Source organism: Methylocapsa aurea (assembly GCF_000746085.1).
GTDB lineage: Bacteria > Pseudomonadota > Alphaproteobacteria > Rhizobiales > Beijerinckiaceae > Methylocapsa > Methylocapsa aurea.
Genome location: NZ_JQKO01000005.1, coordinates 56176 through 113846 on the forward strand (window position 1 = coordinate 56176; position 57671 = coordinate 113846).

The following is a 57671-nucleotide window of genomic DNA, read 5'->3' on the forward strand; positions in this document are numbered from 1 at the left end:
GGGTAATCGCCAATGCGAATGGCAATCTCGTCACGATCAAAGGCCCTCCCGAGGCCTGCGAACACGCCCGTCACGTCCTCGAAAACCTGCATGCCCGGGTCAAACTTGGCCAAACGGTGGGACTTGGCGACGTCGACGGCGCGATCCAGGAAGGCGCCCTGCAAGGATCGCTGTTTCCCAAGGAAGCCGAGGTCGGGCGCGTCGTCTTCGAACAGATCGGAACGCGGCGGCGCGGCGCCGTGCGCGCCCGCAACGCCGCCCAAGACCTCTATCTGCGCACGTTGAAACGGCACGAATTGGTATTCGCCGAAGGCCCGGCCGGCACCGGCAAGACCTGGCTCGCCGTCGGCTATGCGGTCTTGCTGCTCGAACAAGGCGCCGTCGAACGGTTGATCTTGTCGCGGCCGGCGGTCGAGGCGGGCGAGCGGCTGGGCTTTCTGCCCGGCGACATGCGCGAAAAGGTCGATCCTTACCTGCGGCCGATCTTCGACGCCCTGGCCGACTTCATGGATGCGCGCATGCTCGAGCGCGGCATGCAGACCGGAATGATCGAGGTCGCCCCCCTCGCCTTCATGCGCGGGCGGACCTTGAGCAACGCTTGCGTCCTGCTCGATGAAGCGCAAAATGCGACCACGATGCAGATGAAAATGTTCCTGACCCGCCTTGGCGAAGGATCGCGCATGATCGTAACCGGGGACCCGAGCCAGACCGACCTTCCGCCCGGCCAGAAATCGGGATTGAGCGAAGCCATCCAGCTTCTCTCGGGGCTGGAGGGCATCGGCCACGTCGTGTTCAAGGAAGGCGACGTCGTCCGCCATGATCTCGTGCGCCGGATCGTCGGCGCCTATGAAGCGGCGCATCGGGCCAGTCTTGAGAAAGCGCGGAGATGAGCTTCGTGATCGACCTTTCGATCGAATCGGGCGATTGGGGGGCCCTTGAGGACCCATCGCGCCTCGCCGAGACCGTGATCCGGGCCGCGATCGCGCGAAGCGGCGTCAAGCTGATCGAGGGCGCGGAGATCAGCATCGTTCTTTGCGACGACGCCTTCATTCGCGATTTGAATCGCAAATGGCGCGGCCTCGACAAGCCGACCAATGTTCTTTCCTTTCCGGCCGGGGGCCCGGCCGGGGCGCCCATCCTCGGCGACATCGTGATCGCATGCGAGACCGCCGCCAGCGAAGCTTTGGAGGCGCAAAAGCCGTTGCGCGATCATGTCGCCCATCTCCTCGCGCACGGCTTTTTGCATCTGATCGGCTATGATCACATCGAGGATGCCAAGGCGCTGGAGATGGAGGCGCTCGAACGCGACATTCTCGCAACGCTGGGGATCGATGATCCCTACCAAGACGCCTTGATCCAGGCCGCGAATTGACGACGACGGGGATGATGACCGAACGCGATATGCTCGCTGCGAACGAGAACGGATCCGACAAACTCATCGCCGGCGCGCGGCCGAGCCTGTTCGACCGTTTGCGCGCCTTGTTCGGGCTCGGCGGCGCCTCGATCCGCGACGATATCCAGGATGCGCTTGCCGACACCTCGACCGATGTCGATTTTTCGGCGCAAGAGCGCGCCATGCTGAAGAATGTCCTCGCCCTGCACGAGTTGCGGGTCGAAGACGTCATGGTTCCTCGCGCCGACATTATGGCCGTCGCGCTCGAAACCAGCCTCAGCGATGTGCTGGCGACGTTTCGCACCGCCGGCCATTCCCGGCTGCCGGTGCATGGCGAGACTCTCGATGATCCCCGCGGCATGGTGCATATCCGCGATTTCGTCTCCTATCTCGCCGCCGAGGCGAATCCCTCCCCGGCGCCGTCGGCGTCCGAATCCTCGGCGCGCGAGCCCGAAAGCGAGCCCGCGGCCAGACGATTCGAGAATTTGGACAAATTAGACATCCCCTTGTCGCAAGCCAATATTCTGCGCCCGGTCCTCTTTGTCCCCCCCTCGATGCCGGCGCTTGACCTCCTTTTGAAGATGCAGGCGACGCGAACCCATATGGCGCTCGTCATCGACGAATATGGCGGCACCGACGGCCTCGCCTCGATCGAGGACATCGTCGAGATGATCGTCGGCGATATCGAAGACGAACATGATTTCGACGAAAGCCCCAAGATCGACGCCATGCCCGACGGAAGCTTCGTCGTCGACGCCCGCGCCAGTCTCGAGGACGTCTCGATCGCGATCGATTCCGACCTCGCTACGATCAGCGACGCCGAGGACGTCGACACCCTGGGCGGACTGATCACGACGCTCGCCGGGCATGTTCCGGTTCGCGGTGAAATCATCGTGGAAGGCGGGCTCGAATTTGAAGTCCTCGACGCCGACCCGCGCCGGGTGAAGCGAATTAAGATTCACATCGGGCGCGGCGAGCCCAAGGACGAGCCGGCCTCCGCCGAAATCGATCAGGCGCAGCACGAAAAGTGAAGCGCGTCTTTGCCGAACCGATCGGCGTGCGATGTGGAGCGCCGGCCGCCGTAATGAACCATGAAGTTTTAGATGAAATCGCTCAGCCGCGGCGAACAAAGGGCCGCGCCAGTCCTGATGCGCTCTCCTCCAAGAAAGCAGAAGATCCGGGTCGCGGATGGCGCGCCGAGCGGTCATTTTCCTCAAATCAGCGAGCCGCCGGTCGTCGTGGAGGCCATTGGCGAGGGGCTGTCCGAGCCGCGCCATTCACAGCAACACTTCGGCGCCGGCGAGATTATGAGGAGCGGTCGGTTTGGCGAGTCCCTTCATCGCAAAGGCGCCTTTGGCGAAGGCCTCCGCCATCATGAGCGCCATCGCCGCTGCGATCATTCAGGCCAAGGGCTGGCGCCGCCGCCTGATCGCGCTCGCCGCTGGCGCGACGGGCGCACTCGCCATGGCGCCCTTCCATTTTTTTCTCGGGCTGGCGATCCCGGCCACGGTTGCGATCTGGCTGATCGACGGTTCGGCGTCAAAGATCCAAACGCCTCCAGTCGGCCGCTTCGGCCGCGCGACGGCGCCTATTCTCCCACACGCCGCGCGGCGCGCCTTCGCCGTCGGCTGGTGGTGGGGCTTTGGCTATTTCCTAGCCGGGCTCTGGTGGCTTGGCGCGGCCTTTCTCGTCGAGGCCGAGGCTTTCGCTTGGGCCATGCCCTTTGGCGTCATCGGCCTTCCCGCGCTTCTGGCTTTCTTCCCGGCCCTTGGCTTCCTGCTCGCGCGCCTGCTCTGGACGCCTGGCGCCAGCCGGATTTTTGCCTTCGCCGCGGCGCTGACCTTGGCCGAATGGCTGCGCGGACATGTTTTGACGGGTTTTCCCTGGAACACTTTCGGGATGGCGCTCGGCGGCAATCTCGTCTTGGCGCAATTGGCTTCGGTCATTGGCCTTTATGGGCTGACCGTCATCGCGCTGGTTCTGTCCTCCGTCCCCGCCGTTCTCGGCGGCCCAATCGCCCCGAGAGAAAGCGGGGCGAGGCGCCCGGTTGCGGCGTTCGGCGCGGCGGTCCTCGCGCTGGCGGCGATTTACGGCTTCGGCGCCCTTCGCCTGGCTCTGGCGGATCGCGGCGCGGTCCAAGGGGTGGAACTAGCCATCATGCAGCCAAATCTCGCCCAGGACGCGAAGTTCCGGCCGGAGAACCGGGACGCGATCCTGGCGCATTATTTGAAACTGTCCGCCGCCGCCAAAGGGCCGGCGAAGAACTCCGCCAATTCCAATGAACTCACGACGACCGTTTTCGTCTGGCCGGAATCGGCGTTTCCTTTTATATTATCGCATGATCCGGAGGCGCTCGCCGATATCGGAGCCTTTTTGCCGCTGGGCGCTGTTCTCGTCACCGGAGCCGCGCGCGAGGACGATGTCTTGCCCATCGTCCATGCCGCGCTCGGCTTGCCGTCTCCGCCAACAAGATATTTTAACGCGATTCAAGTCATTGCGAACGGCGGGCTGATCCTCGACAGTTATGATAAAGTTCACCTGGTGCCTTTTGGTGAATATTTACCGCTCCAATCCATGCTGAATAGTCTGGGACTGCATCATTTCGTCCATGTCCCAGGAGGGTTTGAAGCGGGGGCGGCAAGAAAGACGCTCGCCGTGCCAGGGTTGCCGGAGGTTGCGCCGCTGATCTGTTACGAAGCGATTTTTCCAGGCGAAGTCATGCCCCAGCCAGCCGGCGCGAAGCGGCCGGGCGTTCTGCTCAATGTGACCAATGACGCGTGGTTTGGGATGACCGCCGGCCCCCACCAGCATTTCGCCCAAGCGCGGCTGCGGGCGATCGAAGAAGGGCTGCCGATGATCCGGGCCGCGAACACCGGAATTTCCGCGATTATCGATCCCTATGGACAGATTCTGGAACAATTGCCTCTCGGAGCCGAAGGCTTATTGGAGGGGACCCTGCCGCAAGCCATTGCGCCGCCATTCTTTGCTCGCTGGCCGTTCGCCAGCAGCTTTTCAGTCTGGTTCGCGGCGCTTCTTGTCGCCTTGACGGCCAGGGCCCGTGTTTGACAACGCTTGGCAAGTGATCTCTATTTAGCAAGTGATGTTTATTTTCATTCCATTTTTTGCCCCATCCGCCCGAAAAAAGGCGCCAGCCGGCGCCAAGGAAACATCCGGAGAGGCGCGGCATGCAGCCGCTCATTTTCCGTTGTGGAGCGCGATGAAAATATTTTTATTATCTCTCACAGCATGAAGCGCATTTGGCTATGAATGAACAAAGCTTGAGCATGGATAAGGTGAAGAAGATTCCGAATCCGATCGACAAACATGTCGGCAGCCGGGTTCGCATGCGTCGCGTCATATTGGGCATGAGCCAGGAAAAACTCGGCGAAGCCTTGGGTCTGACCTTTCAGCAGGTCCAGAAATACGAAAAAGGCGCCAACAGGATCGGCGCGAGCCGGCTGCAGCAGATCTCCCGGACGCTCGACGTGCCGCCAGCGTTTTTCTTCGAAGGAGCTCCTTCTTTCGAAGCAGCCGCCAGCGACGAGAGGGCCCACGTCGGCGTCGCCGAGGATTCAAATTCAACTTATGTCGCCGATTTTCTGTCGACCGCCGAGGGATTGCATCTGAACATGGCTTTCGCGCGGATTCATGATCCAAAGGTCCGCAAGCGCATTGTCGATCTTGTCGTCGCCCTCGCGGGCGACGAGAGCCACGACCCAATCGCGCGCGAACCCTCGGATGAAACCTGACGGATGCGCCGGCCTGCGTTCGATCTAACGAACAGCGTGGGCCAAATAGCTTGACAAAACGAACGGGATATAGAAATTTCCGGGGCGGCGATCTCGGGGCGCCCTTCGAATAGGCGCGCCTGCCGATCCCTGGCGACGAAGCTTTTGCCCACTGGAGACAGTCCGTGCCTCGCGAGAATTATCTTTTTACGAGTGAATCGGTCGCGGAAGGACATCCCGACAAGGTTTGCGATCGGATTTCCGACGAAATCGTCGACCTGTTCTTCCGCGAAGGCGAGAAGGCGGGGGTGGATCCCTACCAGATCAGAGTCGCCTGCGAGACTCTGGCGACGACCAATCGGATCATCATCGCCGGCGAAGTGCGCGGCCCGGCAATTCCCACTGAGGCGATTGAAGCCGCCGCACGCGGCGCGGTCAAGAGCATCGGCTACGAGCAGGACGGCTTTCACTGGCGGACCGCCGGCGTCGAAGTGCTTCTTCATGCGCAATCGGCCGATATCGCCCAAGGAGTCGACGCCGGCGGCAACAAGGACGAAGGCGCTGGCGATCAAGGCATCATGTTCGGCTACGCCTGCCGCGAAACGCCGGAGCTCATGCCGGCGCCGATCTATTACGCCCATAAGATTCTCGAAGTGCTTGCGCGCGAACGCAAGTCGGGCGTCGGCGACGCCACCAAACTTGGTCCGGACGCCAAAAGTCAGGTGACGGTCAGATATGTGAACGGCAAACCCGTCGGCGTGACCCAGATCGTGTTGTCGACGCAGCACCTCGACGAAAATTTGAGTTCGCTTGATGTTCGAAGCATTGTCGAGCCCTATATCCGGGCGACTTTGCCGGAAGGCTGGATCAGCGCGGATACGATTTGGCACGTCAATCCGACGGGCAAATTCGTGATCGGCGGCCCCGATGGCGATTGCGGCCTGACCGGCCGCAAAATCATCGTCGACACTTATGGCGGCGCGGCGCCCCACGGCGGCGGCGCCTTTTCCGGCAAGGACCCGACCAAGGTCGACCGCTCCGCCGCCTATGCCGCGCGCTACCTCGCCAAGAATGTCGTCGCCGCTGGGCTCGCCGATCGCTGCACCATCCAGCTGTCCTATGCGATCGGCGTCGCGGAGCCCCTGTCGATCTATGTCGACACGCATGGCACGGGAAACGTCGCCGAGGACAAGCTCGAGGCTGTCCTTGGCCAGAGCATGCGTCTCTCCCCGCGCGGCATCCGCGAACATCTGGAACTGAATCGGCCGATCTACGCCCGCACGTCCGCTTATGGCCATTTCGGCCGGACGCCCGATGCGGAAGGCGGTTTTTCCTGGGAAAGGACCGATCTGGGGGCCAAACTCAAGGCGCATTTGGCCTGAGCATCTTTGTTTTGATGCGCGTTCTGACCCAATAAATCTGCGCGAAAAACAAAGCTGGAAGGCGGATCTGGAAGACCAATGTTGGGAGGTTGCGCGCAGACAACCGTTTCGTCGGATAAAGATAAGGCGGCGGCGCATCCATCGGGCCTTTATGGCCGACGCAGGGGCAAGAAGCTTCGGGCGCGCGCCGCCGAACTCTTGCAAATAACCCTGCCCGGCGTGACTTTTGATGCGTCAAAACCTATTTTAGATCCCGCGTCCCTCTTTGAGACTGAATATTCAGCGCTTTGGCTGGAAATTGGCTTCGGCGGCGGCGAGCACCTTGCCGCCGAGGCGATCCGGCACCCCGACGCAGGCTATATAGGCTGCGAGGCGTTCTTGAACGGGCTTGCCAAGGCCTTGGCTTTGATCGAGGGGAGCGCGTTGCGCAATGTGCGTCTCTATGATGGCGACGCGCGCAATGTGATAGACGCACTGCCGCCGCAGAGCCTGGACGGCGTTTATCTTCTCTACCCCGATCCCTGGCCGAAGCGGCGGCAGCGCAAACGGCGTTTTCTGTCCGATGAGATGCTAATTAGACTGGCCCGCGTCATGCGTCCTGGCGCTGAGCTCCGTTTCGCGACCGACATCGACGATAATGCGGGCTGGACATTGGCCCGCGTCCTGCGCTCGGCTGATTTCACATGGAAGCCGCTAAGCGCAGGCGATTGGCGCCGCCCTTGGGAGGGTTGGAGCGGAACAAGATATGAAGCCAAGGCGCTACTCGAAGCGCGACAGCCAGCCTATTTCACATTTCTGCGCAACGAGATCTATCCGGAGCAAGGAACCGTCGATTTAGAGCACCGTTGAGGCGAGCAGTTTTCGGTTCGCGTCGAGAAAATGTGATCCTAGAGATGCTTTCTGAAAGGGCCATAGGGGCCGCCATTGCCCCCTTGTCGGTTTGATCGATCGCCCCTGCCAGCGCCGCGCGGATGATTGGCCACCGGATTTTCCAGAAACAAAAGCTTGACCTATGTTTTATAGCCGTGTATCAGCTTCGAAGGGATGATGAAATTCATCATTACTAAATAGATCGCGCGTTTAGGCGGCAGGCTCAATTTTTTTCGGCGCGTCGGCAGGGTGCGCTCCGAAAGGATTGCGATCGAGACTATGGCCGTAACGTTTGCGGCTTCTCCGATAGCCTTGCGATCTAGCGCCGGCCGTTTGAGCTGCGGATTTACGGGATGCGGTTCCGCGAAAGCGCTGCAACGTGGCTGGCAGGGCGCTCAAGACCAGCCCCGCAAGATAGCCAAATTGGACGCTCATGTTCAGCAAGACGATTGCAGCGAGGGAGGCCCACAGGCCATGCGCGCCGTGAACTGGGCTGACGAGAAACAGAATGGTTACGATCGCGCTGCCTGGCAAAAGAACATAAAATGTAAAAAATTGCGCGAGAATTATACCAAATAATGCACTTCCAATGACGAGGACTTCCATCACATCGCCTCCCGGAAATAATTTTTTATGGCTGCATTTTGCCATAAATATTTTTGCCATCAAGACATAATTATCATTTTTTTGACATTTGACAGATTCATTTCGCAACTTATTCGTGCACAAATACGTTTTTTCGCCATTTTCTGGCGGGACCGGCCGAATTTTTCAATATTCCCCCGGTCGCGCTCAAGGCAACTTGCGAATCCGGCGATGTACGACTATCGATTTACATCTTTTATCATTGCATAAAAAGAACTGCATATAGTATAGGTCAAGCTGAACGCCGAATGATTTCATGGGCGAACCGCTTGCATGAATGTTGAAACGCTCCGCCGGAACGCAGTAGATCGGGTTTCACTGCGTCTGCCGCCGGGCCGCGCCGCGCCGGCTGGCGCACCAGGGCTGGCGGAACGCGGTTTCGAGGCCTTGCCGGCCGAATTGGCCTTTTTGCTTCCCTTTGGCGCTCCCGCCGCTCTCTTGTTCTCGGCCGCGGCCCAGGCGCGGGCTCAGGCGATTCCGCCCGAGGCGGCCTTGCTCGCGGACGGAGCCATACAAGAAATATTTTTCTACCGATCCCTCGCCCATGCCCTCGGCGTCGTCTACATCGACTCCAAAGTCGCGCTTGGCCCCGGAACGCGATATCCAGGGTCGATTCATGCCGGGGGCGCCCCCCTTTCGGAAGAGCGCGGCCCAAGTTGGCTGGCCGCGCCGCGCGGGGCCGCTCTCGCCGATTTATTGCGGCGGGCGCAGCGCGGGGAGCCGTTGCGCGGAACCCTCGCGATCGCAACGCCGACGCATCTCTCGCGCCTGGTGCGGGCCGAGGCGACGCCCTTGGTCCTCCGGGAGGCGAGCTACGCTCTGGCCCACTTGGACCCGAACCTATCGGCGAAGGCCGGACCAAGCCTGGGACAACGCCAATTCGCCATCATGGGGTTCGCAACCGCCGCCTTGGTTTGCGCCTTGGCCCCGGCATTCGGGGCGAGAATCCTCGCGCTAAGCGTGAATTGCCTGTTCCTGGCCACCATCGTTCAACGCCTTTTCATCGGCGCGGCAAGCGTCGGGGCGGCGCACGCTCCCCCGCGCCTCGCGACCGACGATCGCCTCCTGCCGGCCTATTCAATCGTCGTCGCGCTGCATCGAGAAGCGCGGGTCGTCGCGCAGCTCGCCGCCGCGCTTGAGGCGATCGACTATCCGCGCGGCAAGCTCGACATCAAACTTGTCATTGAAGAGGATGATCATCCAACCCGCCTCGCGCTGGAGGCGTTGCGCCTCCCAGCAATCTACGAGATCGTCGTGGCGCCGGCGGGCTGGCCGCGAACCAAACCGCGGGCGCTCAACATCGCCTTGCCGCTGCTGCGCGGCGAGTTCGTCGCCATCTTCGATGCCGAAGACGCGCCAGCGCCGCGTCAATTGCGCGACGCCGCCGAGCGTTTCCTGCGGTCGCCGCGCGACATCGCCTGTCTGCAGGCGCAGCTCTCCATCGACAATGTCGAGGACTCCTGGCTGACTCGGCTGTTTTCGATCGAATATGCGATGCTTTTCGATGTTATGCATCGGGGAATGGCTGGGCTTGGCCTGCCCTTGCCTCTTGGCGGCACATCCAACCATTTCCGCACCGAGGTTCTCCATAAGCTTGGCGGCTGGGACGCTTGGAACGTGACCGAGGACGCTGACCTTGGGATGCGTCTCGCCCGATTTGGCTATCGCTCCGCGGTTGTGTCGTCGAGCACTCAAGAGGAAGCGCCGAGCCGTTTCAACGCCTGGCTGACGCAGCGGCGGCGTTGGTCGAAGGGCTGGATGCAGACCTTCATAACGCTAAGCCGAAACCCCTTGCGTCTTGTCGATGAACTCGGAGCGCGAGGCGCCGGCGCGCTTGTGTTGCTGATGACGGGATTGGTGATCGCGCCGCCGCTCTGGCCTTTCCTTGCCGCGCGCACGATCCACGAATTGGCGAGCGCGGGCCTGCCCGCGCCGACCTCAAGCATCGCCCTCGTCGAAGCGACTCTGTGGATCTCGGTGGCGGTCTTCGGCGCAGGCTCGACGCTATGGCTCGCCTTGCTTGGAATGAAGCGGCGCAAGCTCCTCGGCCTTTGGCCATTCCTGCCGCTGCTCCTTCCTTATTACCTCATGATGTCGATCGCGGCCTGGGCGGCCCTCTTCGATCTCATCCGGCGCCCCTATCATTGGCACAAGACCGAGCACGGCCTGGCGAAAAGCTCGCGCCAGAACACCCAAGCCCGCGCCGCCGCGATCAAAGCCCATTCGCCTTGAAGAAGGCTCGCGACGATCGCCGACTCCTTTCCGATCCGTGGCCAGCCGGATTGAAGCGGCTTTCGCCAAAAGCAGATCGAGGAAATAGCGGAATCTCCCGGTAAGGCCATTTCAAATGTTAGTCTGCGTTGCGCCAATTGCGGACATTTGGCGCTGCGGCGTGACAAGGCAGACAAGGGCCGAGAGCGGAATGGCGGCTTTGAAGACTGGGAGCGTGAAAAGCTGTCGTCGCTGCGGCGATTACGCTAAAATTGCGATAGTATGGCTCACTGGAGCAGACACACTCGGCAGATTCTCGGACGAAAGCGGGCATGACAGGACTTCCAGCCAACATCGCGAACTTCGTGAAGCAGGAGATCCGCATCGCGAAGTCGAGGCCGCTCCTACCAGTCTTCGAGGCCGTCTCGAACGCGCTGGACGCGATCAGCGAACGCGAGGGCAACGGGACGATTTACGTTACGGTGCTGCGGCATCCACCGTCCATAATTGACGCGACGCCCGGAGACCCCCACACGTTCATCATCGAGGATGACGGCGTCGGATTCAACGACGCGAACATGGGTGGTTTCGATCAGCTCTACACTGATCGCAAACAGCCGAAGGGTGGGAAGGGCCGCGGGCGGTTCGCCTACCTGAAGGTGTTCGAAGATGTGGAAATCGAGTCGACTTACGTGGATGGGGCTGGCGAGCTACGTCACCGTAAGTTCAAGTTCGACCTCAGTTACAGCGGCAATAAGGCTGAGCAAAGCGTCGGCTCAGGGCCTCTCACCACCATTATCCGTCTTCGCTCCATGCGTCCTGAATACGCGTCCCACGTGCCGAAAGAAGCGGCCACGATAGCGCGCGAGTTCATGTCACATTTTCTGCCTGTTTTGCTCGCCGCCTCAAACATCGAGATCGTGATCATAGACGGAGAGAAGAAGAAACGTCTTCGCGAGGAGTTCCGCGCGGACTTTCTTATATCGTCACGCGACCAGCCCTTCGTGATCGGCTCACGTACGTTTATGGTGACCTTAGTCAAGCTGCGGCCGAAGATTGCCTTACGCCATCGGCTGATCCTAGCCGCATCGCTACGTGAAGTTCACTCCGACTATCTCGACAAGTACCTCCCTGTACTAGCGACTGGGCCGCTTGAGCTGGACGGCGAGCCGGAGGGCTTTTGGCTCGTCGCTATCGTGCAAGGGTCGTTTCTCAACGAATCCGTAGATCCAATGAGGGTTACCTTCACAGACGAAAGCATCGAGGACGCTCCACTGGATATTATCGAAGCCAGCGAACAGCAAGCAGAGCCAACCGAGCCCGCAACCGACCTATTCGGCGAACCGAAGTCCATCAGGGTCATCCGGGCGGACGCCCTCAAGATCGTCAGAGACGAGTTGGAGCCTTACATTGAGGTCGCGGTGCGAGTTCGCTCAAGGGCGATCGAGGCCTACATCAGTCGCGATGGGCTCGGGTATCATTTTTTGAAGGCGGAGGCTGGAGAACTGGCCCGGAACCTGCGCTCCACCGACGATCAGGCGATCGAGAGTTCCCTTCATGCCGCAGCTTTCAAGGAGCGGCGGAAGCGGAACGACCAAGCCTATAAGCTGCTCTCTGCGACTCCGAAAGAGAAGTCCGAGGACGAGTACTTTGATAAGTGGGCCCGAGTTGTCGACAGCATTGGCGACGTTGCAAAGAGCGATCTTGCCAATTACGTCCTTCACCGCCGCGTGATCATTGACCTTGTAGAAAACATTCTTAGGACGACGCCAGAAGGGGATTACAGGCGCGAGGAGGTTGTCCACAGTATCGTGTTCCCACGTGGCCGGCAGTCAGGCGAGGTCGGGACCGAGCAACAGAATCTATGGCTGATTGATGAGCGCCTTGCGTTCCATGAGCATCTTTTCTCAGATCTCACGATCGGTCGCGTGACGGGTCACGATGTCGAATCACGGCTGCGGCCGGATCTGGCCATTTATGAGTCGGGCTTCGCATCATTTCATGACGGTGCGAAGCCTCCCACGCAGCTGGTGCTTGTCGAGCTGAAACAGCCCGGACGCACAACGGCGTCGCGGGACGATCCGGTGAGCAAGACGCTTTCCTATGTTCGGCAGCTCAAGGAAGGCCGTGCAAAGACAGAGGGGGGCGCTGTGATCGACATTGAGCCGAACGCCCTCACGACGGTCTATATCCTCGCGGACTGGACGAACGACTTTAAAGCGTACCTGGATCGCGAGGAGTTCCTGGAAATGCCGGGAGACGTTGGCCGCTATCGTTATCGTCCGCGTGACAACATCATGTTTGTGGCGATGTCCTTCGCGCGCTTACTCGAAGGGGCGCGGCGTCGGAACAAGATATTTTTTCGGCGGCTAGGAATCGAACAAGGGGCATGAGGGTCTCAAGTCTCTCTCCATCTTCAACCGACCTCACTGCTTTCGCGTGGAGACGTGTCACTTGAGCGAATGGCTGCTTCGGAGCGGAGTCGATGATCGACCGAACGGCTTGGATGGGCGCGAAGCGGCGGTGGGCAATCTTTCGTCGGAAGGTCTCTTATGTTTCAAAACCAGCCGCATCGCGAAAAGGCTATCGATCGCCCCCATTGGCGGGCGCGACAGTCGGGCCCCGCTCCTGAACTTAAGCTTCCCGGCTCGGCCCCCTCGCGGGCCGCTTCGCGAGCAGATCCGGCCTTCTCTCGCGGGTGATCCGCAAGGCCTCGGCCTCGCGCCAGGCCTTGATCCTGGCGTGGTCGCCGGAGAGCAGAACCTCTGGGATTTCCCGCCCTTCCCAGGCGCGGGGCCGGGTGAAATGGGGATATTCGAGCAGCCCGGCCTCGAAACTCTCCTCGACGCCAGAGGCCGCCTTGCCCATGACCCCCGGCAGAAGCCGCACGCAGGCGTCAAGCACGACCATCGCGGCGATCTCGCCCCCCGACAGCACGTAATCGCCGATGGAAACCTCTTCGAGGCCGCGCGCCTCGATCACCCGCTCATCGACGCCTTCGAACCGGCCGCAGATCAGAACCGCGCCGTCTCCGGCGGCAAGGGCCCGAACCCGAGATTGCGTCAACGCCGCGCCGCGCGGACTCAGCAGCAGGCGCGGCCGGGCGTCCTCCGCCACGAGGCCGGCGTCGAGGCTGGCGCTAAGAACATCGGCGCGGATGACCATTCCGGGGCCGCCGCCGGCCGGCGTGTCGTCCACGGCGCGATGGCGGCCAAGCCCATGGTCGCGGATGTCTTTGGATTCCAGCGCCCAGACATTGCGCGCCAGCGCCTCACCGGACAGGGAGACGCCGAGCGGACCCGGAAACATCTGCGGAAAAAGCGTGAAGACCGTCGCCCGCCACATGACCTGTCAGTCTTGCGGCGGCGAGAGTTCCGCCTCGATCTCGACCGGCGGCGCGACTATGAGCCTGCCCGCCGTCACATCGATTGCGGGAACAACCTCTTTGGTGAAAGGCATAAGCAGCGTCTCGCCGCCCTCCTCGCGGGCGATCTCCAGAATGTCGCCGCCGCCGAAATTATGAACGTCGACGACGCGGCCGATCGTCTCACCGCCCTCGTTGACCGCCGCGAGGCCGATCAGATCGGCGAGATAGAATTCATCGCTTCCCGCTTCCGGCAAGGCCTCGCGCGGCATAAAAATCTCGACATTGGTCAGGCCTTCCGCGCTCGTCCGGTCGTCGATTCCGGCGACGCGGACGACGAAAACATTGTCCTTCAAGTGACGCAGCGCCTTGATCGAAAATTGCCGCGCTCCGCTCGCATCAAGAAGGGGCTTATAGGCGGCGATCGCCTTTGGAACGCCAGTGAAGGATTGGAGCCGCACCTCGCCCTTGACGCCATGCGGGGCGCCAAAACGGCCAACGAGGATGCGGTCCTGAATCATGGCGCTCACAAACTCTGGCTGCTTGCTGGTTCGGTGCGGCCGTCCAGCAAGGCCCTCCGCCGGCAATGATCCTCCCCTACAAGCGTCGGGTAGAAGCAAGGCTCGGCGGCCCGGACTGGAATGGCGAATGGTGGGCGCGACAGGGATCGAACCTGTGACCCCTACGATGTCAACGTAGTGCTCTCCCGCTGAGCTACGCGCCCAGAACCCTTGGCGACAAGGGATCTGCTTTGGTCGCGACAGGGTATATCGGCTCACATCCGCCGGCGCAAGCCGCAAAGATTGCGGGCAAACGACGCTTTCCGTGTTGGCCGCCAAGGTGGACGAGGCTTAGAGCCGATGCATGAAGCGGAGTCGAATCCGCTCTCAGGCTCTTTGTTTCAACGCATGACATTATCCAAAAAGTTCGCAGCTTTTTGGCGTCACGCTTAAAACCCGACGCCCAGCGCGCCGCTGCCGCTACCCCCGCCGCCACCGCCGCCGCCTGCGCCATAGCCTCCGCCTCCAACGCGGGGGACGCCCGCCGAAGATTGGGCCGCCGGCGGACGCTGACGAGCCTGGACCGCCTCGCGACGCGGCATGCGCGGCTCGACGGAGGCCGGGCGAACGGCCTTTTCCTTTGGAGGCCTTGGCTCGACCGGCCGATAGCGGGGCTCCTCCGGCGGCGGAACATTTGCGAGCTTTTCTTTTCTGCGGCGCGGCGAAGGCTTTTCGGGTTCGGACGGAGTTGCTTGTTCTTCCGGCGGCGGGCGATTCGCTATAGCGCGCTTCGCCGGCTTTTCCGGTTTAGCGGACGGCTCCGGCGTCGCGGTGACCGGCGGCGCGCAGAGATCCGGCTTCTGCTCCTTCAGCTCAAGGAGAAGCGCTTCGTCGACCTTGACCTCGGCGATAGCGTGGCCCTGAACCTCGAAATAGCGGCCGAAGGCCTGCTCGGTCTTGGCGTCCAGCTTTCCATTGCGATGCCCGGACAGACAGCCAAGCCGGTTCAATTCGGTTTGCGCCAAGCGGACCTGCTCCGGCGTGTTGACTTCTTCCGGCGCTGGAAGCTTCTCGAGCGCGGCGTCGAGCGCCGGGCGCAATCTCGCGCAGGTCAATCGCTTCTTCAATTCCACCATCTGGTCGCGCGCTTCGGCGCCGCGCGTCTGAAGCGCCGCAAGCTCCACATCCTCGCGTCGGCAAGCGACCTCCTGCTCGGCGACATCGGCTTCGATCGCGGCGAGCTTGGCCCCGGCGGCGGTCTTGACCTCTTCACATGCGGCGGTTGCAAGGAGGGATCGAACGGCTTCGGCGTCGCGCTTGCCAATGGCGCCAAGCGCCGCTTGCTCGCGTCCGCAAGCCGCCTTCAAATCCGCGGCCCTACGGTCGATCGCGGCGACGACGCTGGGGCACTCAACGCGCTGGCGCAGCGCCGTCATTGCGGCGCGATCGCCGGAGGCCGACAGGGTCTTCCATTCCGCCTCGTCGCGCTGGCACGCTTCGGTCTCACGCGCGATCTCAGCCTCGAGCTTGCTCAGACGTTGCCGGGCGTTCACTTTGACGTCGTCACAGCCCGCCTTGCCGATGAGGCCGCGCAGCCCCTCGACGTCGCGCGCGCCGATGGCCGCGAGCGCCGCGTCGTCGCGTTTGCAGATTGTCTTGAGCTCGGCGAGCCTGCCGTCAATCGCGGCCACAACGCTCTTGCATTCGGCCTTCTGACGCAGCGCCTCGACATCGGCGCGATTGCCGGAGGCCGCTAGACTCTTCCATTCCGCCTCGTCGCGCCGGCAGGCTTCGGTCTCACGCGCGATCACGGTCTCGAGCTTGCTCAGACGTTGCCGGGCGTTCACTTTGACATCGTCGCAGCCCGCGTTGCCGATGAGGCCGCGCAGCCCCTCGACGTCGCGCGCGCCGATGGCCGCGAGCGCCGCGTCGTCGCGTTTGCAGATTGTCTTGAGCTCGGCGAGCCTGCGGTCGATCGCGGCCACAACGCTCTTGCATTCGGCCCGCTGACGCAGCGCCTCGACATCGGCGCGATTGCCGGAGGCCGCTAGACCCTTCCATTGCGCCTCGTCGCGCTCGCATATTTCAGTCTCATGGGCCAAACTCGCCTCCATCTGGGCGAGCCGCTTGTCGGCGCTGACCTTGATCGCCGGGCAGGATGTCCGGTCGGCGAGGTCGCGCAAGGCATCAAGGTCGCGCGGGCCGATGTCGTTGAGCGTGGCGTTGTCGCGGCCGCAGGCGGCGTCTGCGGCCGCAGCCAGCTCGCGCAAGCTGCGATCTATCGCCGCAATCGTCGCCGGGCACTGCGCGCGTTTGCGGAACGCCTCGATATCGGCCGGCTGGCGCCGCGCAACGAGACCTTTTAGCTCGCCGTCTTCCAGCCGACAGACCTCGGCTTCGCGCGCAAGCGTCGCATTGAGTTCGGCAAGACGGGCGGAAGCCGCCGTTTTCACGCTCTCGCAAGGCGTCCTGCCGACAAGATCCCGCAAGGCCGCGCCGTCGCGCGCCGGAATGGAGCCGAGCGCGGCGTTGTCGCGGGCGCAGGCGGCCTCGGCCGCCGCCGCCAATTCGCGCAAACCGCGATCGATCGCCGCGATCGTCGCCGGGCACTGCGCGCGCTGACGCAACGCCTCGAAGTCGGCCGGCCGGGCGCGCCCGGCCAAATTCTTCAATTCGCCGTCCTCGCGCCGGCAGAGATCGGCCTCCCTGGCCTGCTCGGCTTCGATCGCCGCGATTTTCTCGCCGGCCGCCGCCTTGACCGAAGGGCAGGAACTCGCCTGCATCAAGACCCGGAATTTGGCGGGATCGCGTCCTTCGATGGCCGCCAGGGCGGCGCCATCGCGGCGGCAGATCGCCTCTTCCTCGGCGAGCAGGGCTTCGAGCGCGGTCAGCCGCTCTTGCGCCGCCCGTTTCACCTCGTCGCACAAGGCCGCGCGGGCGAGAGACCGCAAGCCGGCCGCATCGCGCGCTCCAGCCCCGGCCAAGGCTTTGCGATCGGCTTGGCAGGCTTCCTCGGCCTTCCGGCGCGCTTCCGCCGCCTGTTGCCGCTCCGAGGCTTCGAGCGCCGCCTTCTTGGCTTCGATCAGGGCGCGCTCCTTGGCGTCCGCAATCGCGCGTTCGAGCGCCTGCAGGCGATAGCGCGCCTCAAGTGCATAGAATGACGAAGGAAAATGTTCGAGAAAGTCGTGCAGGACGGCTGGATCCTCGGTGGTCTTGATCTTGTCCCAGGCGATCCGATCGTTTCGATTGAGGTAATATTCGTTGACCAGCGAAACATAGGTCTCCGGCCGCTGGCGCCCGCTCGTCGCCGCGGCCACGTCGCTGGCGATCCGGCGAAACATCATCTCGATCTCGAGGCCGGGCTCGTTCAGCCGACGCAGGAACGCCTTGGTGAAGGGGCTGTTGCGCTCCTGCCCGTCCAGCGCGACATCGCCAGGCGAAGTGGCGTAAGCGACGATCAGGCCTTCGGCCTTGTCGATCCTTTCGAGCCCACGCGTTCGTCCTAGGGCGGGAGCCGGGGCGGCGACGGAGGCGGAAGTCGCGAGGCGCGCGAGGCGTTCGGCGACCGGATTGTTGCGGCAGGCGTCCAAAACCATGATTTTCACGCCGCTCGAACGGTTGAGCACGGCGCGGACATTGTCGACAGGGACGGTTTCAAACGACAGGCTGATGTCGTCCTTCACGTCGGCGTCGACTGGCAGGAGATAGTTGTGGCCCTGATATTGAAGCGCGTGGCCGGCGTAAAAAAACAGCGCCGCATCCGCGCCGACGGCCATCCGGGCGAATTGCTGGATCGCATCGCTGGCGCCGGCTTTGTCCGCATCGGTGCGAAGAAGGACTTCGAAACCGAGTCCCGTCAGAGCGGCGGCGACATCCTCGGCGTCGAATTTTGCGTTGACGAGGTCGAGCCCGGGGTTCTTGTAGCCCGCATTGCCAAGAACGAGAGCGACGCGCCGCTCCGCAGCGGCAGAATCGACCAGCAGCATCAGCGCAAGGATGCTCCAGACCAAAACGGCGACTGCGGTTAGCGCTTTGTGCATTGGAACCGGTTGGCGACGGGCTGACCTCAAGCCACGCCCCTTGGCAAGGCGGGCCCTTGTGGAAAATATCGACGCTAACATAGGTTGGGTTTAAGAGTTAAACAATGACGGCGCGCGGCCATCATGGCCGCCGCGTGCGGTGGCGCACGGAGAAAACGCGAACAAAGGTCATGCTGCCGAAGAAAGATCAAATCAAGAAATTAGCGAGACGCTTGCAATATGCCGCTTGGAATATCGATCGACGACGCTGCGGCGAGCGCGCGGCGGCCTTGTCGCAGATCAACGCCATGACGACGCGGCGGCGTAAATTGTCGCCCAGATGGGGACGGACCGGAGGTTTCCCATCATCGGACGTCAATCAAGGGCGGAATAGGCCGGTGGGCGCATCGGGCCTCCGAAGTGATATAGAAATGTATTGAAAAATACAGAACAGCATAAAGAAAACGGCGTCTTTTTTGAGAGTTTGGAGTTGCCGCGATGACGCTGATCCTGACGATCGAAAACGAACAAAGCCTACCCAATGGCGCGCCGGTGAGCGTCAAGCTCGCGGACAAGCGGGGCATCGACATCGGCCGCAACCCCAATCTCGATTGGACGCTTCCCGATCCGACGCGATTTATCTCCGGCAAGCACTGCGAAGTAAGATACCGCGACGACGCTTATTGGCTCAATGACCTCTCAACCAACGGCACTTTTCTCAACGACAGCGCCAGGCGCATCCAGGCGCCGCATCGGCTGCGCCACGGCGATCGGCTGGCGATCGGCCCCTACATTATCGCGGTCGCAATGGAGGCAGATGCAGAGCCGACGCAAGCCGACGCGCTCGAGGCCTTGCTCGAAACCTCGTCAAAGACTTTCCCTGAGGCTGCGCCGGAGACTTGCCCCAGTGCTGCGGCGGAGCCTTGGCCCGAGGCGCAAGCTAAAACTCATCCCGAACCCGAAGATCCCGCCTGCGCCGGGGTTTTCGCAATCGCTCCAATCGTTGCGCCCTCGACAAGCTTGCGCGGAGCAACCGAGCCTCGCGAAAATGTCGCGCCGAGGCTCGACGAGCAAGGCGGGCGTCGCGGTCCGGGAGCTTTTGGCCTCCGCACGCCTGAACTTATCGGCGCCAGCCCGGTCCGCAGCGCCGCGCCGGCCGCGGTCTCGCCAGACCCAGCGGTGGCGGTAGGCGCGCCGCTCGCCAAAATGAAACCTTCGGAAGCGAATATTTTGGAGGCCCAGGCTCTGGAGGCGATCGCTCAGGAGGCAAAGGCTTGGAAGCCGCCGGAGGGCCGCGCCCAGAATGTCTCCGGTCCGATTGCGGTCCAGATGGACTCGAACCGCGAACCCGCCAGCCGAGCGGACAGCGAAGGAGCTGCTCCCAGTCCCGACGAATTTCTCCGCCATTTCGCCTTAGGCGCCGGCATTCCCGACCATATCTTCGCCCGCCAAGACGGTTTGAAGGTCGCCGAAGAGCTCGGCGCCTTGACGCGGATGGCGGTCGAGAACCTGACCCAGCTTCTCAGCGCCCGCTTCAAGGCCAAGCGCTTCGCCCGCACGTCGAGCCAGACGATGATCCAGGCCCTCGACAATAATCCGCTGAAATTCGCGCCGACGCCCGATGACGCCTTGAAAATCATGTTCGGGCCGCGCACCAGCGGCTATCTCGACGCCAAGCGGGCATTCGAAGGCGCATTCACCGATTTGAAAACCCATCAGGTCAAGACTTTCGCGGCCATGCAGCAGGCGGTCCGCATGCTCGTGGAGGATCTCGACCCAAAAGCGATCGACGAATCGGCGGGTTTGGACAAGGGCTTGGCGGGTTTGTTCGGCGGCCGCAAGAGCCGGCTCTGGGACCTCTATCTCGCCCGGTGGCAGGCTAAGACTCTGCGCCACGAAGACGGCCTCGTCGACGCGTTCATGCTTTACTTTGCCGAATGCTACGACCAAGCGAAGGAGTCGAGCGCGAAATGACTGGCGCCGTGGGAGCCGGACAAACCGCCCCGCGGCGCATCATATATTGAAGATATTGGATAATTTAAGATATTGGTCTTGTGGGATGGCCTGACAGGGTCTGCAAGAGCGTCAGGCGCAAGAGTTCCAGGCAGAGGACGATGAACGAAAAAGATCCAAACCCTGGTTCCGAAGAGCGCGACGATCGGACGGTTTTCCGGCCGATGCCGGCGGCACGCCCAGCCGCAGCTGCGGCGCCAAAGCCGCCGCAGGAACCGGTGGACGGCCAAGCCTATGTCGACGATCGAACCGTGTTCCGGCCCAATCCCGGCGGTCGCCGGCCGCAGGCCTCTCCGCTTGGGCAGGCCGCGAAGGCGGGCGCGCCGGCGCCGCGGCAATCGGCGGTTCAGGGTTTGGACCTTGGCGCTCCAAACGAAAATCCGATCATGCAGGCCGCCGGCCCCCTGCTTCTTTTCCTTGGCCGCCTGCGCACCGCATTGCTGCGGGCGCCCGCAGCCGGATTGACGCCGCAAATCGCCGCGGCGATCGAGAAATGCGAGCGCGACATGAGCGCCGCCGGGGTTGCGCCGGACGAAGCCAATGCAGCAAAATATGTCTTGTGCGCGACCGCCGACGAAGTCCTCGCCAACCTGCCCGGCGAAGATCGTCCGGCGTCGCGATCGGGCCTGATGACGCGTTTCTTCGGCGAGAGCAGCGGGCGCCGGTTCTTCGACGAGCTCGATCGCGTCAAGGCCGACGCCAAGGCCCATTATCAGCTGCTCGAATTGTTTCACGCCTGCCTGGCGCTAGGATTTCAAGGCGCGCACCAGACTTTGGCGGGGGGCGCCGCCACCTTGCAGGACATCCGGCACGATCTTTACGAGCTCTTGCAGAAGGCGCGGCCGGCGCCGGCCCACGATTTGTCGCCGCGTTGGCAGGGCCAGTCGCTGGCCGGCCATGCGGTCCGCCTGCGGGTGCCGCTTTGGACCGCCGCCGGCGTCGTCGGCCTGATTCTCTTTGGCGTCTATATCGGCCTGCGCCTCACGCTTGGCGGGCGGGCGGAGGCGGCGGCGGAAGCCTTGACCGCGCTCAATCCGCAAACGCCGGTCGCAATCGGCCGCAAGGTCGCCGTCGCGCCGCCGCCAGCGCCGCCGCCGACGCCGGCGCAAGCGTCGCAAATCGACCATATCCGCAAGGTGCTGGAGCCCAATATCGCGGCCGGAACGCTCAGCGTGGACTCGACCGTCAATCAGATCGTCATTCACATTACCGACCGGGTCCTGTTCCAGCCCGGCAAGGCGGCCGTCCTCGACGACGTGCGCCCGCTCATGATGTATATCGCGCTCGCCCTCGACGACGATAAAAGCGCGATCAAGGTCGTCGGGCATTCGGACAACAGGCCGATCTCCAATGCGCGTTTCGCCTCGAATTTTGAGCTCTCGCTGGAGCGCGCCAAGGTTGTCGGCGATCTTCTCAAGCAATCTCTCTCGCATCCCGAACGGGTCGAAACGGTTGGCAAGGGGGCCGATGCGCCGATCGCTTCGAACGATACGCCGGAAGGACGCAACAAGAATCGGCGGGTCGAAATCGTCGTCCCGCGCAGCGACTAGAGCGCCTTCAGATCCGATAGCGGCAGAAAGCAACCCTAGGTCTTTGTTTTATCGCATTTTCTTGACGAGGACCGATTTCGACTTCGCGCGAAAGCGCTTTGGGGCATCTTCTTAAAAAAGTCGATCGACTTTTTCGAAATTGAGACATCGGATATATCCGATGTCTCATAGGAACATGCTCTAGAGCCGGATGATTTTGGACGGAATCGCAACGCGATCTCGTCCAAAGTCTTAAATCCGCTTCTTATCAAAGAGTTAGAGCATGATGTCGTCCGAAAACCGGTTTCCACTTTTCGGCATCATGCTCTAGGTCTTTGAAATTGAGCATTTCCCGATCAGACGACTTAAATCTGATCGGGAAGCGCTCTCGAGCATGCCCCCTTCCGACATGCTCCAACAAATTGATCCGGCGCGGTTTCCCGCCGATCGGACGTCGATCCGATCGGGAGCCGACGCGAATAGGCAGGCGTAATGAATAGAAAGTTCTGGCTTCGGTCCCTTATCAGCCTCGCCGGCGCGGCCGCAGTGGCGGCCTTGATCTGGTTCGCCGGGCCGCTCCTCGCCTTGGGCGAGACCCATCCATTGGAGGAGACAGGTCCGCGGATCGCAGCCATCCTCACCCTATTCGCGCTTGTCGCGGGGGCCGGCGCCTATCGCTTCTATGAGCGGCGGACAGGCGCCGAACGCATCGCGCGCGGAATGAGCATTGATGACAGCGACGCGCCGGTGCTCGCCGAACGGATGAAAGAGGCTCTCGCAGTGCTGCGCGACGTGCGCGGCGGCAGGGCGAACTACCTCTACGACCTTCCCTGGTATGTGCTGATCGGGCCTCCCGGTTCAGGCAAGACGACGGCGCTGGTCAATTCCGGGCTGGAATTTCCGCTTGCGGGCGGCGCTCAGCCAGGCGCGATCGCCGGCGTCGGCGGCACCCGCTACTGCGACTGGTGGTTCACCGAAGACGCCGTGCTGATCGACACCGCAGGCCGCTACACGACGCAGGACTCGGACGCCAAGGCGGACCAGAAGAGCTGGCTCGCCTTCCTCGATCTTCTCAAGCGCAACCGGCCGCGTCAGCCAATCAACGGCGTCCTCGTCGCGATCAGCCTGGAGGATCTGCTCACGCTGTCGCCCGCCGAAGTGGCGGCGCATGCGGCTGCGATCCGGGCGCGCCTGCTCGAACTCCACCAGCGCCTCGGGGTCGATTTTCCCGTCTATGCGCTGTTCACCAAGGCCGATCTCGTCATCGGATTCATGGAATTCTTCAACGGCCTCGATGAAGCCGGCCGGGCTCAGGTCTGGGGCGTCACTTTTCAGACGATGGATAAGACGAAATCCATGCTCGCCGACGCGCCCGCCGAATTCGAAGCTCTCGTGGAGCGGCTGAACGAAAGCCTCGCCAGCCGGCTGGCCGAGGAAAAGGACCCGGCGAACCGGGTCCTCCTGTTCGGCTTTCCCGCACAGATGGCGGCGTTGCGGGACCAGGTCGCGACTTTCCTGAACAAGATCTTCGATCCGGCGCACTATCGGATCAACGCTGCGTTGCGCGGTTTCTATTTCACTTCCGGCACCCAACAGGGGACGCCGATCGATCAATTGCTTGGCGCCTTGGCCAAGGGCTTTGGCGCCGAGGCCGTCGGAACTCCGGCCTATTCCGGCCAGGGGAAAAGCTTTTTCCTGACCGATCTCATCAAGAAGGTGGTGATTGGCGAAGCCGGTTGGGTTTCGACCGGACGCAGCGACCGGATCGTCAAGATGGCGGCCCTCGCTTGCCTGCTGATCGCCGCGCCGCTCATCATCGGCGCTTGGTGGATGAGCTATGCCAAGAACAGCGACAAGATCGCTCAAAGCGAAGAGGCGGCCGCCAAATATGCCGCGCTCACCGCGGGACTTTCACGATCCAACACGGTCGCCGACCGCGATCTCAGCAAAGTGCTGCCGGCGCTCCATGCGCTCCGCTTTCTCCCCGATGGCTACGCCGCCGGTCGCGCCTCTCCCGCCACTTCGAGCAGTCTTGGTTTGAACCAAACCGCGCGACTGCGGTCGGCGGCGGAAACCGCCTATGGCGTCGGCCTTGAACGGCTGTTGCGGCCGCGCCTCGTCTATCGGCTGGAGGAACAGCTCGAAGCCAGCGCCGACAATCCGGCCGCGCTGTTTGAAGCGCTCAAGGTCTATCTGATGCTCGGCGGGCTCGAAACCGCCGACCGGAGACTGCTGATCAATTGGCTGGAGCGCGACTGGTCGGAAAATCTCTATCCTGGCCCGAAAAACAGCGAAGGCCGCAAGGCGCTGGAACAGCATCTCGTCGCCATGCTCGATCTCGAAAGCGGACATGGCCCCTTCGTCTCGTTGAATGGCCCTCTGGTCGAAAAGGCCCAGGCGGCGCTGGCGCGGATCAATGTCGCCGATCGCGCCTACCAATTGCTGGCGGCGCGGGCAAAGGCGAGCCTGCTTCCCGGCTGGATCGCGAGCAAATCCGGCGGCGCCGGGGCCCTGGTCGTCTTCGACGAGTCGATCGAATCGATTCAGGTTCCGTATTTCCTGACGAAATCGGGTTTCGAACAGGCTTTCGTCGAAAAGCTCCCGGGCATTGTGGACGAGATGGGGCGCGACCGCTGGGTTCTTGGCGCGGCCGGCCAGCAACCGGCGATTTCGGCGCAATATGACCGGCTGCGGCAGGACCTCGTCGACGTCTATGTCAAAGCCTTCGTCGGCGCATGGCGGGGAGCAATCGAGCGTCTGAAGCTCCGCCGCCTGACCGCTGAACGGCCATCCTATCCGCTGCTGACCGCGGCAAGTTCGGTCACCTCTCCCTTGGCCCGGATTCTTGAATCGATCCGCGACGAAACCCTGCTGACCGACATCGATGAAGGCGGCGGCGGCGACGAGTCCGCCGACCCGGAGCCCGCGAGCGACGCGGTGAAGGGCGTGTCGGGCGAGACCCCCGCGCGAATGATCGACGCGGCTTTGGCGCCCTATCATCGCCTGGTCGAAGGCCCCGCAGGACGACGGCCGATCGACCTCCTGATTTCTCAGTTGAACGAGATCCGCGGCAATTTGAGCCGCCTCGCGATGGGCGGCGCGCCCGCCGATCAACTCGCTGGGCGGATTTCCAGCGGAGTCGCCAAGCTCATGACCGACGCTTCTAGCCTGCCGCAACCTTTCGCCCGCATGATGAACGAGACCGCGGATGACGTGACCCGAGAGATCGCCGATTCGGCCGTGGCCCGGACCGTCGAAACCCTGCGCGATGCGATCGCCCTCACCTGCCAGGACCGCATCGCCAGCCGCTATCCCTTCGCCCGCGACGCCGAGCGGGATGTGAGCCTTGATGATTTTACCCGCATCTTCGGCCCAAAAGGCTTGATCGATCAATATGCGAGCGAATACGTGCTTCCCGCCGCCGACGCCTCCGGCCCGGAGTGGAAATGGCGCGACGACAGCGCGCTGGCGAAACAACTCGGTCCCAAGGCTCTGGCCGATTTCCAACGCGCGGCGGAAATCCGCGATGCTTTCTTCGCCGGCGATCCGGCCACGCCCAGCTTTTCGTTCAGCGTGACGGCGCCTGCGGTCAGCGCCGCGAAACTCGACATTGACGGAACGACCATCACCAGCCGGAGCGGCGGCTCGACCACGGTTCAATGGCCGGGGCCAGCTGAAAATCATCGCTCGGCGCTGACCTTTCGCCCCGCCGGCCGGACGCCCATCGTCATCGAGCGCAGCGGGGTCTGGTCGCTTTACCGGCTTCTCGACGCCGGCCGCTCCAACAGCGACGGAACTTTGGTGACATTTTCCCTCGGCGGCCGCGAGCTGCAATATCGCTTCAATTCCGGCCCATCCTCATCGAGCGCGGCCCTGAAGCCGCTGGTTCCGGCGCAGCTGCGACGGTTTCGCTGTCCGAACGGAGGTTGATATTTTATGCGCTGCGGCCTTTTTGGGAAACTCCCGGCGAAACGCGATTTTTTCTGCCTGGAAACGCCGCGCGCTTTCTTGCGCCTATGGGAGCCCTGGCTCGAAAAGGGCATGGCGGAGGGCCGAGCGCGCTTCGGCGCGCAGGGCTGGAAAGAGGCCTTCCTCTCCGCCCCGATCTGGCGTTTCTGGCTTGGGCCGGATCTCTGCGGCGCGGCAATGAGCGGCGCGTTCATGCCCTCGACGGATGCCTTGGGCCGACTGTTTCCGCTGACCCTGATCGGCATCGCCGGGAAGGGCGAGACGATCGTCCCGCCAGATGTAGATCCGCGCGATCCCTGGTACGAGCGGGCCGAAAATATTCTCCTCGGGGCGCTCGATCCGGGACCCTCTTGCGAACGCGCCGAGGAGGCGCTCGCCGGCCTCGGCGCGCTCGCGCGGGGGACGGAGCGCGGCAAGGCCGGCGGCGAAGAAAACCCGTCAAGACGACGGAGGGGCGAGCCTGACATTGGCGAGGGCGCCGGCGTTTTTGCCCAATTGCGTCGGGAGCTGACCGTCTGTCCGGCCGGCGCCGCGACCTTCTGGTGGACCTCGGGGGGCGCGGACTGCGAACCGCTGGCGTGGATGCAAGAACGGATGCCGGCGCCTGGCGTTTTCACGGACATGCTGACGGTCCGGGCCCCGCATCGCCCGAAAAAGGACGTTACACTTGGGATGAGCGAATGAAGAACAAGCCGCGAAAATTCGACAGCGGGGCCGCGACCGACGTCGGCAAGGTCCGGCTCGTCAACGAGGATTCCTATCTCGTCCTGCCTGAATGCGGCGTGTGGGCCGTAGCCGATGGGATGGGCGGCCATGAAGCCGGCTCCCTCGCGAGCGCCATCGTGGTCGAGTCCTTGCTGAAAATTCCCGAGCCGGCGTCGGTGACCGAACTCTTGACGCGATGCCGCGAGCGGCTCGTCAACGCCAACCAGCGCCTTCTCGAAATCGCCGATGAAATGGGCGGCATAGTCATTGGCGCAACGGTCGCGGCGTTGCTCGCCTGGGAGGGCTATTACGCTTGCGTCTGGTCGGGCGACAGCCGCATCTATCTGGTGCGCCAAGGCAAGATCCAGCAGCTGACGCACGATCATACCGAAGTCGCCGAACTCATCGCCGAAGGGGTCTTGACCCTGGAGGAGGCGCAGACCTGGCCGCGCCGCAATGTGATCACCAAGGCCGTCGGCGTCTATCACGACCTTGAACTCGAAGTCGCCCAAGGCGTTCTCGAAAAGGACGACATATTCGTCATCTGCAGCGATGGGCTGACGACCCATGTCGCGGACGCCGAGATTCTCGCCTTCGCGCGGAGCAATCCGCCGCAAGGGGCCTGCGACGCGCTCGTCGCGCTCACCGTTCAAAGAGGCGCCACTGATAATGTGACGGTGGTCGTGACCCGCTACGCGCCGCTCGGTTCGACCGTCGTATTTCCGCAATCGGCGTCCGCCATGGCGCGATCGGAGCTTTGATGAACCAGGCCGCCACGTTCGGATCGACGCGGCCGATCATTCCGGCCGGAACGCAGCTCAACGGCATTTATGAGATCGACGAGCCGATCGCCGCCGGAGGCATGGGCGAAATCTACAAAGGCCATGCGATCCAGACCGGCGATCTTGTCGCGATCAAGCTGATCCGCTCGGACCTCGCCGAAGCCGAAGCCGCCTTCGCCTTGTTCCGGAAAGAGGCGTCGGCGCTGCACAATCTCTATCATGAGGCAATTGTCCGCTATTACGTCTTCACGATCGACCCGGTGCTGGAGCGTCCCTATCTGGCGATGGAATTCGTCGACGGATTGTCGCTTTCGGCGATGTTGCGCGGCGGTCCGCTCGCCTTCGAGGCGGTGCACCGGCTGATGCAGCGCATCGCCTCCGGGCTTCAGGCCGCGCATGAGCGCGGAATCATCCACCGCGACGTCTCGCCCGACAATATTATCATCCCGCAAGGCGACATGGCGCGGGCCAAGATCATCGACTTCGGCATCGCGCGTTCGACCCGGCTCGACGACGAGGGAACCGTCATCGGCAGCGGCTTTGCCGGCAAATATAATTATGTCTCGCCCGAGCAACTCGGCCTTTTCGGCGGAGAGGTCACCCCGAAATCCGACATCTACAGCCTCGGGCTCGTTCTCGCCGAGGCGCTGCGCAATGGCCCGATCGACATGGGCGGCAATCATGTCGACGTCATCGAGAAACGGCGCGTCGTTCCCGACGTCGGGCCAATCGACCCGCGCCTGCGCCCGCTCATCGAGCGCATGTTGCAGCCAAATCCGGACGATCGGCCGCAATCCATGGCCGAGGTCGTGGCCTGGAATGTCGATGCGGCGCCAGCGCTTCGATCACGGACGCCGACCAAGACCCGGCAGATTTCAACCTCGAAACCCGCCCGTCCGGGCAGCGCTATCGGCCGGACGCCGGCGATCCTGATCGGCGCCGTATTCCTCTCCCTCGCCGCTGCGGCGCCCGGCCTCTATATATTTCTCCGGCCCGCGCCTTCCGCCGTTCCGCCGCCGCCCGATTTGCAGGCGGAGGCCTCCCCTGCGTTGACCGATGAGCGCAAGCCGAGGCAACAGGCCTCCAATCTCGCGCAGGATTCCGATTTGACGAAGGACTCCCCTTCGGCAAGAGAGCCGGCTGCGGTGAAGCCCGGACTGGCCCCGATGAATCTGGCCAAACTCGACCTTGATCAACCCTCAAATTCCGAGGCGCAGGAACGCGCCGATAGCGACCCGGTCAAACGCGGGATCATCGACGCCATCGCTTCCTCCATCAAACAATATGACGGCGGCGACTGCTTCTTCGCCAAGCCCATTTCCATAACTGAAGGCGCCGCGACGATCGAAGGCTTCGGAGCTTCGACGGTCGCTTTCCGAGGCCTTGATGAAGCCTTTCGCCGCGCCAATGGCTTCGAGGCGGATATTGGGGTGCGCCCAGTCAATCCGGGGCAATGCCCGGCGATCGCTTTCCTCGGCCGGCTGCGCAACGACGACGCCCGTCCCTTGAAGCTCGACCTTGCGGCCGCCTCGCTAAAGGTCGGCCAATCTCTCGCCGGCACGGTTTCGGGCCTCGACGGACGCCAGGCCGACGTCCTTGTCGTCACCGATGACGGCCTCGTCCGCACCCTTCCCCTGACCCGGATCGGCGCGCATGACGACGCCGCATCCTTCGCATTGCGCACAGGCGCCGAACTCGGCAATGGCAAGCTCCAGCTCGTCCTCGCGGTGGCGAGCCGCAAGGCCTTGACGAGCCTGCGCGGCGGCCAGCCTACGCAGGCCAGCAAGGCTTTTCCGCAGGCGCTGGCGGAGGCCGAACGAACCAACCAAAGCCTCGCCGCCGCGGCGCGCTCGTTCAAAGTCGAGAAATGATCCTATCCAAAAAGTCTGCAACTTTTCGGGGTCATACTTCTCTGCGGACGCATGATCCTATCCAAAAAGTCTGCAACTTTTCGGGGTCATACTTTAGCCTGACCGGAATGAACCTTTATACGTTTCGCGCAGGGCGTTCTTCTGCACCTTGCCCATCGCATTGCGCGGCAATTCCTCAACGAAGATCACGCGCTTCGGCAATTTGAACTTGGCGAGGCGATTCTCAAGGGCGCTCCGCACGCCGGCCTCGTCGAGACCTGAGCCGGGCGTCCGAACGACAATCGCGGCGATCCCTTCACCGAAATCCTCATGCGGCAGCCCGACGACGGCGCTTTCGACCACCCCGGCGATTGCGTCGATCTCGGCCTCCACCTCCTTCGGATAGACGTTGAAGCCGCCGGTGATGATCAGATCCTTGGCCCGCCCGATAATGTGCACATAGCCATTGGCGTCGATCTTGCCGAGGTCGCCGGTGATGAAAAAGCCGTCGGCGCGAAACTCCGCCGCCGTCTTCTCGGGGTTGCGCCAATAGCCCTTGAACACATTCGGCCCCTTGACCTCGATGACGCCGATCTTGTCGCGCCCGAGATCCGCGCCGGTCTCCGGATCGGCGATCCGCACCGCGACGCCCGGCAATGGCGGTCCGACGGTTCCGGCGATGCGCTCTCCATCATAGGGGTTCGACGCAATCATATTGGTTTCCGTCATGCCATAGCGCTCGAGAATGGCGTGCCCGGTCCGCTCAACCCATTCCCGATGGGTTTCCGCCAGCAAGGGCGCGGAGCCGGAGATGAAAAGCCGCATATGCGCGCTCGCCCGCCGCAACACATCCGGACGGCGCAAAAGCCTCGTGTAGAAAGTCGGGACGCCCATCATCGCACTCGCCTGCGGCATCAGCGCCAGGCATTCATCCGCGTCGAACCTCGCCAGAAAGAGGATCCGTCCGGCGCTAAACAGAATTGTATTGATGGCGACGAAAAGCCCATGCGTGTGATAAATTGGAAGCGCATGCAATAAGACGTCGGCGGGGGTAAACCGCCAGGCCTCGACAAGCGTCGCCGCATTCGAAGCAAGATTGGCGTGCGTGAGCATCGCGCCTTTCGAACGCCCCGTCGTCCCCGAAGTGTACAGAATGGCGGCCAGATCGTCCGGTCCGCGCGCCGCGTCGGAAAAATCTCCTGATTGGGTCGCGCACAAGTCCGCGAAGGAGCCGCGTCCGTCAGCGCCAAGCGTTTCGAGCAATGGCGCGCCTGCTTTCGCGACCAGCGAGGCCAGTTCGCCGCGCCGATCCGGATCGCAAATGACGACCGCAGGCTCGGCGTCGCTTAGAAAATAAGCAATCTCCGCCAAGGTATAGGCGGGGTTGAGCGGCAGAAAGATGGCGCCGGCCCGAACCGCGCCGAGATAGAGCATGACGGCGGCCGCCGATTTTTCGACCTGCGCCGCGACGCGATCGCCAGGCTTCACTCCGAGCGCGCTCAGCGCGGCGGCGGAGCGGGCGGACGCCGCGACTGCGTCGCCATAGCTGAAATCCGGGCCGCCTGGAGTCTGGAGGAAGATGCGATCGTCCGGCGGCCCAATCCGGTCGCGGATCATTTGAAACAGATAATTTGGCATTGGTTTTTTCCCCAATAGCAATCCCAATGCGGGCGTTTCGCGCTTATATCAAGCGCCGAGCCTTCGCGCCCCTGAGCGCCTGACAGACAAAGGCATGGTTCTTGCTCATGAATCTCGCCGATGTTGCGTTGCACTGACGCTTCGCCGCTATCGGCTCGTTTGCGGGGCGCAGCGGGGGGTGCTCGAATTGTTCCCGGCGGGCTGCGGACTTCGACAATTCTTGTCGTAAGGAAGTAGATTTGAATGCGTATAAGCTAGAATGGCCAGCTTTGCTTTTCTAGAACGATTGTAATCTTCTTTGCTGCGCTTGCGTCATAGCGAAGGATCAGTTAGACTTTCTTTTGTCGATGCGTCACAGGTATTTGGTGCCTCCATGATCGTCTGCTCTTGCAATGTTCTCACAGACTCAAAAATAAGAGGCATGCTTAGCAGCGACGCTTGTCCGCGAACCCCTGGCGCAATCTACAAATGTCTTGGCTGTAGCCGAAATTGCGGGCGTTGCGCCGCCACGCTCAAGACAATCATTAACGAGGCTCTGGCGAAGGCCGACGTTGGGAGCGGATCCTGCGACGCCGCCGCTTGCGAGACCAGTCTCGCCTTGGTCGAGTAATCCCGAAGCCAATCCTGGCTAAGAGAACGGCTCGGATTCGAGAAGTTGGAGCGTGATGCAATCCGCGCCAAAGCCAATCGCGCGATAGGTTTTTTGGCGGTCGCTCCGCGTCCTCATGGTCGGTTTAGAAGTTGCGCGGCTGCGGATTCTTCCGGAGGCCTCCGCAACTTTTTCGCGTGAAATCCCTTTCCAGATTAGAAAATATGATAAAACAAAAATCATCTGGCAGATTCTAAGGGAGCCCGCAAAAATGAGAGGCGACGACCGTGTCCTCGACTATCTCAATCGCAGCCTGCGCAGCGAATTGACGTCGATCAACCAATATTGGCTGCATTTTCGTATTCTTGATAATTGGGGGTTCAAGGATCTCGCTAAGAAATGGCGCGAAGAATCGATCGAGGAAATGCAACATGCGGATCGCGTGATTGCCCGCATCCTTTTCCTGGAAGGATTTCCAAACCTGCAGGTCCTCGACCCCTTGCTGATCGGCCAAACGATCGAGGAAATTATCTCTTGCGATCTCACCGCTGAACTTACCGCCCGCGCACTTTATACAGAGGCCGCTGAATATTGTGTTTCGGCCCATGACCTTGTGACGAAAGAATTATATGACGATCTTTTGATCGCCGAGGAAAAACACATCGATTTCTTGGAAACACAGCAGGAACTGATCCGGCAGCTCGGCGTCCAGCTTTACAGTCAGAAACATATCGGGAAGCTCGAGGGCGACAGCTGAACACGTCCAAAAGTTGCAGACTTTTTGGATTAGGCCAGGGAGCGATTTTCGTAGCCAGAGCCGTTTCTTTTCGATCGGATAATTTCATCTGATCGAAAAGCCGTAGAGCACGACCCAAAAAGTCGCAGGCTTTTCTGTCCCGCAAAACAACGAAATAGCATGATCGCTTCAGCTTGAGACGATCATGCTGGAGCGCTTTCCGATCCGATGGACTCATCTGATCGAAAAAGAATCGCTCAGATTCAATAAGTTAGAGCATGTTCTTATGAGACATCGGATATATCCGATGTCTCATAAGAACATGCTCTAGGGATCGATCCCAATCGTCTTGTCTCTCGTCCGTTTCGACGCGCCCTCCCTGATCCTTCAGCCTTTGCAATGCTTGCGCGCCGCCGCAATCAGCCCCGCGGTGGAGCGGTCACATTCCTCCGTTGAGCGGTTTGGATCGGCGACAATGGGGGCAAGCTTGCCCGCAAGCTCCTTGCCGAGTTCGACGCCCCATTGATCGAAGGAATTGATGTTCCAGATCACTCCTTGCACGAACACCTTGTGTTCATAGAGGGCAATCAACTGACCGAGCACACGCGGCGACAGTCTCTTGTAGAGAAATGTGCTCGATGGACGGTTTCCTTCAAAAACCTTATGCGGGGCCAGCGCCTCGATCGCCTCCGCACTGAGGTTCTCCGCTCGCAATCGCGCAACGACCTCTTCGATCGTACGGCCCTGCATCAAGGCCTGGCTCTGCGCCAGGCAATTGGCGAACAGCAATTGATGGTGCTTCGCGTCGGCGCCGGAGGGCTGCGCCGCGATTAGAAAGTCCACCGGCACAATTTCCGTTCCCTGATGCAGGAGCTGGAAGAAGGCGTGCTGACAATTTGTGCCCGGCTCCCCGAAAATGACCGGCGCCGTCGCACATCTGACCGGCGCGCCGGAAAGATCCACCGACTTGCCGTTCGACTCCATTTCAAGCTGCTGGAGATAGGCCGGGAAGCGCGCCATCCGCTCGTCGTAGGGGATGACCGCATGTGTCGCGAAGCCCCAGAAGTTTCGGTACCAGACGCCAAAAAGCGCCATCAGGACCGGGACATTGCGCTCGAGCGGGGCCGTCGTGAAATGGGCGTCGATATCCTGCCCGCCGAGAAGGAACTTGTCGAATTTCTCCGCGCCGATCCCAATCGCCAGCGAAAGCCCGATCGACGACCAGATCGAATAGCGGCCGCCAACCCAATCCCAGAAGCCAAAGACTCGGTCGCTTCTGATGCCGAAGGCGGCGATCTTGTCGAGATGCGTCGAGACCGCGCAAAATTGATCGGCGACGGCCGCCTCGCCAAGCGCTTGCGCGACGATGGCGCGGGCGGTGGCGGCATTGGTCATCGTCTCGAGCGTCGTGAAGGTCTTCGAGCAGATGATGAAAAGCGTCGTTGCGAGCGGCAGTCGCTTCAAGGTGTCGCCGAAATCGGCGCCATCGACATTGGCCACGAAATGCAAGGTCAGGTGGTCGGCAATAAAAGGCGTCAGCGCCCGCGCCGCCATCGCCGGGCCGAGATCAGAGCCGCCAATGCCGAAATTCACGACATCGGTGAAACGCTCCCCGCTCGCGGATGTGATTTCGCCATTGCGCACCGCCTCGGCGAAAGCCTCCATTTTACGGCGTTCGTCGAGAACCGCCGGCATCACGTCGCGGCCGGCGGCGAACATCGGCTCGCCGGTCAGATTGCGCAAGGCCATGTGCATCGCCGGACGGTGTTCGGTCGTATTGACCGGCTCGCCGGCAAAAAGCGCGCGCCGGCGCCCCTCGACGTCCGCGGCCCGCGCGAGATCGAGCAGAAGCGCGAGCGTCGTTTCGTTCAGCCGGTGTTTCGAGAAATCGAAGAGGATATCGTCGAGCTTGACGTGGAAGCGTTCAAACCGTTGCGGATCGGCGGTAAACAGGTCCGCAATTCGTTGCGAGCCAATATCCCGCCGATGCGTTTCGAGCGCGGCCAGCGCCTGCGCGACTTCACCACGAGCCATGCGATACTCCGAGAAAGAACCGAATGGCGCAAGTTAGCCGTTTCGACGCGGCGGGACAAAGGATTCAACGCGGCGCCAACCTTGCCGCGCAACCATCTTTCCGCCAATTCCGCCTAGACGTTAACGCTCCGGCCGTCGCTTGACGAGTCCCGGCTTCAAGCTGGGACTCGATTTCTTCAACCTGACGCTCAGACGCGTCGGAGACCGCAGGCCAAGGGCTTGCGGCTCTCTCGCCGTCACGGATTGTAGGCGCGCTCGCCGTGAGAGGTGACGTCGAGGCCTTCAAGTTCGGCATCCTTCTTGACCCTCAGGCCGATGAAGATGTCGACAAATTTGTAAAGGATCGCCGAGCCGAGGCCCGACCACAAAAGCGTGAAAGCGACGACCTTCAGCTGGATCAGCACTTGCGCCTGCATGTCGTAAGCGCCAGCCGCGGCCGAGCCTGGATTGATCGTGTAGTCGGTGAGGCCGACGCCGCCAAGATAGGGCGCAACGACAATGCCGGTGCCGATCGCCCCGACGATTCCGCCGATGCAATGGACGCCGAACACATCGAGGCTGTCGTCATAGCCGACCCACTTCTTCACGTAGCTGACGAAGAAGAAGCAAATCGACCCAGCGACCAGCCCCAGAACGATCGCCCCCATCGGGCCCGCATAGCCCGATGCGGGGGTGATGGCGACAAGGCCCGCGACCGCGCCCGAGATCATCCCAAGCAGCGAGGGCTTGCCCTTGGCGGCCCATTCGACCAACATCCAGCTGAGGGTCGCCGCGGAAGTCGCGACGAAGGTGTTGACGAAGGCGAGCGCCGTCGTTCCATTCGCCTCGAGGTTGGAGCCGGCGTTGAAGCCGAACCAGCCAAACCACAAGAGCGAGGCGCCGACCATCGACAAGGTGACCGAGTGCGGCGGCTCGATGTCGCGCGGATAGCCAACTCTCTTGCCGATGATCAAGGCTCCGACCAGGCCGGCGATGCCGGCATTGATGTGAACCACGGTGCCGCCCGCGAAATCGAGCGCGCCCAATTTGTAGAAATAGCCGGCATTGGCCTGGATGGCGTCGAGCGCGGCCTGCGCCTCCGCCTTGGCGGCTTCGCCTTGAGCATCGGCGAGCGCTTTCGCGGCATTGCCGATCGCGTCGGGGCCGGCCCAGTACCACACAGCATGGGCGATCGGGAAATAGATGAAGGTGACCCAAAGCAGGATGAAGAACAGCAACGCCGAGAACCGGATGCGCTCGGCGAAGGCGCCGACGATCAAGGCGGGCGTGATGCAGGCGAAGGTCATTTGAAACGCCATATAGACGTATTCGGGAATGACGACGCCGTTGGAAAAGGTCGCCGACGTCGATTCAACGGTCAGCCCCTTCAGAAAAACTCGGTCGAAGCCGCCAACGAAATTGTTCCATTGGATGCCTTGGAGGAAGGCCAGCGGCCCATCGGCGCCTTCGGTGTAGGGCAGCGCGACATGGCTGCCCTCGGTGAACGCCAGCGAATATCCATAAAGAACCCAAACGATCGACACGAGCGCGACGATCATGAAAACCTGAGAAAGCACCGACGCCATGTTCTTGGCGCGCACCAGACCGCCATAAAAGAGGGCGAGGCCCGGGATCGACATCAGAAGGACGAAAGCGGTGGAGACCAGCATCCACGCGGTGTCGCCCTTATTGGGGACAGGGGCCGCCGCGGCGGGCTCGGCATAGGCTGCGGCAGCGGCGGCGCACGCCAGAACAAGTCCCAGGCCGATTGCCCGCAACGCGGTCGGTGGAGGAAAGGCGATTTTCATTGCAAACTCCTGCGGATCTTGAAAAAGCGGGTCTAAAGGGCATCGAGATCGCGTTCGCCGGTGCGTATCCGAACGGCCTGGTCGAGCGCGCTGACGAAAATCTTGCCGTCGCCTATTTGGCCCGTCCTCGCCGCCGCGGTGATGGCTTCAATCGTCTGATTGACAAGTTCCGGAGCTACGGCGACTTCAACTTTCAGCTTGGGCAGAAAACTGACGGCATATTCCGCGCCGCGATAGATTTCGGTATGGCCTTTCTGGCGGCCATATCCTTTAACCTCGGTCACTGTCATCCCATGCACGCCAAGGTTCGTCAGCGCGTCACGGACCTCGTCCAACTTGAACGGCTTAATAATCGCAGTAACGATTTTCATGTCGGTTTTCCTGGTTGCGTCTACCCGAGACCCGTCTAACTGTCCGTGAACCGGCTCGCCCGCCGAAGAGCAGAACCCGCAAGACGGCGGCCGTGCTCGAGGTCTTTGCTAGCAAGCGGCGGGCCTTCTAGCAATCGACCGCGCTCAATTTCCGGTAAATACCGCTCTTTGTGATGTTGGTGCTTTTTGATGCGGCGCTCGCTCCAAACGCCGCGCAATCGAGCGACCGCGTCCCCGCGGCGCGACGCGCTGGAGACAAGCGGCGAAACAGACTGAAGTCAACAACCTTCCTACGTGCGGGCTGTTCGATCCGACGCGAACGACGCGAAGCCGCGCCTTGCCGACTAAGTTTATAAAGCCATGCCCGCCAGATCGCATTGGTCGCTTGGCGCATGGTCGAATCGGCGCAAAATTAGGCCGCGGCCGCGCCGAATGTGGCGCGGAGCGCAAACCGCCTTTCAATTGCGCTGAAGTGGCGAATATTCGAATACTGGCTATTCTTATAACTCTATTCATTGGAGCCTGTTCCAGCCGAAACCAACAGTTCGCTGGGTTTATAAGCGCGCGCCCTTAACCGGCATTGAATTCGACTAAGCCTGCTTGCTTCAAAGCGCATGATTTCGGCGCCTTCGCCTTGACCGGCGATCGCGTTCAACGCTTGGAGGGCTCGCGGGGATCAGGTTCGATGCGCTTTGGGACGGATCAACCCTTCCTGCATGACCGAGGCGACAAGGCTCCCGTCATGGGAAAATAGCAGACCCCGCGTCAAACCGCGCGCGCCAAAGGAATTGGGGCTGTCCTGAGCATAAAGGAGCCATTCGTCGGCGCGGAACGGTCGGTGGAACCACAACGCGTGATCGAGGCTCGCGATCTGGAGTTCGGCATCGAATACAAAATGGCCGTGCGCGATGAGCGCCGTATCGAGAAGCGTCATGTCGGAGAGATAGGCGAGGACCGCGCGATGGATTCCCGGATCGTCCGGGAGAGGGCCGGTCGCGCGGAGCCAGACGCATTGTTTGGGCGCGCCGGCCGCGTGCCGGACATAGCGCGACAGATCGACGGGCCGCGCCTCGATCGGTCGGTCGCTGGCGAACCAGCGGCGGATCGGAGCCGGCATGAGATCGCCGAAGCGCGCGACCATCTCGGTCTCGCTCGGCAAGGTTTCGGGCTTTGGAACGTCCGGCATCGCCACCGCATGTTCAAGACCCTCCTCCTCGATTTGAAACGAGGCGGACAGCGAGAAAATGGCCCGGCCATGCTGAATTGCGTTGCAGCGCCGCGTCGTGAAGCTCTTCCCGTCGCGGAGGCGATCGACCTCGTAGACAATCGGCGCCGCGGGATCGCCAGGCAAGAGAAAATAGCCGTGCAGCGAATGCGGCGCCCGGCCTTCGACGGTGCGGGCGGAAGCCACGAGGGCTTGCGCGACAACGAGGCCGCCGAAGACGCGCTGCCAGCCGACCTGCGGGCTGCGGCCGCGAAAAATATTTTCCTCGATTCGCTCAAGGTCGAGAATGGTCAGGAGTTCGGCGACGGCGTGGGACATGGCGCGGCGGGGTTCCTTTTGCGAAGCCTTGACGTGAGCGCGGCAAAGCTTCTCGTCAACCCCGAATACAGTCAAATCGAACGCCTCCGCCGCAAGCGTCAACGAACCGACGCTGATGAAACGCCAATTCGCGAAACTCTTTGTTCGCGATCACGACAAATTGCTAAAAAAGTGCTTAATTGCTTGATCGGGCAGCGTCGGCGGTTGCTTTGAAGCCTCAAATTAGCCGGAAGCGCATTGCAGCATAAGTCTCCACGGCGGCCAGCATCGCGGCGTCGCGCCCTTGCCTTCGCCGAGGAAAAAAGCGCGATTGTTTGAACGGAAGCGATCCAAGCTTCAAGATCGTTCAGTTCGCGCGAGCAGTTCCGTCCTTGTCGAAGGAGAGCGGATTGGCCATGAATACTTACCGCGTTTCGGTGTTGCGCGACGTTTCCGACCCCTTGGAATGTCAGGTGACGGTCGTGCGCGAAGGCCACGGGACCGCGTTGCGTCTTGACGCTCTCTCGGTCAACCATGCGCGGAAGGTCGCCTCCGATCTCGTCCAGCTTCTTCGCGCGACCTCGCCCGGGGACGCCATCGTTCTCGACACTTATGTCGAAGGGAAGCCGGATGACCACGGACGTTTCATGACCTTGCTCGCCACGCTCGCAAGCGAGCCGCAGCCTGGCGATCGCGACAGCCAGGCCTGAGCAGCTTTCTGTAGGTCGAAGGCCGAGCTTGGACCAAGCCGTCGAATTGCAGCCGCCCTATCGGGCGACCCGATCGGCAAGCTGGACATGGGCCTCGGAAAGATGATCAAACTGGCGTCGATAGGTCCCAAGCCCCATCGTTTCTGAACGAAGCTTTATGATGAAGTCGTGGAGTTCGGCGGCCGGCGCCAGCGCCTCGATATCATCCCAGCCGGGCCAGCCGGGTTTTTCCGCATAGCCCAGGATCTGACCGCGGCGGCCGGTCAGCAGGCGCTGCGTCGCCGCGGTGAACATGTTGGGCGCGCTCGCCGTGACATGATCGATCGGTTCGAGCAGGACCGGCTCAGCCCTGGCGAGGCCCTCGGCGATCGCCATCCGAGTCGCGCTCTTGAACGCCATATCGGAGCTGTCCACCGCGTGGAAGCTCCCATCGACCAGGGTGACGCCGATATCGACCACCGGATAGCCGAACGGACCCTTCTGCATCGCCTCTTCGGCGGCGTCGCGGACCGCCGGGATATATTGTTTCGGCACGGCCCCGCCGACGATGCGATCCGTAAATAGGAAGCCCTCGCCCCGGCCGCGCGGCGCGATCTCCAGCTTGATGTCGGCGAATTGCCCGTGGCCGCCGGTCTGCCGCTTGAGCCGCGAATGCTGGGAGACCGCCCTCTTGATCGTTTCCTTATAAGCAATCTTCGGCGGACTGACGGTGATCTGGATATTATAGACGGCGGCCAGCCGTTCGAGCGCCACGGTAAGATGGATCTCGCCTTGCCCCTTGAGGAGCGCATCGCCGGTCTCTGCATCGTGCTCGACGCTGAGCGAGGGATCTTCCTCGACGAGCTTATGCAGGGCGGCCGAGAGCTTGACGTCGTCCTTTCGATCTTTGGTCGCTATGGCGAGCGCGAAGACGGGCGGCGGCGGTTCGGGAAAGGGCAGCGTCTGCGCCCCTTTGTCGGGGGCGAGGACCGCTCCCGTCGCGACGCCTTCGAGCCGCCCGAGCGCAACCAGATCGCCGGCCTCGGCTTCCGCCGCCCGGACCTGCTCCGCGCCGACAAAGCGGATGATTCCGCCAATGCGCACGCCGTCCAGACTCGCGCCGTCGCGCAACGCGCCGCGCCAGATGCGGCCATAGGAGAGCTTCCCCGCCTGGACGGTCTTGAAGACCTGAACCAGCGGCTGATCTCCTGGCGCGACGCCGCGGCGTTCGGCGGTCTCATGCGCGGCGGGCGCGTCATGCCGCAAGGCCTTCCACAGGCGGGCGACGCCATATCCTTTGCTGGCCGCCCCAAGCAGGACCTCGACGATGGCGCCGCTCGCCTGATCCTTGCGCAGATGCGCGTAGAGTTCATCTTGCGTCGGCGTTATGTCCTCGAGGAGTTTTTCAAGAAGCGCGTCATCGTGGTCGGCAAGCACCTCGGTCAGTTCGGCCAGCGCCTCTTTCTCCGGCTCGCGCATATTGGCTGGAAGTTCGACCGGCTCGACGCTTTGCTTCGCGCCGTAGCGATAGGCGCGCTCGCGCACGACATCGATATAGCCAATCACCGCGTCGCCTTCGCGGATCGGGATTTGGCGCGGCAGCAGCGGATATTTGGAATGCGCCTGAAGCGCCGCAAGCATGTCGCGGACCGGGCCAGCCAGCGCGTCGATCTTGTTGACGAAGATAAAATGCGGAAGGCCAAGGTCCTCGAGGCTTCTCAGCAAGAGCGGCAGACTCGAGGCGCGCTCGGCGGCGGGTTCGCAAACGATGACGGCAAGATCGACCGCCATCAGCGCGCCCGCGGTTTCAAAGGCGAACTCGATCGACCCAGGGCAATCGAGAATCGACCATTGCTCGCCGAGGAATGTGCAGTGGCCAAGTCTCAGCTCGGTGCTCATGGCCCTGCCGCGATCGCCCGATCGCTTCGGCGGCGCGCCGGCCGCAGCCATCAAGGCGTCAAAAACAGTCGATTTGCCGCTTCCTTGGGGGCCGACGAGAGCGATTGAACGGGGCCCGGCGACGGCCTTCGAAGAAGAACTTGTCATGATGGCGCTTCCCTTCCTTCATCCCGGCCGCCGTTTGGCGCGACTCGGCAAAGGTAGAACGGCGTCACATGGGCAGAGGATCCCGGCCTATGTCGATTTGCGGCAAAGCTTCATCGATTAGATCACGATGCTTTTAGATGGAAACATCCAAAAGCATGAAACGTGATCCATTGTTGAGAAGAGAGCGGGATTTGACGCGAAAAACCGGAGTCCACTTTTTCGCATCCCGCTCTCATCAAAGAGTTAGAGCATGATGTCGTCCGAAAACCGGTTTCCACTTTTCGGCATCATGCTCTAGCCGCGCGGCGCCTCGACTCGCTCGATCGACGCACAGCATCCGAGGATGTTCAGGATCGCGAGAAGGAAGGCTGCGGCGAAATCCGGTTCGAACCTGCGCGATCAACGGGCGGACGCCTTGCCGGCGTGAAGTTTCGGCAGGACGCCCGACGCCGGTTCGACGCCAATGGCGGGCGGCGTTTACGACACTTTGCCGGTGGGGGTTAGTTTGTCGACCGCTTGCGGCAGAATCTCCGCCAATTTGGCCGAAAGCTCTTCCGGGGTAAGTCCGGCCTTCGCGGCAAGCTCTTTGATAAGATCGTGCCCGACCGCCTGCTGCACTTGGTCGGCCGCGATCGGCTGGTTGGCGCCCGTGCTGATCCAGGATTGGATGATCGGGGCGAGGCCCTTCTCTTGGAATTTCGCGACCAGTCCCTCGAGTCCGCCGTTCTTCTCGATCAGAGTGGTCGCGGCGCTGATCAACGAGGCGCCAACAGCGCCACCTAAAATGCCATCCAAAAGACCCATAAGTTCCTCCCTCATCCATTGTTGCGGAAGAGATCCAAACACAATCACCGCAATGTTCCGCAGCGCGAATGGAGTTACGCGCCTCAAAACCTTCCCCGATTGCGAAGGTCAGCCTACTCGATATAGAAGACGAAGCAACCGCAATTGGGAAAGCCCAAAGGATTTAGAAAATCCGGCGCGCATTGACATCGATCTGTCACGAAACAATGGCCGCGGCTGAGCTATACAATACGTTTCTGCGGCTGATCTCGTCTGCCCAAACGAGTTCCAAGCCGGGTCATTGCGGAATTGTCGGCGGCAGATAGGTCAGCGTGCCGGCGAGCAGCCAAAGCAGAAAGAGCACGATCGGCGCGTGGATCATCAGCTGCAGTGCGGTGAATCCTACGATGTCCCTGGCCTTGATTCCGAGCACGCCCAGCAGCGGCAGCATGAAAAACGGGTTGACTAGGTTCGGCAACGCCTCGGCCGAATTATAGACTTGAACGGCCCAGCCGAGATGGACCTTGAGCTCATTCGCCGCCTGCATCACATAGGGCGCCTCGAGGATCCATTTGCCGCCGCCCGACGGGATAAAGAAACCGAGCACGGCGGAATAGAGGCCCATGATCGCCGGAAAGCTTTCCCGCGTGCTGATGCCGGTGAACAGCTCCGCCAGCCGCAGCGCCAGCGTGTGGCCATCCTGCGCGGCGGCGCCCGTCATGATCGCCGCGACGCCGCCATAGAGCGGGAATTGAATCAGCATGCCAGCCGTCGCCGGCACCGCCTTCGTCGCCGCATCGAGGAAGTTGCGGGGACGCCAGTGCAGCAGCAGGCCCAACATCAGCAGCGCGAAATTATAGGTGTTCAGATTGGAGATCGTCAGGATCGGATTCTTGCCGGCGAATTCCTGAATCAACCAGCCAAGCCCAAGCGCGACGAGGAGGATCGTCAGGATCGGACTATATTCCAGCCATTCGCCGGGGCGCTCGCGTTTGCGCGGCGGCTCCAGTCTCGTCTTGACGTCGACGCCCATCATGGCGGCGGTCACCGCGCACGATCCGGAGGGCGCGGACCAGAATGCGACGAGCGTCGAGACGAGGATCAGGACCAGCACCATAAGGCCGGACTGCCAGAGGAAAATCGTCTCCGTGAACGGGATGACGCCGGTAATTTCCAGCAATTGTTTCGGGATGCTGGCGGCGTTGGCCTGCAATTGCGCCGCCGAGGAACTCAATCCCAGTGCCCAGGTGCAGCCAAGGCCGAGATAGGCGGCGGCGCCGGCGGCGCGATAGTCCATCTTGATCTCGGTCCGCTGCGCCATGGCGCGCACCACAAGCCCGCTGAAGATCAGGCTGAGCGCCCAGTTCAGGAGCGAGACCAGCATCGTGAGAGCCGCGATGAAGGCGATCGCGCCGCGCCCGCTCCGAGGCAAGGTCACGATCTTGTCGATCACCTTCGCCGCGGGGGGAGAACTGGCGATGACATAGCCACTGATGGCGACGATGACCTGCTGCATCGTGAAGGAGATCAGGCTCCAAAATCCATCCCCGAAGGATTTGCTGACGGCCTGGGGCGGCGCCCCGTTCAGCATCGCCGCCGCCGAGGCGACGACGACCGCGATCGCGGCGAAGACGAATGCATCAGGAAACCAGCGCGCTGACCATGCCGCGAAGCGCAACGCGATCCGCGCCAGAAATCCCTCTTCGTCCTCCCGCGCCGCCGAAGCCCCGCTGGCCCCCATGTTGCTCCCCCTGACCTGTTGTCGCGCGCGGCGGGGGCAGATGACGCCCGCCCCCACGCCGAGTCTCAGAAATTCCTGGCTATTCGGCGTCCGGCTGCATCTCCGGCGCCGCCGCCGCGAAGGCCAGATCTTCACGCGCGGCGGCGTCCGCCGCTGCGATGCGCGGGTAGAGCGCCAGATCGAGGCCGAAGCGGCGCGCATTGGCGACCTGAGGCACGAGGCAGATATCGGCCAGCGTGATCTGGTCTCCGATCGCGTAACAGCCGGCGGTATGCGCCAGCCGCGCTTCGATCGCCTCGAAGCCGGACGCGATCCAGTGGCGGGCCCAAGCGGCTTTCGCGGTCGAATCGGCGGCAAAATCAGCGGCGAGCTTCTCAAGCACGCGCAAGTTGCCGAGCGGGTGGATGTCACAGGCAATCGCATAGGCGATCTCGCGGCAGATCGCCCGGAGCCTTACGTCCTCCGGCAAGAAGGGCGGCTCCGGATGAATCTCATCGAGATAATCGATGATCGCCAGCGACTGCGCCAGGGTGAACCCATCCGCCTCGCGCCACACCGGAACGAGGCCAGCGGGATTGAGCGCGCGGTGGCGCTCGCCGCGCTGGTCGCCGCGCCGCAGATGCACGAAGGCGGACTCCGCCGCGATCTGCTTGAGATTAAGCGCGATGCGCACGCGATAGGCGGCGCTCGATCGCCAATATCCGTAGAGAACTGGTTCAGGCATTCTGTCCCGCATAGGGCTCGACGCATTGCTCGATGGCGCCGAAAATTGAGAGGCCGTCCGCGTCCTTCATCTCGATGCGCACGCAATCGCCAAAGCGCATGAAGGGCGTGTTCGCGGCGCCCGCCACAAGAGTCTCCGCCATCCGCATCTCGGCGATGCAGGAATAGCCAAGACCGCCCGCGGCGATCGGCCGGCCGGGGCCGCCGTCGGCGGCTTTGTTCGAGACCGTGCCTGAGCCGATGATGGTCCCGGCGCAGAGCGGCCGGGTTCGCGCCGCGTGGGCGATCAGCGCGGGAAAATCGAAAACCATATCGGCGCCGGCGTCGGCCCGCCCGAACGGCTTGCCATTGAGGCTGACCAAAAGCGGGCGATGCAGCCGGCCGCCGTCCCACGCCGGACCAAGCTCGCTCGGCGTCACGGCGACCGGCGAGAATGCCGAGGAGGGTTTCGATTGCAGGAATCCGAAGCCCTTGGCGAGTTCGGCCGGGACCAGATTGCGCAGGGAGACGTCATTGACCAGCATGACCAGCGCAATCGCCTCGGCGGCGGCCGCAACGCTCACGCCCATCGGGACATCGGCGACGATCACCGCCACCTCAGCCTCGAAATCGACGCCGAAACCTTCGTCCGCGACCCGGACCGAGTCGCGCGGGGCCAGAAAGGCATCCGAACCGCCCTGGTACATCAGCGGATCGGTCCAGAAACTTTCCGGCATCGGCGCGCCGCGCGCTTTGCGGACCAATTCCACATGGTTGACATAGGCGGAGCCGTCGACCCATTGAAACGCGCGCGGCAAGGGCGAGAGCGCGTCATGCTCATGAAAGCGCTGCGCCGGCACGGCGCCGATTTCAAGCTGCGTCGCCAGCATTTCCAGCTTTGGCGCAACCGCCGCCCAATCATCGAGCGCGCGCTGGAGCGTCGCGGCGATGACGCCGGCCTCGGTCGCCTTGGTCAGATCGCGCGAAACCACCACCAGCCTGCCGTCGCGGCCGCCATCCTTCAGCGTTGCAAGCTTCATCGACCTGTCCACTCCCGGCGGTTCGGATCGAAATGCTTTTTCAGGCCTTGCCAGCAATCGGCGTAATCGCTCTGCAAAGTCGGCAGCTTGGCGGCATATTCCGTCACATGCTGCGGATAGCGCGTTTCGAACATGAAGGCCAGGGTGTCCGCGAGCTTTTCCGGCTTCAACTCGGCGAGACTCGCCTTGTCGAAGGCCTCTGCGTCCGGGCCATGCGGCAGCATGCAATTATGCAGCGACATGCCGCCCGGCGCGAAGCCCTGCGCCTTGGCGTCATATTGGCCATGGATGAGGCCCATGAACTCGCTCATGATGTTCATGTGATACCAAGGCGGGCGGAACGAGTGTTCGGCCACCAGCCAGCGCTCGGGAAAGATCACGAAATCCACATTCGCCGTCCCGGCCTCGGACGAGGGCGCGGTCAACACCGTGAAGATCGAAGGGTCGGGGTGGTCGAACAGAAGGGCGCCGACGGGGGCGAAGCTGCGCAAATCATATTTATAGGGCGCGTAATTGCCATGCCAGGCGACGACATCGAGAGGCGAATGGGCGATCTCGGCGCGATGAAAGCCGCCGCACCATTTGACGGTCAGTCGGCAAGGCGCGTCTTTCTCTTCGTAATGCGCCACCGGGGTCTTGAAATCGCGCGCATTGGCGAGGCAATTGGCGCCGATCGGCCCGCGCGCCGGAAGGGTGAATTTGGCGCCGTAATTCTCGCAGACATAACCGCGCGAGGGACCCTCGACCGGCGCCGCCTTGAACTTCACGCCGCGCGGGACAAGGGCGATTTCGCCCGGCCCGATCGTCATGAGCCCGAGTTCGGTCGCGATGTCCAATCCGCCCCTCTCCGGGACGATCAGCAATTCGCCGTCGGCATTGTAGAAATAATCGTCATCCATGCCTTGCGTTGCGGCATAAATATGCGCGGCCATCCCGGTCTGGGCATCGGCGTCGCCGGCGGTGGCGATGGTCCGCATGCCGGTCAGGAAGGTCTGCGGTTCGTCCGGAACCGGCGCCGGGCTCCAGCGCAAGGGGCCGAGCGGCAGCCCGTGATCGACGATATGGGGCGCGGTTTTCCAATGCGGCAAAGCGATTTGCGCGAAGCGGCCGGCGTGCTTGACCGAGGGACGCATTCGATAGAGCCAGGAGCGCGCATTGGCGCCGCGCGGCGCGGTGAAGGGCGAGCCTGACAATTGTTCGGCGTAGAGGCCATAGGGGCAGCGCTGCGGCGAGTTCTGTCCCTGCGGCAAGGCGCCGGGCAGCGCCTCGGTCTCGAAATCATTGCCGAAGCCGGACATGTAAAGATTGGGCAGGGTGGCTTGGGGCATGGCGCGCCTCTCGTTAGCGGCCACAATAGACCATTTTCGAGATTCGTCGAACCCGGCCTGCCCGGGCGCGGGTCAGTTTGAATATCGGCAAAGGGTGGTGAGCGGTAATTCGCTCCAGCCTCTTGAATGACCGGAGTGCGCCAACGAAGAGACATTCGCGGGCGGCCCAACGATTACTGGTTTCGACTTAAAGTAGCCCTTCAGCATTGTGCAAAATCAAGAATTTCGCAACGCTCGGCAAAGCAGCTTACATCAGCGACTTTCACGCAAAAGCGCCCTACGAAGATTTGAATTCGTCAGCAGCCAAAAATGCGCTAAACACTGGCCATGGATAAAAAAAACTGCCTAGTTTGGTTTGTACAATTCGACGATGGGCAGCGCGCATCGCCTTCGGCATAATCGGATTGCTCCTAGTATTGGTGACTATTGGAAGCACATACCAGCACTTCGCAACAAAAGCTGATTTCAAGGCGATAAAGCCCCCCGGTCGATTGATCTTCGTTGGAGGGCTGAACGTTCACATCTATTGTATTGGAGAAGGCCCAACGACCGTAATTCTTGAGGGCGGCGCTGGAACGACGACGCAAGCTTGGGCCTGGATACAGCCCGAGATAGGAAAGAGGACGCGCGTATGCTCCTATGACCGCGCCGGATACGGATGGAGTGCCCCGTCTTACCGGCCAATGGATGCCTTAAACACGAGCCGAGAGCTTCACGATCTGCTGAAAGCTGCGGATATTCCAGCCCCCTACATTCTCACGGGACACTCGATCGGCGGCGTCTATGCACGTATGTTTGCGGCAGATTATCCAGCTGAGGTGGCGGGATTGGTCCTAATTGATGCAACCAGTCCAAGCGTCTTGGAGTCGTATGCGGAAGTCGACCTGCCAAAGGTGGAAGACTGGACACCACCAAGCCTGAGAGTGTTTCCCTATCTGGCTTCTGTTGGTGCAATGCGCATCGTCGTGAATCTCGGCTTCTTCAATCTTGCGTCAGGCCTCCCAGCGGATGCTGAGGCTATTGCGAAGGCGTTTCTGTCTACCCCTGAACACATGAGAGCGACAATCTCGGAGTACGGCTTTCTGTCGGACTCTCTGAAGCAGGTCCGGGCGCTCCACCCACAACCGACCCTTCCGGTGGCAGTCATCGCCGCAGCCCAGTTCGGCGGCATGGATGAAAAAATGGAATCGACCTTTGTCCATTGGCATCACAAACAGCAACGAACGTGGCTAGATATATCGCCCAAAAGTTCGTTCCGTATCATAGATGGTTCCGACCACGTATCTCTTATGACCAACAAACTCCACGCCCACGAAGTCGCGAATAGCATCGTAAGGATGGTCGAGTCTGTTGGACGCCGTTAAAGTCTCTGATGCAAAGCGCATCGGGGCTAGAACAGTCGCGATTGCCGCCATGACTCTTGCCTACGCTGGACTCTCTGCCGTTTGGCTCCTCAACGACGGTGAAGGAGCACAACTGCTTCTCGCTGTGGCGGAAGCAACGGCGACCGAACTGGCAAAATTCGGGCTTTGATGCGAGCAAAACTCAAGATTTTTGCACCGCGAAATCGCGTCAATTAAATCAGGCGCTTACGGCGTGCCTACATCAGGGGCAAATGTCTCCTTTGCCACCCTTCGGAGACCTTCAGGGCATAAAGGTCAATGACCGCTTTGTTTCACGAACAGCCAAAGACGCGGCTTTCGTGAAAGGTTGCTTCGGGTCGGAACGCGACACTCAAATTAACCCCGCTCCCGTCGACCAGCCCAGCTTTGCGCCAGACGCTCTACGTCCAAGCCTAGGCGCTGAGCACGCCGCGGGCGATTTGATCCGCCTCGATCGATTCGAATAGCGCGCGGAAATTGCCTTCGCCAAACCCTTCGTCGCCCTTGCGTTCAATGAACTCGAAGAAGATCGGCCCGATCACCGTTTTCGAGAAAATCTGGAGCAAGAGTTTCGGGCGGCCTCCTTCAACCAGTTCGCCATCGAGCAGGATTCCCTGCGCGCGCAGTTCCTCCACCGGTTCGCCATGCCCTGGGAGGCGGGCGTCGATCCGCTCATAATAGGTCGGCGGCGGAGGCGGCATGAAGGCGAGGCCCTTTTCGGCCAGATATTTCACCGTATCGTAGACATTGGCGCAACCGCACGCAATGTGCTGGATGCCCTCGCCTTTATAGGCGCGCAGATATTCCTCGATCTGGCTCTTGTCATCGGCGGACTCGTTGAGCGGAATCCGGATCTTGCCGCAAGGACTGGTCAAGGCGCGGGAATAGAGGCCGGTCTTCTTTCCCTCGATGTCGAAATAGCGGATCTGCCGGAAATTGAAGAGATCTTTATAGAACCGGTACCAGCGGTCCATATTGCCGCGAAAGACATTATTGGTCAGGTGATCGAGATAGTCGATGCCGCAGCCAGGAGGTCGAGGATCTTCCTCATCGCTCCATGCGAATGCGCTGGCATAGGGGGACGCTTTGGCGCCCGGTCGTTCGACAAAGTAAATGAGGCTGCCGCCGACGCCCATGATTGCCGGCGCGTCGATCGTCTTGGCGCCATTTTCGCCCCGATAAGGCCGGGCGCCTTTCGCCACGGCGTGAGCAAAGGCGTGTTTGGCGTCAACACACCGCCAAGCCATGGCCGGCGCACACGGCCCGTGGAACTGGCTGAACCTCCCGCCGAAGCTGTCGCGATCAGCGTTCAGGAGATAATTGACGTCGCCTTGGCGATAGAGATGGATGTCGCGGAATTTATGCCGGGCGACTTGCGAAAATCCCATTTGCTCGAAAAGCGATTTGAGCGCTTCTGGCTGCGGATGGACGAATTCCACGAATTCAAATCCATCGAGGCCAGCCGGGTTATCGGCGCTGATGACCGCGGGCGGCGCATCATGCGGAAAGGGGCCCATGCCCGTCATCCTTCTGCGGACGGAAATGCCAATAACGCAGAAGTGGCGATGATTGCCCGTTTATTGAAGGGATTTTCCATTCAAAGCGCATGATTTGTGCTTCGAGGCCGCGGTTTTGAAGGATTTGGGCGGATTTGACCTCAAGCTCCGCCGCCGCTCATCGTAAGAAGTTAAAGGGTTCGCCAGGGCGGAATTCGGCGGCCAACGGCGCCGTCGCTAAAACTCTTTGAAGCCAAGCCCTTCGCCAATGTCGCGGACGAAAGCCGCGTCGCCGTCCACGAGCGCGGCTTTTCCGTTTAAATAGGTCTTGATCAGCAGATCCCGAGCCCGCTCGGTTTGGCCCTTGAAGGTTGCTATTTCCGACTTCGACGCGCCGGAGCCTTTCAGCGCTTCCGCATGGGCGGCGGCCTTTTGGTCGAAATCCTTGAGCTTGTCCCAATAGGTCGCGGCGCCAGCATGAGGGCGGGTGGTCGAAAGCGTCCTGAATTGGCCGTATTTGCGCGCCGAGCGACTGAATTCATTGGCTTGTTTCGGGGTGAGCCCTTCAGCCTTCAGCGTCCGATAGCGTTGCGCCACAAGGGACCCAGGCGCCTCCGCGCCGTTCAGCGCGCTCGACTTATGCACTGCGACTTCGGCAGCGGCGTCCTGCGTCGCCGGGGAGCCATCGCCATCGCAAGACGCCGTGATCTCCTCGGGGGCGAGCGCCGCATCCGGCGCGGCGAACGCGCCGGACGGTTGCGGGTCGGGCGTCTGCGCACTATGTGGGTCCGTATGTGAAACGTCAGCGGAAGCGGGCTCTCGCGCGCCGCCGGCTTCGCTTTCTCCCGCCGCAATCGCTGGCGGCGGCATCTCGGCGACAGGCGCTTTTAGCGCCGCTGCCGGACTCGCCGAGGTGAACGGTCCGCCGACAATTTCGACAAAGCCGAGTGCGGCTTCCTTGAGGAAAGATCCAATCTTGCCGAACATGGTCATGCGCTCCGCTCTGTATTGCCGGCGCAAATCGCTGATTTCTCAGTAAATTCGCGCCAGGGTCACTTCCCGGTTCATCAATGATTATGTCGCGCGGGGCCTTAGCTCCGCGCCACTGGCCAACGCAGCGTCACGTGGCGCTCAAGAGCGAGCATCGGCGCTCCGGGCGAGGTTTGGGATTGCATGTCAGCGGTTCATTTGTCGCATTTGCGCTGGCCGCCTATCGAGCCGCGCAAATTGCCTTCGGCATGGCGCCCCTGCCCGACGCGCCGCCGCGATCCGCCCCATCCTCGTTTCCGAATCGGTTGCTGGCTTCGTTTCAAAAATCTCACGTTGGATGCTAGGCTTCAATGCAAATCTCTAGCTTGGACCATCATTGCTCGCGCCAAATAGGTCCTATGCCCTGGTTTCTTGCTGTTATCCCCTTTTATCCAGCCGCTACGCGCCGCAAGGATTGCGGCTCCGCCATTCTCAAACCATCATGGGCCAACTATATGTCTGGAATAAAGCGGTTCCGGGTCCAGGCGAGAGCGCCGGCAAATCGGCGCTGAAGAGCAACGAGGCAGGGCGGGTTTGGTCTTTGACGCCAAAGTTTGGGCATGTTTGACCTGAGTCAGACAGCGGTCCTAAGATTGTGTTATTGCCCTTGGCGATAGTTGGAACTCAACGGTCGCGGCGGCGGCGTGATCGCCGCGAGGTTGGAGAAATGGCGCGCAGCCGCCGAGAGCATGTCCTTTAAGAGACCCATTGCCTTTTTTCGACTCCGATATGCGGGTCCGCCAGCGCATCGCCCCGGTGCGTCGACCGCCGCTTGTCCCGCGTCAATTTGATCTGGCGAAGTCGCCTCGTCGTGCTAAACAAAATAACAAATAAGCTAATCGCCACCTTCAGCGGCGGTTCTGCTCAGGGAGAGAAGAGAACCATGATCATTCGGTTAGTCGGAGCCTGTTTCATTGCGAGCGGTCTGCTGATCTCACAGGCGCTGGCGCATGGCGGCGTCAGCGTCCAGGACAACAGATGCCTCATGAAGATCGGCCCCTATGAGATGAACTTCACGGGCTATCAGCCGCAGAAGAGCTATAGCCAGTATTGCGACGACGTCCCGGATGCCGGCCGCACGGTCATCGTCCTCGATGTGCAGCAAACCGACTCGTCAACCAACATTGTCGGCACGGCAAATAGCAACGATCTGCGCGACATGGCCATAGATATGCGGGTTCTTAGAAATGTCGGTCAGGCCAGCGACGACGTCGACGTTGAGAAGAACACAGAAGTTTATGTGGCCCCAAAAAAATATCCGCAAGGATCCCTGCATTTCGAGCATGAATTCGCCAAGGGCAATTACATCGGCCTGGTTAGGGCGACCAATGATCATGGGCAGGTTTTTGTCTCGCGCTTTCCATTTGCGGTCGGAGAGACCGGCACGACGATTCTATTCATCTATGGACTCGCCGCCGTCCTCCTGATCGGAGGCATTGGGGCCTATTTCTATTCCAAGCGCCAAAAGAAAGCGGCGTAACTGTGGGTTGAGGGTTCAACCCGCGGCGGTCCCGTCCCTCAAGCCGGCAAAATGGGCCGGTGGGGCGCAATGTTTTCTCTAAGCAGCGATCCGTTGGACGCCCAACGGATCGCTCTTTTCATTTTGGATGCTTCAACTCGTTGAATCGGAGAAATCCCTTTTCGATCAGATGATTTCATCGGGTCGAAAATCGCCAGCGCTCCGTCCTGAGCGCAGGGATGACGTCCTGAATTGCCTGCGCCCCCGCCGAGTTAGCCTCCCTTTGGGGGGCAACCCTCAGTGGACTTGGATTGCCTTGATCCAAGAAACATATCTGCCGCCGGCCTTGTCGCCGGGAAAAACGAGTCGGGAGAATCCGGAATCGGTCCCAAGTAATTGATCGTCCTGTGCATAGGCGACAAGGACTTGATGTCCACCGAACATCGGGGAGAGCTCTCCAGCAGAAATATAAACCGCATAACCATCCGTCGCAGTCACGACGATGAACCGCCTAAGAATGTCATTCTTGATCGACGCGTCTGTTTTTATTCCTACTTGATTCAGCAAGTCCCACAACAGCACCCCAGTATATTTGGCTGATACGGGGCCCTTGCCTGTGGAGTAGTAAACGTTCGCGCTGGTCGGGGGCAAGGCCTGCAGATCCTTAAGCGTGAAGGTTGTTGGCCTGCCGACGGCGCCGCCTATGCGAAAGCTGGAAGAATAGCCCCCAGTGGTCCGCAGGTCAGAGCTTGGGGTCGGCGTTTGCGCGACAACGCCGCCGACAGAACCAAGCTGCAGCCCTATTCCGAGGGCCGCGACAAATCCAAACTTCAAGAACCCGCCAATCATCAGCCTGTTTCCTTGTGCCTTGTTGCGAGGCAACGGCGCCCGCGCCATCTACGGCACTCTAACAAGCTATATATATTTGTATATATATAAATCGCGGGCTGCATAGGGGGATCCAGATCCAGCCTCGGCGCATCTGATGTTTCACACATTAAAAATTAGTCTTGAAACAGGGATAATTCGTTGCTAGTCATTAAATAGAAAATCCGACGGACGCAGGCGGATCATGATCACAGCAGCGCAATTGCGAGCGGCCCGTGCGCTTTTGGGCATTGATCAGCGCGCTTTGGCGGAGTTGTCGGACCTTTCGGTGCCCACCATCCAACGGATGGAGGCCAGCGAAGGGGTCATCCGCTGCAATGTCGATTCCCTGATGAAATTGATCGGCGCAATGGACCAGGCGGGACTCGAGCTGATCGGCGACGGCGCCGCAAGCCAGGACGGCGGGCGCGGCGTGCGCCTCAAGGCGCCGGCGCATAAGGAGGCCTCGAGGGACGCGCAGATGAATTCGTCTCAGCCTCGGCAATCAGGCGCGCCGCGAGCGGGGGAGAGGTAGGGCCATGGCGCCCATGATCCCGGCATCGCCGGCGTTCGCGCTCTCATGCGTCGGCGCCCTGTTGGCCATCGCCGTCCTCGCCATCCCCGGCGGCCGATTGAGAGACGCTGCGCCGGTCGTCTATGGCGCATGCCTCGCCACATCGCTGGTTGCGCTTGGCGGCGCGTTGATCTGCCTGCTGGCTGGCCCGCCCGCCTCGAATGTCGTCTTGCCGCTAGGTCTGCCTTGGGTGGGGGCGCATTTCCGCATCGACGCGCTCGCCGCCTTCTTCCTCGCGGTCGTCAATCTCGGCGCAGTCGCCGCCTCCCTCTACGGGATCGGCTATGGGCGGCATGAAAGCGAACCGCAGCGCGTCCTGCCATTCTTTCCGGCGTTTCTCGCGGGGATGAACCTTGTCGTGCTGGCCGACGACGCCTTCAGCTTCCTGCTGGCCTGGGAGTTCATGTCGCTCGCCTCCTGGGCGCTGGTGATGGCGCACCACCGCGAAGGAGACAATGCGCGGGCGGGCTACGTTTATATCGTCATGGCGAGCTTCGGCACGCTGGCGCTCCTTCTCGCCTTCGGCCTGCTCGCCGGCCCCGAGGGAGGCTACGCCTTCGCCGCGATCCGCGCACACGGGGCGTCGGCGCCGAGCGCGGCGCTCGTTCTTGGCCTCGTTCTGCTCGGCGCCGGCTCCAAAGCCGGACTCGCGCCGCTGCACGTCTGGCTGCCTCTCGCCCATCCGGCGGCGCCGAGCCATGTCTCCGCGCTGATGAGCGGGGTCATGACCAAGGTCGCGGTCTATGGCTTCATTCGCATCGTCTTCGATCTCCTCGGGCCGCAGGCATGGTGGTGGGGCCTCCCGGTCCTCGCCGCTGGAGGAGGAAGCGCGGTGCTCGGCGTGCTCTATGCGCTCATGCAGAACGATCTCAAGCGCGTCCTCGCCTATAGCACGATCGAGAATATCGGCCTCATTTTCGTCGGTCTCGGCCTGACCATCGCCTTTGAAGCGAACGGATTTCACGCCGCCGCCGCCCTCGCGTTGACCGCGGCCTTGTTCCATGTATTCAACCACGCCCTGTTCAAAAGCATCTTGTTTTTCGGCGCCGGCGCCGTGCTGACCGCAACCGGCGAGCGGCAGATGGATCGCCTCGGCGGCCTCATTCACAAGATGCCGCTGACGAGCTTCCTGGTCCTGATCGCCTGCGCCGCCATTTCGGCTCTGCCGCCGCTGAACGGCTTCGCCTCCGAATGGCTCGTCTTCCAGGCGATCCTGCTCAGCCCGCAATTGCCGCAATGGGGGCTGAAGCTCCTTATCCCGGCCGTCGGCGCCTTGCTCGCCTTGTCGGCCGCGCTCGCCGCGGCTTGTTTCGTTCGCGTTTTCGGAATCGTTTTTCTCGGCCGGCCGCGCTCGCAACAAGCGCGAGACGCCCATGAGGTCGATCGCTGGTCGATCAGCGCGATGGCCATGCTCGCGGCCTTGTGCGTCATTGCTGGAGTCCTGCCCGGATTCATGATCGACAGCATCGCCTCCGTCGTCGACGCGCTGACCGGCGCCCGGATGCCGGCGCAGGCCAGCTTGCAATGGCTGTCGATCGTGCCCGTCGCGGAAAGCCGCAGCTCCTACAACGGCCTGCTAGTCTTCGCCTTCATCGCGGCCTCGGCCTCGCTCGCTGCCTACGCCATCCATCGCCTCGCCTCGCAGGCGGTGCGCCGCGCTCCCGCCTGGGACTGCGGCTTTCCAGATCCTAGCCCTTCGACGCAATATTCCGCAGAAAGCTTTTCCCAACCGATCCAGCGCGTCTTCGGCTCCTATGTCTTCAAGGCGAGCGAGCGCATCGACATGCCCGCCCCCGGCGACATGCGCCCGGCGCGCATCAAAGTGGAGTTGCGCGACCTCGCCTGGGAGCTTATTTATGCGCCGATCGCACAAGCCGTCTCGTTTACGGCGGAGCGCCTGAACCGGCTTCAATTCCTCACCATCCGGGTCTATCTCAGCCTGGTCTTCTTCGCCCTTGTGACGCTGTTGCTGGCGCTGGCGGTGTGGCCGTGATCTTCGACCTCGCCATTCAGAACGCGCAGATGCTCCTCGTGCTGGCGCTAGCGCCGCTCCTCACCGGCTTCATACGAAAGGTGAAGGCCCGGCTGCTGCGCCGCCAGGGACCGCCGCTGCTGCAACCCTACCGCGACCTGCTGCGGCTTTTGCGCAAGGAGGCGGTCCTGGCCGAAAACGCCTCCTGGCTGTTCCGGGTGATCCCCTATCTGATCTTCGCCGCGACCTGGGTGGCGGCCTCGCTCGTCCCGACCTTCGCCGCCGGCCTCATGTTCAATTGGTCCGCCGATCTCATCGCGGTCATTGCTCTGCTTGGCAGCGCGCGGTTCTTTCTGGCGCTCGCGGGGATGGATGCGGGAACGAGCTTCGGCGGCATAGGATCGAGCCGCGAAATGATGATCGCGACCCTCGCCGAGCCCGCCACCATCATGATCGTGTTCACGCTGGCGCTCCTGGCCGGATCGACCCAGCTCTCGGTCGTCGCCGGCTTCATGCTGTCCCCGGCGGTCGGACTGCGGGTCTCGCTCGGGCTCGCGCTGGTCGCGCTGGTGATGGTCGCCATCGCCGAAAACGCCCGCATCCCAATCGACAATCCCGCGACCCACCTCGAACTCACCATGGTCCACGAAGCGATGTTGCTCGAATATTCCGGACGCCACCTCGCCGTCATCGAGCTTGCGGCTTCATTGAAGCTCCTGCTCTATATGTCGCTCATCGCCTGCGTGTTCATCCCTTGGGGTCAAGCGCAGCCCGGCGGCGGCGCAAGCGCGCAGATGATCGGCGTCGCCGCCTACATCGCCAAACTTGCGGCTGGCGGCGTCCTGCTCGCCCTGTTCGAGACGGCGGTCGCCAAAATGCGCGTCTTCCGGGTCTCCGACTTCCTCGGCGCGGCCCTGATGCTCGGCCTGCTTGGAACGCTGCTCCTCTTCGTGTCGCGGAGTCTTTAGGATGGGCCGCCTTGAGTTCGACGTCGCGCATCTCTTGGCCGGCGGCCTCGTGCTGATGAGCTTCATGCTCCTCTATCAGGATCGCCTTTTCGCGCTTCTCAACGTGTTCGCGCTGCAAGCCGTCGTTCTCGCCCTGTCGGTTTCCTGGCAGGCCTATGTCCAGGGCGCGCCGCATCTTTATGTCACCGCCGCGATTGCTCTCGTCTTCAAGGCGATCGTCATCCCGGTGGCGCTGCATCGGATCATCGTGCGGCTCGGCATTCATCGCGAGGTCGAGAACGTCGTCGGCGTCGGCCCCACCATGCTCGCCGGCATGGGGCTCGTCGCTCTGTCCATGGTGGTGATGCTGAGAGTCACCGCCGACGCCTACCCGCTGGCGCGCGAGGATCTGGCCTTCGCCCTGTCGGTGGTCCTGCTGGGGCTTCTGATGATGGTGACGCGAAACAACGCGGTCAGCCAGATCGTCGGCTTCATGTCGCTTGAAAACGGCCTGATCCTGGCCGCGACGGGGGCCAAGGGCATGCCGCTCGTCGTCGAGATCAGCGTCGCCTTTTCGGTCCTCATCGCCTTCATCGTCATCGGTACGCTGCTGTTTCGCATCCGAGAACGCTTCGACACCGTCGACGCCGATGCGCTCGACCGTTTCCGCGGCGGCCAGCGATGACCGTCTTTCCCACTGACGGCGTCACCCTGATCCTGGCGATCCCGGCCGCGAGCGCCGCGCTGCTTGGCCTCCTTCCCGGCTACCGCCTGTCGGCCCGGCTGAACGTGCTGGCCTGCCTCCTGACCTTCCTCGCCGCGCTGTCGCTGTTCATCGAGAAGCCGGCGCCCGGCCCCTTCATCCTGATCGACGATCTCAACATCGTCTTCATCGTTCTCAACACATTCGTCGGCTTCACCACCAGCGTCTTCAGCGCCAGCTACATCGCCCATGAGCTCGAGACCGGCCGGCTCACCCCTCTCCACCTGCGCTTCTATCACGCCATGTATCAGGCGCTGCTGTTTTCCATGAACCTCGCGCTTGTGGCGAACAACATCGGCCTGATGTGGGTGGCGATCGAGATGGCGACCCTGACCACGGTGCTCATGGTCGGCATCTACCGCACCCATGAAGCGATCGAGGCGGCCTGGAAATATTTCATCCTGGGCAGCGTCGGCATCGCCCTGGCGCTGTTCGGCACCATTCTGGTCTATATGGCCGCCCGCCCCGCCGTCGGCGAAGGCCTCGACGGCATGGTCTGGACGGTGCTGATGGCGCGGGTCGCGGCCTTCGATCCGGCGCTGCTCAACGTCGCCTTCGTTTTCCTGATGCTTGGCTATGGCACCAAGGTCGGCCTGGTTCCCCTGCACGCCTGGCTGCCTGACGCGCATGCCGAAGGCCCGACACCGATCTCCGCCGTGCTCTCGGGCCTGCTGCTCAATGTCGCCCTTTATGCCGTGCTGCGCTTCAAGCTGCTGCTCGCGGCGAACCCGGGCGCGATCGCGCCCGGCCCGCTGATGGCGACGCTCGGCCTCGTCTCGCTGATCTTCGCCGGGTTCATGCTGTACAAGCGCCGCGACATCAAGCGCATGTTCGCCTATTCCTCGATCGAGCACATGGGCATTATCGCATTCGCCTTCGGCATGGGCGGGCCGCTCGCCAATTTCGCCGGCCTGCTCCATATGACCATGCACAGCCTGACCAAATCGGCGATCTTCTTTGCCGTCGGCCATATCGCCCAGGTGACCGGCACGCAAAAAATCGCCGACATTCGCGGCCTGACCGCATCGCATCCCGAACTCGGCTGGAGTCTCGTCATCGGCGTCGTCGCCATCGGCGGCATGCCGCCTTTCGGCATTTTCATGAGCGAATTCCTGGTCGTCAGCTCCACTTTCGCCCGCGAGCCGCTGCTCGCCATTCCACTGGTCGGCGGCCTGCTCATCGCGTTCGGCGCCTTGTTCTTCCATCTCCAGAGACT

42 protein-coding genes and 1 tRNA gene (2 of these 43 only partly in view) are annotated in these 57671 nt (G+C 61.9%); 24 read left to right on the forward strand and 19 right to left on the reverse strand.

Translation table 11 applies throughout. The annotated features are described in order from the left end of the window. From DL86_RS04735 to trmB, 7 genes are all read left to right on the forward strand, one after another. Positions 1–890, forward strand: the 3' portion of a protein-coding gene (locus DL86_RS04735; protein ID WP_051952756.1) for a PhoH family protein. The gene continues 139 nt to the left of window position 1, outside the view; only the last 890 of its 1029 coding nucleotides appear in the window; its start codon lies off the left edge, out of view; the stop codon is at positions 888–890. Further along, the gene (ybeY, locus tag DL86_RS04740; RefSeq protein WP_036258796.1) at positions 887–1372 is read left to right on the forward strand and encodes an rRNA maturation RNase YbeY; all 486 of its coding nucleotides are present in this window, start codon (positions 887–889) and stop codon (positions 1370–1372) included. Before DL86_RS04735 ends, ybeY begins: the two co-directional genes overlap by 4 nt. Before the next feature lie 11 nt (positions 1373–1383). Next, on the forward strand, positions 1384–2424 hold the full coding sequence (locus DL86_RS04745; protein WP_036258799.1) for a hemolysin family protein: 1041 nt from the start codon (positions 1384–1386) through the stop codon (positions 2422–2424). A gap of 343 nt (positions 2425–2767) precedes the next feature. Further along, positions 2768–4459: an apolipoprotein N-acyltransferase gene (lnt, locus tag DL86_RS04750; RefSeq protein ID WP_036258802.1), complete on the forward strand. Its 1692-nt coding sequence runs from the start codon at positions 2768–2770 to the stop codon at positions 4457–4459. Positions 4460–4677: 218 nt separating this feature from the next. Continuing rightward, positions 4678–5142, forward strand: a complete 465-nt coding sequence (locus tag DL86_RS04755; protein WP_036259096.1) for a helix-turn-helix domain-containing protein — start codon at positions 4678–4680, stop codon at positions 5140–5142. Between the two features lie 164 nt (positions 5143–5306). Beyond that, the gene (gene metK / locus DL86_RS04760) at positions 5307–6503 is read left to right on the forward strand and encodes a methionine adenosyltransferase (protein WP_036258805.1); all 1197 of its coding nucleotides are present in this window, start codon (positions 5307–5309) and stop codon (positions 6501–6503) included. Between the two features lie 78 nt (positions 6504–6581). Next, the gene (gene trmB / locus DL86_RS04765) at positions 6582–7352 is read left to right on the forward strand and encodes a tRNA (guanine(46)-N(7))-methyltransferase TrmB (RefSeq protein ID WP_051952710.1); all 771 of its coding nucleotides are present in this window, start codon (positions 6582–6584) and stop codon (positions 7350–7352) included. Between the two features lie 231 nt (positions 7353–7583). On the opposite strand, the gene DL86_RS04770 is transcribed toward trmB, so the two are convergent. Next, on the reverse strand, positions 7584–8039 hold the full coding sequence (locus tag DL86_RS04770; protein ID WP_156964477.1) for a hypothetical protein: 456 nt from the start codon (positions 8037–8039) through the stop codon (positions 7584–7586). A gap of 252 nt (positions 8040–8291) precedes the next feature. Here DL86_RS04770 and DL86_RS04775 point away from each other — a divergent pair, with 252 nt between their 5' ends. Together DL86_RS04775 and DL86_RS18590 are read left to right on the forward strand one after the other, a co-directional pair. Next, positions 8292–10250 carry a glycosyltransferase gene (locus DL86_RS04775; protein WP_051952711.1) on the forward strand — a complete coding sequence of 653 codons (1959 nt, stop codon included), beginning with the start codon at positions 8292–8294 and terminating at the stop codon, positions 10248–10250. 311 nt (positions 10251–10561) lie between these two features. Beyond that, complete coding sequence (locus DL86_RS18590; protein WP_051952713.1) at positions 10562–12622, forward strand: ATP-binding protein; 2061 nt, start codon at positions 10562–10564, stop codon at positions 12620–12622. Between the two features lie 241 nt (positions 12623–12863). Here the strand turns inward: DL86_RS18590 and trmD are convergent, their stop codons facing one another. From trmD to DL86_RS18595, 4 genes are all read right to left on the reverse strand, one after another. Continuing rightward, the gene (trmD, locus tag DL86_RS04790; RefSeq protein ID WP_036258815.1) at positions 12864–13574 is read right to left on the reverse strand and encodes a tRNA (guanosine(37)-N1)-methyltransferase TrmD; all 711 of its coding nucleotides are present in this window, start codon (positions 13572–13574) and stop codon (positions 12864–12866) included. Between the two features lie 6 nt (positions 13575–13580). Beyond that, the gene (gene rimM / locus DL86_RS04795; protein WP_036258817.1) at positions 13581–14114 is read right to left on the reverse strand and encodes a ribosome maturation factor RimM; all 534 of its coding nucleotides are present in this window, start codon (positions 14112–14114) and stop codon (positions 13581–13583) included. Positions 14115–14242: 128 nt separating this feature from the next. Continuing rightward, positions 14243–14317: transfer RNA gene (locus DL86_RS04800), tRNA-Val, on the reverse strand. 225 nt (positions 14318–14542) lie between these two features. Further along, positions 14543–18133 carry a caspase family protein gene (locus DL86_RS18595; protein ID WP_051952715.1) on the reverse strand — a complete coding sequence of 1197 codons (3591 nt, stop codon included), beginning with the start codon at positions 18131–18133 and terminating at the stop codon, positions 14543–14545. A 477-nt stretch (positions 18134–18610) separates the two neighbouring features. Between DL86_RS18595 and tagH the strand changes: the two genes are divergently transcribed. The 6 genes from tagH to DL86_RS04840 all read left to right on the forward strand — a co-directional run bounded on the left by tagH (position 18611) and on the right by DL86_RS04840 (position 28981). Continuing rightward, a complete protein-coding gene (tagH, locus tag DL86_RS19130; RefSeq protein WP_036258822.1) occupies positions 18611–20086 on the forward strand; it encodes a type VI secretion system-associated FHA domain protein TagH in 1476 nt (491 codons plus the stop codon). Between the two features lie 140 nt (positions 20087–20226). After that, a complete protein-coding gene (tssL, locus tag DL86_RS04820; protein ID WP_036258825.1) occupies positions 20227–21675 on the forward strand; it encodes a type VI secretion system protein TssL, long form in 1449 nt (482 codons plus the stop codon). A gap of 471 nt (positions 21676–22146) precedes the next feature. Continuing rightward, positions 22147–25584 (forward strand): type VI secretion system membrane subunit TssM, encoded by a 3438-nt coding sequence (gene tssM / locus DL86_RS04825; protein ID WP_036258828.1) that lies wholly within the window; start codon positions 22147–22149, stop codon positions 25582–25584. A 6-nt stretch (positions 25585–25590) separates the two neighbouring features. Then, positions 25591–26307 (forward strand): type VI secretion system-associated protein TagF, encoded by a 717-nt coding sequence (gene tagF / locus DL86_RS18605; protein ID WP_051952717.1) that lies wholly within the window; start codon positions 25591–25593, stop codon positions 26305–26307. Then, entirely contained in the window at positions 26304–27089 is a 786-nt protein-coding gene (locus DL86_RS04835; protein ID WP_036258830.1) for a PP2C family protein-serine/threonine phosphatase, read from the forward strand. The genes tagF and DL86_RS04835 overlap by 4 nt, the downstream gene beginning before the upstream one ends. Then, positions 27089–28981 carry a serine/threonine-protein kinase gene (locus tag DL86_RS04840; RefSeq protein WP_036258833.1) on the forward strand — a complete coding sequence of 631 codons (1893 nt, stop codon included), beginning with the start codon at positions 27089–27091 and terminating at the stop codon, positions 28979–28981. Before DL86_RS04835 ends, DL86_RS04840 begins: the two co-directional genes overlap by 1 nt. 93 nt (positions 28982–29074) lie before the next feature. Here the strand turns inward: DL86_RS04840 and DL86_RS04845 are convergent, their stop codons facing one another. Beyond that, positions 29075–30598: a malonate--CoA ligase gene (locus tag DL86_RS04845; RefSeq protein WP_036258835.1), complete on the reverse strand. Its 1524-nt coding sequence runs from the start codon at positions 30596–30598 to the stop codon at positions 29075–29077. Positions 30599–31458: 860 nt separating this feature from the next. On the opposite strand from DL86_RS04845, the gene bfr reads away from it, so the two are divergent. Beyond that, on the forward strand, positions 31459–31944 hold the full coding sequence (bfr, locus tag DL86_RS04855; RefSeq protein ID WP_036259102.1) for a bacterioferritin: 486 nt from the start codon (positions 31459–31461) through the stop codon (positions 31942–31944). A gap of 366 nt (positions 31945–32310) precedes the next feature. Here bfr and pgi read toward each other — a convergent pair whose 3' ends face one another. The 4 genes from pgi to tesB form a co-directional block, all read right to left on the reverse strand. Beyond that, positions 32311–33957 carry a glucose-6-phosphate isomerase gene (gene pgi, locus DL86_RS04860; RefSeq protein WP_036258838.1) on the reverse strand — a complete coding sequence of 549 codons (1647 nt, stop codon included), beginning with the start codon at positions 33955–33957 and terminating at the stop codon, positions 32311–32313. A gap of 236 nt (positions 33958–34193) precedes the next feature. Next, positions 34194–35744, reverse strand: coding sequence for an ammonium transporter (locus DL86_RS04865; protein ID WP_051952719.1), 1551 nt, complete (start codon positions 35742–35744; stop codon positions 34194–34196). A 32-nt stretch (positions 35745–35776) separates the two neighbouring features. Further along, the gene (locus tag DL86_RS04870) at positions 35777–36115 is read right to left on the reverse strand and encodes a P-II family nitrogen regulator (protein WP_036258839.1); all 339 of its coding nucleotides are present in this window, start codon (positions 36113–36115) and stop codon (positions 35777–35779) included. A gap of 676 nt (positions 36116–36791) precedes the next feature. Further along, on the reverse strand, positions 36792–37658 hold the full coding sequence (gene tesB, locus DL86_RS04880) for an acyl-CoA thioesterase II (protein WP_036259106.1): 867 nt from the start codon (positions 37656–37658) through the stop codon (positions 36792–36794). 395 nt (positions 37659–38053) lie between these two features. Between tesB and DL86_RS04885 the strand changes: the two genes are divergently transcribed. Continuing rightward, on the forward strand, positions 38054–38347 hold the full coding sequence (locus DL86_RS04885) for a hypothetical protein (protein WP_156964478.1): 294 nt from the start codon (positions 38054–38056) through the stop codon (positions 38345–38347). A 57-nt stretch (positions 38348–38404) separates the two neighbouring features. Here DL86_RS04885 and DL86_RS04890 read toward each other — a convergent pair whose 3' ends face one another. The 6 genes from DL86_RS04890 to hmgA form a co-directional block, all read right to left on the reverse strand. Next, the gene (locus tag DL86_RS04890) at positions 38405–40372 is read right to left on the reverse strand and encodes an elongation factor G (protein ID WP_036258845.1); all 1968 of its coding nucleotides are present in this window, start codon (positions 40370–40372) and stop codon (positions 38405–38407) included. Positions 40373–40849: 477 nt separating this feature from the next. Then, positions 40850–41176, reverse strand: a complete 327-nt coding sequence (locus DL86_RS04895) for a YidB family protein (RefSeq protein ID WP_036258846.1) — start codon at positions 41174–41176, stop codon at positions 40850–40852. Positions 41177–41453: 277 nt separating this feature from the next. Continuing rightward, positions 41454–42896 (reverse strand): short-chain fatty acid transporter, encoded by a 1443-nt coding sequence (locus DL86_RS04900; protein WP_036259107.1) that lies wholly within the window; start codon positions 42894–42896, stop codon positions 41454–41456. Between the two features lie 79 nt (positions 42897–42975). Continuing rightward, a complete protein-coding gene (gene maiA / locus DL86_RS04905; RefSeq protein ID WP_036259109.1) occupies positions 42976–43620 on the reverse strand; it encodes a maleylacetoacetate isomerase in 645 nt (214 codons plus the stop codon). Further along, positions 43613–44638 (reverse strand): fumarylacetoacetate hydrolase family protein, encoded by a 1026-nt coding sequence (locus tag DL86_RS04910; RefSeq protein ID WP_036258847.1) that lies wholly within the window; start codon positions 44636–44638, stop codon positions 43613–43615. Before DL86_RS04910 ends, maiA begins: the two co-directional genes overlap by 8 nt. Continuing rightward, positions 44635–45966 carry a homogentisate 1,2-dioxygenase gene (hmgA, locus tag DL86_RS04915; RefSeq protein WP_036258851.1) on the reverse strand — a complete coding sequence of 444 codons (1332 nt, stop codon included), beginning with the start codon at positions 45964–45966 and terminating at the stop codon, positions 44635–44637. The genes DL86_RS04910 and hmgA overlap by 4 nt, the downstream gene beginning before the upstream one ends. A 419-nt stretch (positions 45967–46385) precedes the next feature. On the opposite strand from hmgA, the gene DL86_RS04920 reads away from it, so the two are divergent. Continuing rightward, on the forward strand, positions 46386–47330 hold the full coding sequence (locus DL86_RS04920; protein ID WP_245276252.1) for an alpha/beta hydrolase: 945 nt from the start codon (positions 46386–46388) through the stop codon (positions 47328–47330). A 431-nt stretch (positions 47331–47761) separates the two neighbouring features. Here the strand turns inward: DL86_RS04920 and hppD are convergent, their stop codons facing one another. Then, positions 47762–48865: a 4-hydroxyphenylpyruvate dioxygenase gene (gene hppD / locus DL86_RS04925; protein ID WP_036258856.1), complete on the reverse strand. Its 1104-nt coding sequence runs from the start codon at positions 48863–48865 to the stop codon at positions 47762–47764. Between the two features lie 216 nt (positions 48866–49081). Next, on the reverse strand, positions 49082–49831 hold the full coding sequence (locus DL86_RS04930; protein ID WP_156964479.1) for a hypothetical protein: 750 nt from the start codon (positions 49829–49831) through the stop codon (positions 49082–49084). A gap of 925 nt (positions 49832–50756) precedes the next feature. Here DL86_RS04930 and DL86_RS04940 point away from each other — a divergent pair. Next, positions 50757–51353 (forward strand): LPXTG cell wall anchor domain-containing protein, encoded by a 597-nt coding sequence (locus DL86_RS04940; RefSeq protein ID WP_036259111.1) that lies wholly within the window; start codon positions 50757–50759, stop codon positions 51351–51353. A 276-nt stretch (positions 51354–51629) separates the two neighbouring features. Here the strand turns inward: DL86_RS04940 and DL86_RS04945 are convergent, their stop codons facing one another. After that, a complete protein-coding gene (locus DL86_RS04945) occupies positions 51630–52181 on the reverse strand; it encodes a molybdopterin-dependent oxidoreductase (RefSeq protein ID WP_162180395.1) in 552 nt (183 codons plus the stop codon). A 223-nt stretch (positions 52182–52404) separates the two neighbouring features. Here DL86_RS04945 and DL86_RS04950 point away from each other — a divergent pair, with 223 nt between their 5' ends. The 5 genes in view from DL86_RS04950 to DL86_RS04970 are tightly spaced (at most 13 nt apart) and all read left to right on the forward strand, a layout consistent with a single transcriptional unit that may run on beyond the window. Beyond that, positions 52405–52734, forward strand: a complete 330-nt coding sequence (locus tag DL86_RS04950; protein ID WP_036258862.1) for a helix-turn-helix domain-containing protein — start codon at positions 52405–52407, stop codon at positions 52732–52734. Positions 52735–52747: 13 nt separating this feature from the next. After that, on the forward strand, positions 52748–54766 hold the full coding sequence (gene hyfB / locus DL86_RS04955; RefSeq protein ID WP_036259116.1) for a hydrogenase 4 subunit B: 2019 nt from the start codon (positions 52748–52750) through the stop codon (positions 54764–54766). Next, positions 54757–55713 (forward strand): respiratory chain complex I subunit 1 family protein, encoded by a 957-nt coding sequence (locus DL86_RS04960; RefSeq protein WP_036258864.1) that lies wholly within the window; start codon positions 54757–54759, stop codon positions 55711–55713. The genes hyfB and DL86_RS04960 overlap by 10 nt, the downstream gene beginning before the upstream one ends. Position 55714: 1 nt before the next feature. Next, positions 55715–56377 (forward strand): hydrogenase-4 component E, encoded by a 663-nt coding sequence (locus DL86_RS04965; RefSeq protein WP_036258865.1) that lies wholly within the window; start codon positions 55715–55717, stop codon positions 56375–56377. Then, positions 56374–57671: the 5' portion of a hydrogenase 4 subunit F gene (locus tag DL86_RS04970; RefSeq protein ID WP_036258867.1), read on the forward strand. It continues 163 nt past the right edge of the window; only the first 1298 of its 1461 coding nucleotides appear in the window; its start codon is at positions 56374–56376; the stop codon falls past the right edge of the window. Before DL86_RS04965 ends, DL86_RS04970 begins: the two co-directional genes overlap by 4 nt.

Excerpts from the sequence above, each read along its gene's own strand:
- DL86_RS18595 (WP_051952715.1), bottom strand. The coding sequence starts at position 18,133 with ATGCACAAAGCGCTAACCGCAGTCGCCGTTTTGGTCTGGAGCATCCTT.
- DL86_RS04745 (WP_036258799.1), top strand. The coding sequence starts at position 1,384 with ATGATGACCGAACGCGATATGCTCGCTGCGAACGAGAACGGATCCGAC.
- DL86_RS04835 (WP_036258830.1), top strand. The coding sequence starts at position 26,304 with ATGAAGAACAAGCCGCGAAAATTCGACAGCGGGGCCGCGACCGACGTC.
- DL86_RS04965 (WP_036258865.1), top strand. The coding sequence starts at position 55,715 with ATGGGCCGCCTTGAGTTCGACGTCGCGCATCTCTTGGCCGGCGGCCTC.
- DL86_RS04865 (WP_051952719.1), bottom strand. The coding sequence starts at position 35,744 with ATGAAAATCGCCTTTCCTCCACCGACCGCGTTGCGGGCAATCGGCCTG.
- DL86_RS04775 (WP_051952711.1), top strand. The coding sequence starts at position 8,292 with ATGAATGTTGAAACGCTCCGCCGGAACGCAGTAGATCGGGTTTCACTG.
- hyfB (WP_036259116.1), top strand. The coding sequence starts at position 52,748 with ATGATCCCGGCATCGCCGGCGTTCGCGCTCTCATGCGTCGGCGCCCTG.
- DL86_RS04840 (WP_036258833.1), top strand. The coding sequence starts at position 27,089 with ATGAACCAGGCCGCCACGTTCGGATCGACGCGGCCGATCATTCCGGCC.
- DL86_RS04890 (WP_036258845.1), bottom strand. The coding sequence starts at position 40,372 with ATGACAAGTTCTTCTTCGAAGGCCGTCGCCGGGCCCCGTTCAATCGCT.
- DL86_RS04950 (WP_036258862.1), top strand. The coding sequence starts at position 52,405 with ATGATCACAGCAGCGCAATTGCGAGCGGCCCGTGCGCTTTTGGGCATT.
- trmB (WP_051952710.1), top strand. The coding sequence starts at position 6,582 with ATGTTGGGAGGTTGCGCGCAGACAACCGTTTCGTCGGATAAAGATAAG.
- DL86_RS04910 (WP_036258847.1), bottom strand. The coding sequence starts at position 44,638 with ATGAAGCTTGCAACGCTGAAGGATGGCGGCCGCGACGGCAGGCTGGTG.
- tagH (WP_036258822.1), top strand. The coding sequence starts at position 18,611 with ATGACGCTGATCCTGACGATCGAAAACGAACAAAGCCTACCCAATGGC.
- tagF (WP_051952717.1), top strand. The coding sequence starts at position 25,591 with ATGCGCTGCGGCCTTTTTGGGAAACTCCCGGCGAAACGCGATTTTTTC.
- DL86_RS04945 (WP_162180395.1), bottom strand. The coding sequence starts at position 52,181 with ATGATTGGCGGGTTCTTGAAGTTTGGATTTGTCGCGGCCCTCGGAATA.
- DL86_RS04940 (WP_036259111.1), top strand. The coding sequence starts at position 50,757 with ATGATCATTCGGTTAGTCGGAGCCTGTTTCATTGCGAGCGGTCTGCTG.
- ybeY (WP_036258796.1), top strand. The coding sequence starts at position 887 with ATGAGCTTCGTGATCGACCTTTCGATCGAATCGGGCGATTGGGGGGCC.
- lnt (WP_036258802.1), top strand. The coding sequence starts at position 2,768 with ATGAGCGCCATCGCCGCTGCGATCATTCAGGCCAAGGGCTGGCGCCGC.
- rimM (WP_036258817.1), bottom strand. The coding sequence starts at position 14,114 with ATGATTCAGGACCGCATCCTCGTTGGCCGTTTTGGCGCCCCGCATGGC.
- DL86_RS04770 (WP_156964477.1), bottom strand. The coding sequence starts at position 8,039 with ATGGCAAAAATATTTATGGCAAAATGCAGCCATAAAAAATTATTTCCG.
- DL86_RS04870 (WP_036258839.1), bottom strand. The coding sequence starts at position 36,115 with ATGAAAATCGTTACTGCGATTATTAAGCCGTTCAAGTTGGACGAGGTC.
- pgi (WP_036258838.1), bottom strand. The coding sequence starts at position 33,957 with ATGGCTCGTGGTGAAGTCGCGCAGGCGCTGGCCGCGCTCGAAACGCAT.
- bfr (WP_036259102.1), top strand. The coding sequence starts at position 31,459 with ATGAGAGGCGACGACCGTGTCCTCGACTATCTCAATCGCAGCCTGCGC.
- tssM (WP_036258828.1), top strand. The coding sequence starts at position 22,147 with ATGAATAGAAAGTTCTGGCTTCGGTCCCTTATCAGCCTCGCCGGCGCG.
- DL86_RS04900 (WP_036259107.1), bottom strand. The coding sequence starts at position 42,896 with ATGGGGGCCAGCGGGGCTTCGGCGGCGCGGGAGGACGAAGAGGGATTT.
- tssL (WP_036258825.1), top strand. The coding sequence starts at position 20,227 with ATGAACGAAAAAGATCCAAACCCTGGTTCCGAAGAGCGCGACGATCGG.
- DL86_RS04895 (WP_036258846.1), bottom strand. The coding sequence starts at position 41,176 with ATGGGTCTTTTGGATGGCATTTTAGGTGGCGCTGTTGGCGCCTCGTTG.
- tesB (WP_036259106.1), bottom strand. The coding sequence starts at position 37,658 with ATGTCCCACGCCGTCGCCGAACTCCTGACCATTCTCGACCTTGAGCGA.
- DL86_RS04930 (WP_156964479.1), bottom strand. The coding sequence starts at position 49,831 with ATGTTCGGCAAGATTGGATCTTTCCTCAAGGAAGCCGCACTCGGCTTT.
- DL86_RS04885 (WP_156964478.1), top strand. The coding sequence starts at position 38,054 with ATGAATACTTACCGCGTTTCGGTGTTGCGCGACGTTTCCGACCCCTTG.
- hppD (WP_036258856.1), bottom strand. The coding sequence starts at position 48,865 with ATGGGCCCCTTTCCGCATGATGCGCCGCCCGCGGTCATCAGCGCCGAT.
- hmgA (WP_036258851.1), bottom strand. The coding sequence starts at position 45,966 with ATGCCCCAAGCCACCCTGCCCAATCTTTACATGTCCGGCTTCGGCAAT.
- DL86_RS04845 (WP_036258835.1), bottom strand. The coding sequence starts at position 30,598 with ATGCCAAATTATCTGTTTCAAATGATCCGCGACCGGATTGGGCCGCCG.
- trmD (WP_036258815.1), bottom strand. The coding sequence starts at position 13,574 with ATGTGGCGGGCGACGGTCTTCACGCTTTTTCCGCAGATGTTTCCGGGT.
- DL86_RS18590 (WP_051952713.1), top strand. The coding sequence starts at position 10,562 with ATGACAGGACTTCCAGCCAACATCGCGAACTTCGTGAAGCAGGAGATC.
- DL86_RS04755 (WP_036259096.1), top strand. The coding sequence starts at position 4,678 with ATGGATAAGGTGAAGAAGATTCCGAATCCGATCGACAAACATGTCGGC.
- maiA (WP_036259109.1), bottom strand. The coding sequence starts at position 43,620 with ATGCCTGAACCAGTTCTCTACGGATATTGGCGATCGAGCGCCGCCTAT.